The 57,671-nt window shown below is 65.6% G+C and carries 48 protein-coding genes, 1 tRNA gene and 3 pseudogenes (1 of these 52 running past the window's edge); 28 read left to right on the top strand and 24 right to left on the bottom strand.

The features are described 5' to 3' along the window. The 7 genes from A5625_RS11275 to A5625_RS11245 all read right to left on the bottom strand — a co-directional run. A protein-coding gene (locus tag A5625_RS11275) for an aldo/keto reductase (protein ID WP_066993039.1) crosses the window boundary here: on the bottom strand, positions 1 to 200 show its beginning. The gene continues 649 nt to the left of window position 1, outside the view; the window shows 200 of its 849 coding nt (coding positions 1–200); it begins with the start codon at positions 198 to 200; its stop codon lies beyond the left edge, outside the window. A gap of 81 nt (positions 201 to 281) precedes the next feature. Then, the gene (locus A5625_RS11270; protein WP_066993036.1) at positions 282 to 2,264 is read right to left on the bottom strand and encodes a VWA domain-containing protein; all 1,983 of its coding nucleotides are present in this window, start codon (positions 2,262 to 2,264) and stop codon (positions 282 to 284) included. Next, on the bottom strand, positions 2,257 to 3,642 hold the full coding sequence (locus tag A5625_RS11265; protein WP_066993033.1) for an ATP-binding protein: 1,386 nt from the start codon (positions 3,640 to 3,642) through the stop codon (positions 2,257 to 2,259). Before A5625_RS11265 ends, A5625_RS11270 begins: the two co-directional genes overlap by 8 nt. A gap of 108 nt (positions 3,643 to 3,750) precedes the next feature. Beyond that, a complete protein-coding gene (gene purH / locus A5625_RS11260) occupies positions 3,751 to 5,334 on the bottom strand; it encodes a bifunctional phosphoribosylaminoimidazolecarboxamide formyltransferase/IMP cyclohydrolase (RefSeq protein ID WP_066993030.1) in 1,584 nt (527 codons plus the stop codon). Then, entirely contained in the window at positions 5,331 to 5,978 is a 648-nt protein-coding gene (gene purN, locus A5625_RS11255) for a phosphoribosylglycinamide formyltransferase (protein WP_066993027.1), read from the bottom strand. Before purN ends, purH begins: the two co-directional genes overlap by 4 nt. A 134-nt stretch (positions 5,979 to 6,112) precedes the next feature. Continuing rightward, positions 6,113 to 7,513: a DUF6350 family protein gene (locus A5625_RS11250; protein WP_082984367.1), complete on the bottom strand. Its 1,401-nt coding sequence runs from the start codon at positions 7,511 to 7,513 to the stop codon at positions 6,113 to 6,115. A 47-nt stretch (positions 7,514 to 7,560) separates the two neighbouring features. Next, complete coding sequence (locus A5625_RS11245) at positions 7,561 to 8,469, bottom strand: DUF5336 domain-containing protein (protein ID WP_066993025.1); 909 nt, start codon at positions 8,467 to 8,469, stop codon at positions 7,561 to 7,563. A gap of 254 nt (positions 8,470 to 8,723) precedes the next feature. Here A5625_RS11245 and A5625_RS11240 point away from each other — a divergent pair, with 254 nt between their 5' ends. Then, on the top strand, positions 8,724 to 9,572 hold the full coding sequence (locus A5625_RS11240) for an LLM class F420-dependent oxidoreductase (protein WP_066993022.1): 849 nt from the start codon (positions 8,724 to 8,726) through the stop codon (positions 9,570 to 9,572). A gap of 3 nt (positions 9,573 to 9,575) precedes the next feature. Here A5625_RS11240 and A5625_RS11235 read toward each other — a convergent pair whose 3' ends face one another. From A5625_RS11235 to sucC, 3 genes are all read right to left on the bottom strand, one after another. After that, positions 9,576 to 11,102, bottom strand: a complete 1,527-nt coding sequence (locus A5625_RS11235; RefSeq protein WP_066993019.1) for an acetyl-CoA acetyltransferase — start codon at positions 11,100 to 11,102, stop codon at positions 9,576 to 9,578. An 86-nt stretch (positions 11,103 to 11,188) separates the two neighbouring features. Then, positions 11,189 to 12,091: a succinate--CoA ligase subunit alpha gene (sucD, locus tag A5625_RS11230; RefSeq protein ID WP_066993017.1), complete on the bottom strand. Its 903-nt coding sequence runs from the start codon at positions 12,089 to 12,091 to the stop codon at positions 11,189 to 11,191. A 17-nt stretch (positions 12,092 to 12,108) separates the two neighbouring features. Continuing rightward, positions 12,109 to 13,272: an ADP-forming succinate--CoA ligase subunit beta gene (sucC, locus tag A5625_RS11225; RefSeq protein WP_066993014.1), complete on the bottom strand. Its 1,164-nt coding sequence runs from the start codon at positions 13,270 to 13,272 to the stop codon at positions 12,109 to 12,111. Between the two features lie 323 nt (positions 13,273 to 13,595). Here sucC and A5625_RS11220 point away from each other — a divergent pair, with 323 nt between their 5' ends. Then, a complete protein-coding gene (locus A5625_RS11220) occupies positions 13,596 to 14,648 on the top strand; it encodes a M23 family metallopeptidase (protein ID WP_197516049.1) in 1,053 nt (350 codons plus the stop codon). A 1-nt stretch (position 14,649) separates the two neighbouring features. Further along, positions 14,650 to 15,243: a hypothetical protein gene (locus A5625_RS11215; RefSeq protein ID WP_066993011.1), complete on the top strand. Its 594-nt coding sequence runs from the start codon at positions 14,650 to 14,652 to the stop codon at positions 15,241 to 15,243. 78 nt (positions 15,244 to 15,321) lie between these two features. On the opposite strand, the gene pcrA is transcribed toward A5625_RS11215, so the two are convergent. Beyond that, complete coding sequence (gene pcrA / locus A5625_RS11210; protein WP_066993009.1) at positions 15,322 to 17,733, bottom strand: DNA helicase PcrA; 2,412 nt, start codon at positions 17,731 to 17,733, stop codon at positions 15,322 to 15,324. Between the two features lie 410 nt (positions 17,734 to 18,143). Here pcrA and A5625_RS11205 point away from each other — a divergent pair, with 410 nt between their 5' ends. Beyond that, positions 18,144 to 18,464, top strand: coding sequence for a chorismate mutase (locus A5625_RS11205; RefSeq protein WP_082984366.1), 321 nt, complete (start codon positions 18,144 to 18,146; stop codon positions 18,462 to 18,464). A 69-nt stretch (positions 18,465 to 18,533) separates the two neighbouring features. Beyond that, positions 18,534 to 20,198 (top strand): glucose-6-phosphate isomerase, encoded by a 1,665-nt coding sequence (gene pgi, locus A5625_RS11200; protein WP_066993005.1) that lies wholly within the window; start codon positions 18,534 to 18,536, stop codon positions 20,196 to 20,198. 3 nt (positions 20,199 to 20,201) lie between these two features. Here pgi and A5625_RS11195 read toward each other — a convergent pair whose 3' ends face one another. The 4 genes and pseudogenes from A5625_RS11195 to cobF form a co-directional block, all read right to left on the bottom strand. Then, positions 20,202 to 20,951, bottom strand: a complete 750-nt coding sequence (locus tag A5625_RS11195) for an SDR family oxidoreductase (protein ID WP_066993003.1) — start codon at positions 20,949 to 20,951, stop codon at positions 20,202 to 20,204. A 41-nt stretch (positions 20,952 to 20,992) separates the two neighbouring features. Further along, positions 20,993 to 21,493: a zinc finger domain-containing protein gene (locus tag A5625_RS30105; protein ID WP_369830002.1), complete on the bottom strand. Its 501-nt coding sequence runs from the start codon at positions 21,491 to 21,493 to the stop codon at positions 20,993 to 20,995. A 120-nt stretch (positions 21,494 to 21,613) separates the two neighbouring features. Further along, positions 21,614 to 21,856: pseudogene (locus tag A5625_RS30100) on the bottom strand (DNA-formamidopyrimidine glycosylase family protein); the annotation flags it as partial. A gap of 4 nt (positions 21,857 to 21,860) precedes the next feature. Beyond that, a complete protein-coding gene (cobF, locus tag A5625_RS11185; protein ID WP_066992978.1) occupies positions 21,861 to 22,607 on the bottom strand; it encodes a precorrin-6A synthase (deacetylating) in 747 nt (248 codons plus the stop codon). A 125-nt stretch (positions 22,608 to 22,732) separates the two neighbouring features. Here cobF and A5625_RS11180 point away from each other — a divergent pair, with 125 nt between their 5' ends. The 4 genes from A5625_RS11180 (at position 22,733) to A5625_RS11165 (ending at position 27,025) form a co-directional block, all read left to right on the top strand. Beyond that, positions 22,733 to 23,638 (top strand): diiron oxygenase, encoded by a 906-nt coding sequence (locus A5625_RS11180; RefSeq protein ID WP_066992976.1) that lies wholly within the window; start codon positions 22,733 to 22,735, stop codon positions 23,636 to 23,638. Next, the gene (locus A5625_RS11175; protein WP_066992970.1) at positions 23,635 to 24,873 is read left to right on the top strand and encodes a DUF4873 domain-containing protein; all 1,239 of its coding nucleotides are present in this window, start codon (positions 23,635 to 23,637) and stop codon (positions 24,871 to 24,873) included. Before A5625_RS11180 ends, A5625_RS11175 begins: the two co-directional genes overlap by 4 nt. Positions 24,874 to 25,257: 384 nt before the next feature. Then, positions 25,258 to 26,022, top strand: a complete 765-nt coding sequence (locus A5625_RS11170; RefSeq protein ID WP_066992968.1) for an STAS domain-containing protein — start codon at positions 25,258 to 25,260, stop codon at positions 26,020 to 26,022. A 136-nt stretch (positions 26,023 to 26,158) separates the two neighbouring features. Next, positions 26,159 to 27,025 carry an LLM class flavin-dependent oxidoreductase gene (locus A5625_RS11165; protein ID WP_066992965.1) on the top strand — a complete coding sequence of 289 codons (867 nt, stop codon included), beginning with the start codon at positions 26,159 to 26,161 and terminating at the stop codon, positions 27,023 to 27,025. Positions 27,026 to 27,370: 345 nt separating this feature from the next. On the opposite strand, the gene A5625_RS11160 is transcribed toward A5625_RS11165, so the two are convergent. Beyond that, the gene (locus tag A5625_RS11160) at positions 27,371 to 28,177 is read right to left on the bottom strand and encodes an enoyl-CoA hydratase/isomerase family protein (protein ID WP_066992963.1); all 807 of its coding nucleotides are present in this window, start codon (positions 28,175 to 28,177) and stop codon (positions 27,371 to 27,373) included. 74 nt (positions 28,178 to 28,251) lie between these two features. On the opposite strand from A5625_RS11160, the gene A5625_RS11155 reads away from it, so the two are divergent. Further along, positions 28,252 to 29,169, top strand: a complete 918-nt coding sequence (locus tag A5625_RS11155) for an SAM-dependent methyltransferase (protein WP_066992961.1) — start codon at positions 28,252 to 28,254, stop codon at positions 29,167 to 29,169. Between the two features lie 10 nt (positions 29,170 to 29,179). Here the strand turns inward: A5625_RS11155 and A5625_RS11150 are convergent, their stop codons facing one another. Both A5625_RS11150 and A5625_RS11145 read right to left on the bottom strand, forming a co-directional pair. Continuing rightward, positions 29,180 to 31,120, bottom strand: a complete 1,941-nt coding sequence (locus A5625_RS11150; RefSeq protein ID WP_066992957.1) for a fumarylacetoacetate hydrolase family protein — start codon at positions 31,118 to 31,120, stop codon at positions 29,180 to 29,182. Then, entirely contained in the window at positions 31,117 to 33,372 is a 2,256-nt protein-coding gene (locus tag A5625_RS11145) for an ATP-dependent DNA ligase (protein WP_066992953.1), read from the bottom strand. Before A5625_RS11145 ends, A5625_RS11150 begins: the two co-directional genes overlap by 4 nt. A gap of 128 nt (positions 33,373 to 33,500) precedes the next feature. Between A5625_RS11145 and A5625_RS11140 the strand changes: the two genes are divergently transcribed. The 5 genes from A5625_RS11140 (at position 33,501) to A5625_RS11120 (ending at position 39,242) form a co-directional block, all read left to right on the top strand. Then, a complete protein-coding gene (locus tag A5625_RS11140; protein ID WP_066992951.1) occupies positions 33,501 to 35,021 on the top strand; it encodes a mannitol dehydrogenase family protein in 1,521 nt (506 codons plus the stop codon). Then, the gene (locus tag A5625_RS11135) at positions 35,018 to 35,875 is read left to right on the top strand and encodes an HAD family phosphatase (protein ID WP_066992948.1); all 858 of its coding nucleotides are present in this window, start codon (positions 35,018 to 35,020) and stop codon (positions 35,873 to 35,875) included. The genes A5625_RS11140 and A5625_RS11135 overlap by 4 nt, the downstream gene beginning before the upstream one ends. A gap of 34 nt (positions 35,876 to 35,909) precedes the next feature. Next, complete coding sequence (locus A5625_RS11130; RefSeq protein WP_066992945.1) at positions 35,910 to 37,322, top strand: mannitol dehydrogenase family protein; 1,413 nt, start codon at positions 35,910 to 35,912, stop codon at positions 37,320 to 37,322. Further along, on the top strand, positions 37,319 to 38,227 hold the full coding sequence (locus tag A5625_RS11125) for a carbohydrate kinase (RefSeq protein ID WP_066992942.1): 909 nt from the start codon (positions 37,319 to 37,321) through the stop codon (positions 38,225 to 38,227). The genes A5625_RS11130 and A5625_RS11125 overlap by 4 nt, the downstream gene beginning before the upstream one ends. A 109-nt stretch (positions 38,228 to 38,336) precedes the next feature. Further along, positions 38,337 to 39,242, top strand: a complete 906-nt coding sequence (locus tag A5625_RS11120) for a Ku protein (RefSeq protein ID WP_066992940.1) — start codon at positions 38,337 to 38,339, stop codon at positions 39,240 to 39,242. Between the two features lie 4 nt (positions 39,243 to 39,246). Here the strand turns inward: A5625_RS11120 and pstA are convergent, their stop codons facing one another. The 4 genes and pseudogenes from pstA to A5625_RS11100 form a co-directional block, all read right to left on the bottom strand. After that, positions 39,247 to 40,149 (bottom strand): phosphate ABC transporter permease PstA, encoded by a 903-nt coding sequence (gene pstA / locus A5625_RS11115; protein WP_066992938.1) that lies wholly within the window; start codon positions 40,147 to 40,149, stop codon positions 39,247 to 39,249. A 22-nt stretch (positions 40,150 to 40,171) separates the two neighbouring features. Further along, positions 40,172 to 41,170 carry a phosphate ABC transporter permease subunit PstC gene (pstC, locus tag A5625_RS11110; RefSeq protein ID WP_066992935.1) on the bottom strand — a complete coding sequence of 333 codons (999 nt, stop codon included), beginning with the start codon at positions 41,168 to 41,170 and terminating at the stop codon, positions 40,172 to 40,174. Positions 41,171 to 41,176: 6 nt separating this feature from the next. Further along, complete coding sequence (pstS, locus tag A5625_RS11105; RefSeq protein WP_066992933.1) at positions 41,177 to 42,289, bottom strand: phosphate ABC transporter substrate-binding protein PstS; 1,113 nt, start codon at positions 42,287 to 42,289, stop codon at positions 41,177 to 41,179. A 264-nt stretch (positions 42,290 to 42,553) separates the two neighbouring features. Then, positions 42,554 to 42,712 (bottom strand): annotated as a pseudogene (locus A5625_RS11100) (phosphate ABC transporter substrate-binding protein PstS); the annotation flags it as partial. A gap of 283 nt (positions 42,713 to 42,995) precedes the next feature. Between A5625_RS11100 and A5625_RS11095 the strand changes: the two are divergent. The 9 genes from A5625_RS11095 (at position 42,996) to A5625_RS30745 (ending at position 51,288) form a co-directional block, all read left to right on the top strand. Continuing rightward, a complete protein-coding gene (locus tag A5625_RS11095; RefSeq protein ID WP_066992929.1) occupies positions 42,996 to 43,787 on the top strand; it encodes an SDR family oxidoreductase in 792 nt (263 codons plus the stop codon). 24 nt (positions 43,788 to 43,811) lie between these two features. After that, complete coding sequence (locus tag A5625_RS11090) at positions 43,812 to 44,888, top strand: diacylglycerol kinase (RefSeq protein WP_066992927.1); 1,077 nt, start codon at positions 43,812 to 43,814, stop codon at positions 44,886 to 44,888. Positions 44,889 to 44,970: 82 nt separating this feature from the next. Then, positions 44,971 to 46,212 carry an Nramp family divalent metal transporter gene (locus A5625_RS11085; RefSeq protein WP_197516050.1) on the top strand — a complete coding sequence of 414 codons (1,242 nt, stop codon included), beginning with the start codon at positions 44,971 to 44,973 and terminating at the stop codon, positions 46,210 to 46,212. After that, a complete protein-coding gene (locus tag A5625_RS11080) occupies positions 46,213 to 47,286 on the top strand; it encodes a poly-gamma-glutamate hydrolase family protein (protein WP_066992921.1) in 1,074 nt (357 codons plus the stop codon). It abuts the gene before it with no gap. 7 nt (positions 47,287 to 47,293) lie between these two features. Then, positions 47,294 to 48,118: an LLM class F420-dependent oxidoreductase gene (locus A5625_RS11075; protein WP_082984365.1), complete on the top strand. Its 825-nt coding sequence runs from the start codon at positions 47,294 to 47,296 to the stop codon at positions 48,116 to 48,118. 49 nt (positions 48,119 to 48,167) lie between these two features. Beyond that, positions 48,168 to 48,243, top strand: a tRNA-Arg gene (locus tag A5625_RS11070). Positions 48,244 to 49,308: 1,065 nt separating this feature from the next. Then, positions 49,309 to 49,809: a universal stress protein gene (locus A5625_RS11065; RefSeq protein ID WP_066992918.1), complete on the top strand. Its 501-nt coding sequence runs from the start codon at positions 49,309 to 49,311 to the stop codon at positions 49,807 to 49,809. Positions 49,810 to 50,626: 817 nt separating this feature from the next. Further along, the gene (locus tag A5625_RS11060) at positions 50,627 to 50,923 is read left to right on the top strand and encodes a hypothetical protein (protein WP_156748132.1); all 297 of its coding nucleotides are present in this window, start codon (positions 50,627 to 50,629) and stop codon (positions 50,921 to 50,923) included. Positions 50,924 to 51,072: 149 nt separating this feature from the next. After that, positions 51,073 to 51,288: a hypothetical protein gene (locus tag A5625_RS30745; RefSeq protein ID WP_082984364.1), complete on the top strand. Its 216-nt coding sequence runs from the start codon at positions 51,073 to 51,075 to the stop codon at positions 51,286 to 51,288. Positions 51,289 to 51,347: 59 nt separating this feature from the next. On the opposite strand, the gene A5625_RS11055 is transcribed toward A5625_RS30745, so the two are convergent. Together A5625_RS11055 and A5625_RS11050 are read right to left on the bottom strand one after the other, a co-directional pair. Continuing rightward, positions 51,348 to 51,734: a hypothetical protein gene (locus A5625_RS11055; protein ID WP_066992913.1), complete on the bottom strand. Its 387-nt coding sequence runs from the start codon at positions 51,732 to 51,734 to the stop codon at positions 51,348 to 51,350. A gap of 46 nt (positions 51,735 to 51,780) precedes the next feature. Next, positions 51,781 to 53,307, bottom strand: coding sequence for a DUF4185 domain-containing protein (locus tag A5625_RS11050; RefSeq protein WP_066992910.1), 1,527 nt, complete (start codon positions 53,305 to 53,307; stop codon positions 51,781 to 51,783). A 760-nt stretch (positions 53,308 to 54,067) separates the two neighbouring features. On the opposite strand from A5625_RS11050, the gene A5625_RS11045 reads away from it, so the two are divergent. The 4 genes and pseudogenes from A5625_RS11045 to A5625_RS11030 all read left to right on the top strand — a co-directional run. After that, complete coding sequence (locus A5625_RS11045) at positions 54,068 to 55,294, top strand: acetyl-CoA acetyltransferase (protein WP_066992907.1); 1,227 nt, start codon at positions 54,068 to 54,070, stop codon at positions 55,292 to 55,294. A gap of 2 nt (positions 55,295 to 55,296) precedes the next feature. After that, positions 55,297 to 56,811, top strand: a complete 1,515-nt coding sequence (locus A5625_RS11040) for a carotenoid oxygenase family protein (protein WP_066992904.1) — start codon at positions 55,297 to 55,299, stop codon at positions 56,809 to 56,811. Beyond that, entirely contained in the window at positions 56,811 to 57,290 is a 480-nt protein-coding gene (locus A5625_RS11035; protein WP_066992902.1) for a VOC family protein, read from the top strand. The genes A5625_RS11040 and A5625_RS11035 overlap by 1 nt, the downstream gene beginning before the upstream one ends. Before the next feature lie 34 nt (positions 57,291 to 57,324). Further along, positions 57,325 to 57,636 (top strand): annotated as a pseudogene (locus A5625_RS11030) (hypothetical protein); the annotation flags it as partial. Positions 57,637 to 57,671: the final 35 nt, after the last annotated feature.

Genomic DNA, 57,671 nt, shown 5'->3' with positions numbered 1-57,671 from the left:
TCGAGGCCCGCGTCCCGAATTCCTTGTGCGACTTCCTTTTCGTTGCCGTACATCTCGGCGGTGTCGATGTGGAGGTATCCGATGTCAAGCGCCGTCTTGACCGCCGCCGCGGTCTCGTCGGGCTTGATCTGGAACACCCCGAAACCCAGCTGCGGAATGCCGACACCGTCATTGAGTTCGATGGTTGGGACCTTGCTCATGCCTCTCCTCCTTCTTCGTCCCTGTACCCGGTTGGGAACAGACCTATCCCCTTGACATGACGTGAGATGCCGAGCCGAGGTTCACCGGCGGCGGCGCGACCGCAGATAGTCGCCGACCACGGCCGCTCCCAACCCGTCCAGGTCGGGCACCACGACCCGTCCCTCGACGCGCCGGGCGACCTGGTCGATGAACCGGGCCAGACCCGGGTCGCTGCCCAGCCGGAAGATGGTGATCTGGGCACCCAGGCGCGCCATCTCGTCGAAGCCGCGCACGGTGTGGGCGATGGTCCGCGGATGCGGTGGATAGTCGAAGAACACGGTGGTGCCGTCGCCGTCGAAGTCCTCCAGGTGCGCGGTCGGCTCACCATCGGTCACCACCAGCACGACGGGCTGCGCGTTGGGGTGCCGGCGCAGATGGCGACCGGCCAACGCCAGCGCGTGATGCAGGTTGGTGCCCTGTTCGTAAACGCCCTCCAGACCGGTCAGCTCGGCGGCGGTCACCGTCCGGGCATAACGTCCAAAAGCGATGATCTGCAAGGCATCCGAACGAAAACGCGTGCACACCAGGTGGTTGAGCGCCAGCGCTGTTTGCTTCATTGGCAGCCAGCGATTCTCCATCACCATGGAAAACGACGTATCGACCAGCAGGGCGACCGCGGCCTGGGTGCGGGTCTCGGTCTCGGAGACCTCGACGTCGTCGACGGTGATGTTCAGCCGCCCGTCCAGGCCGTCCAGGGTGGCCGTTCCCGCCTGCCGCAGAACGGCATTGGTCAACGTGCGGGAGATGTTCCACGGCTCGGTGTCACCGAATTGCCAGGGTCGAGTGGCGCCGGTGAGTTCGCCGGCCGCCCCTGCGCGACGGTGGTCGCGCTCACCGCGTCGACCCGAAAGTTGTTGCGCGACATCGCGTAATGCCGTCTCGCCGAGTCGGCGCATGGCCTTGGGCGACAGTCGCCACTGGCCGTCGGAGCCGCGGTCCAAGAAGCCCTGATTGACCAGCGCGCGCTCCAATTCGGCGAGCGTGCGGGCGTCGACGGCCGCCTCGTCGCCGAGTTGGCGCGCCAACGCGTCGAGGTCGACATCGTCCATGGTCGCACCCGGGTAGCTCTGCGAGAGTTGCTCGGCCAGCTGCTCCAGCTCGGCGATGTCGGACAGCGCCTGGGTGCCCTCACCCATGCCGAAGGGGTTGTCACCGGAGAACTGCTCGGACCCGCCCCAGTCCTCCCCCGGGCGAGCCGCCTGCAGGTGCGCATCGAGGCGGTTCAGCGCCTGCATCAGCGATGGCGAGCCGAAAGCCTGCTGCGCCAACGCATCCAGTTCTGCTCGTTGGTCGGCGCTCAGGCTGTTGCGGAAGCGCTGCGCGGCGGCGGCCCGCTTGGCCAGTGAGTCCAGCAACTCGTCGACGTTGCGCGGATTCTCCGGAAAGAACTCGCCGTGCTTATCCATGAATTCGTCGAAGTCTTGCTGGCTGTCCTCGCCGCGGGCGTGCTTGTCCAACAGGTCGTTGAGATCGTTGAGCATGTCGTTGACCCGCTGACGATCCTCGTCGGTGGCGCCCTCCAGCGCCTCCTTCATGCCCGCGAAGCGTTGGTCCAGCATCTCGCGGCCGAGCAGATCCTTGATCTGCTCGTACTTTTGGCGGGCCTCGCCGCTGCGCCAGTTATAGTCCGAGAGCTCCTGTACGGCCTTGGCCGGCGACGACGGCAGCGCGTCCAGCTGCAGTTCGCCGAACCGGGCGTCGTCGTCGAGCGCGCGGGCCAGTTCCTTGCGTTCGGCCAGTACGGCCTCATCCAGCAGTTTCTTGATCTCCTGCAGAGTTCCGTCTAAGTTGTTGCGCCGCAACAGGTCCCGTCGTCGCCGATTGGCCTCGGCGGCCAGCCGATCCGCACCGGGCATGTTCTTGGTGCCGCGGCGCAGCAGCTCGGACAACGCTCGGCGCGGTGACGTGCCGGCCATCACATCCTGGCCGATCTGTTCGAGCGCCTCGCGCAGATCCACCGGCGGGGCCAGCGGATCGGGCCCGCCGGTATACGCCGAGTAGCGCGAGGAATGGCCTTTAGCCATAGACGGTTTGACCCTCTCCGGACACCTTGTCGATGCGCTTGGCCAAGTACAGGGCCTCGAGCGCCAGTTCCAGCGCCGCGGCGCGTTCGCCTTCCGACTGCGCACCGACCCTGGCCGCGATCTTGTCCACCACCGGCAGGCTCGGGACCGCGGCCAAGACGTCCTTGGCCGAGATCCGCTCACCCGTCGTCACCGCCGAACCACCCTCGACCGCGCTGACCAGCGAACCGACGTCGATGCCACCCAGCACCCGGGACGCGGTGTCCGCGGTCGCCCGGCGCAGCAGGTGTTCGAGCACGGCCTGCTCGCGGCCTTCCTCTCCGGACTCGAATTCCAGCTTGCCGCGCAGCACGTCGATCACGGTGCCCAGGTCGACCACCCGGGCCACCGGGTCCGTCTCCCCCAGCACCGCACCCCGGTGCCGAGCGGCGGCGGCGACCGTCTCCGCGGCGGCGATGGCGAACCGCGCCGACACCCCGGAGCGTTGATCGACGGAGTTGGACTCCCGCAGACACCGGGCGAACCGGGCGATGATCTGCATGAGGTAATCGGGAACCTGGGCGGACAGGTGCGCCTCCTGCAGGATCACACCGACTTCCGCGTCGAGCTCCAGCGGGTAGTGGGTCCGGATCTCCGCCCCGAACCGGTCTTTGAGCGGAGTGATGATGCGGCCACGGTTGGTGTAGTCCTCGGGGTTGGCGCTGGCGACCACCAACACATCCAGCGGCAGCCGCAGCGTGTAGCCGCGGACCTGAATGTCGCGCTCCTCCATCACGTTGAGCATCGACACCTGGATGCGCTCGGCGAGGTCGGGCAGTTCGTTGACGGCGACGATGCCGCGGTGCGCACGCGGAATCAATCCGTAGGCAATGGTCTCCGGATCGCCAAGACTGCGGCCCTCGGCGACTTTGATCGGATCAATGTCGCCCACCAGGTCGGCAACGCTGGTGTCCGGAGTGGCGAGCTTTTCGGTGTAGCGCTCGCTGCGGTGCTTCCACTCGATCGGCAGGTCGTCGCCCAGGGTGGCGGCCTTACGGATCGACTCCGGGGTGATCGGCGAGAAGGGATGCTCACCCAGTTCGGCGCCGGCAATCACCGGTGTCCACTCGTCGAGCAATCCGGTCAGCGCGCGCAACAGCCGGGTTTTACCCTGGCCGCGCTCGCCGAGCAGAACAAAGTCGTGACCCGCGATCAACGCGCGCTCGAGCTGGGGCAAGACGGTGTCGTCGAATCCCAGAATGCCCGGCCAGATGTCGTCTCCCGCGGCCAATGCGGTCAGCAGATTTTCCCGGATTTCCTGCTTGACTCCACGTTCCCGGTGACCGGTGGCACGCAGTTCGCCGACAGTGCGGGGCAGGTTGGTCGATGACGTCACCACTCCACGCTACGACGAGCGGTCAACCGAGTCATGCCAAGGGCGTTCACTGCGCGCTTATTGACACCGGCGAGGCTGGTTACACCGCGACCAATGGGCGCCGGTGCGCAACTAGTGGGCGAAGTGACGCGCGCCGGTGAGGTACAGCGTGATGCCGGCGTTGGCGGCCGCCGCGGTCACCTCGTCGTCGCGCACCGACCCGCCGGGATGCACGATCGCTTTCACTCCGGCGCCGGTCAGCGTCTCGAGTCCGTCGGGGAACGGGAAGAACGCATCCGAGGCCGCCACCGCGCCCCGTACCCGGTCGCCGCCGCGTTCGACGGCCAGCCGCGCGGCGTCGACTCGATTCACCTGACCCATGCCGACACCGAGGGTCGCCCCGCCGCCGGCGATGACGATCGCGTTCGATTTGACGGCACGACATACGCGCCAGGCGAACACCAGATCGGCCAGCATCGCCGGATCGGCGGGTGAGCCGGTGGCCAGTGTCCAATTCACCGGATTGTCGCCGTGCGCATCAAGCTCGTCACGCTGCTGCACCAACAGTCCACCACTGATCGGCCGCAGTTCGGTCCCACCGCTCAGCGGCTCCGAACCCACCAGCACCCGGATGTTCTTCTTGCGGGTCAAGACGTCCAGGGCTGCAGGCTGGTAGGCGGGCGCGACGATGACCTCGGTGAAAATGGTGCTGACGAATTCGGCCATCTCCAGGCTGACTTCGGTGTTGGACGCGATGACGCCGCCGAAGGCACTCAGCGGATCACATTCGTGAGCCTTGCGATGTGCGTCCGCGACCGATGCCGACGAGATGGCGATCCCACATGGGTTGGCGTGCTTGATGATTGCCACGCAGGTTTCTTCGTGGTCGAAGGCGGCCCGCCAGGCCGCATCCGCATCGGTGAAGTTGTTGTAGGACATCTCTTTTCCGTGCAGCTGTTCGGCCTGCGCGAGTCCCGGCCACGCGCCGGGGTCGCTGTACAGTGCCGCCTGCTGGTGCGGATTCTCGCCGTAGCGCAGCATCGCCGAGCGGCGCCAGCTGCGGCCTAGCCACTTCGGGAAGGTGGTCGGCGGATGTTCGGGAGCCAGCGTCTCCTCCATCCAGCTGGCCACCGCGATGTCGTATTCAGCGGTGTGCTGAAACGCCAGCGAGGCCAGCTTTTTGCGCTCCGCGAGGGTAAAGCCGCCGTTGCGTACCGCGGCGAGCACTCCGTCGTAGCCCTGCGGGTCGGTGATCACCGCCACGCTGGGATGGTTTTTGGCGGCGGCCCGCACCATCGACGGGCCGCCGATGTCGATCTGTTCGACGCATTCATCGATGCTCGCGCCGGAGTCGACGGTCTCGGTGAAGGGGTACAGGTTGACGACGACGAGCTCGAACGCCGCGATTCCAAGTTCCTCGAGTGCCGCGGCGTGCTCGGATTTGCGAAGGTCGGCCAGTAGGCCCGCGTGCACGTGCGGGTGCAGTGTTTTGACTCGGCCGTCGAGTACTTCAGGAAAACCGGTCAGCTCCTCGACCCGGGTCACCGGAATGCCTTCTTCGGCAATGACCTTCGCGGTGGATCCGGTCGAGACGATCTCGACGCCCGCGGCCGCCAGCCCCTGGGCGAGGTCGACGAGCCCGGTCTTGTCGTACACGCTGATCAGGGCGCGGCGGATCGGCCGTTTGGCGTCTTCCCGCCAGTCGTCGGTGCTCATCGGTTGGTCGCCTTTCGTCCGATCGTCGCTTTTCTCCCGACCAGGGTCAGGCCGCCGGTTGCGATCGCGGCCACCACGTCCACCAGCAGCTTCCGTTCGGTGACTTTGATGCGTTCATGCAGAGTCTCTTCGGTATCGCCGTCGAGCACCGAAACGGATTCCTGCGCCAGGATTGGCCCGGTGTCCGTCCCGGCGTCCACCAGGTGCACCGTACAGCCGGTGACCTTCACACCGTAGGCCAACGCGTCGGCCACCCCGTGCGCGCCGGCAAACGCCGGCAGTAGCGCGGGATGGGTGTTGATGACGCGGCCGTAGAATCGCGAAAGAAACTGCGGCCCAAGGATTTTCATAAAACCTGCGGAGACCACCAGGTCGGGCGAGTGGGCGGCGGTGGCCTCGGTGATGGCGGCGTCCCAGGCGTCGCGGTCGCGGTGATCACCGAGCCGGACGGTAAAGGTGGGCACCGAGGCGGCCGCGGCGATCTCGGTTGCCGGGCAGTCGCGGTCGGCACCCACGGCCACCACCCGGGCCGGGTAGTCCCCGACGGCCGAAGTCATCAGTGAGTTCAGCAGCGATCCGGTGCCAGACGCCAGCACCACCACCCGTGCCGGTGCATTCGGGGGCACATGGAGCGGTTCGACCACATCGGCGAGCCTACTGGCGACGATGTGCGCCCGACGATCAGGCTGGCCGCAGACGAATTGCCCGCTTCTGAGCGACAATCAGCCGACGCCGCGCCGGTCGAACCACAGGTGTCGCTCAGAGGCGGGCAAACCGGCTAATCCTCGGGATCACGCTCGGTCGGCCTCTGCTCCGGTTCGGGCGCAGCCGCTTCGTCGGCGGGTGCTGCAACCTCGTCACCGACCAACGTGCCGTGATCCGCGGAGTCACCCGAAGCGTCGTCTGGTGCGCTGTCCCCGTCGAACAGTTCCTCCTCGAGCGGCTCGTCGGCCGGCAGCCGATCCTGCGCCTCGTCGAAACCGCCGCCGAAGTCCGCGGGTTCCGCGGCCGCTGCCGCGGGCGCCGGCTTGGACTTGGCCCGTCGGGGACGACGCCTGATCCCGCCGGTCATCACCACGGTGATCCCACCGACGACCGCAAACCAGAAAAACACCCCGACCAGCAGCGCGCCCTGATCCACCCCGACGTGGCCGAAGTTACCCAGCTGGCCGCTGCCGGCGTAGCCGACCAATGACATCACCAACGCCCCGACGACGGCGGCGACCAGCAGTTTGGCCATGGCCGCAGGCAACGGCAACGCACGGCGGGCGCATTGCTGGCCGACCGCCACACCGGACGACGCGCCGATGATGAGCAGCGCCACCCAGACCGGACCCAACGGCGGCCTGGGCACCGCGGCCAGCACCGGCAGGGCCGGGATATCACCACCGAACACGGTGAAAGAACTGAAGGTCGCGAATCCGATGTGAGCACTGGATCCGACGGCGATCGCCGCCGTGCCCACAATCACGTTGGGCGCGTACAGCATTGACAGCAGGGTGAGGCTGAACTCACCGAAGATCGAATCGGTGATGCCGTAGAGCTCCTGCATCGTCGACCAGTGCACCACCAGCGACCCGGCCGTCACCAGGCCGGACAGCCCGAGCAACGCCAACAGGCCGGCGCACGCGGCGCGCAGCGAATCGCCCAGCCACAACGGCAGTGACGACGCCTCCAGCGCGCGCGGCCCGACCCGGGACCACACCCCGATCCCGCCGCCGGCGGCGTGCACCACCAGCACACTCAAGAACGCGCGTAGCGCGCTGGGTGTTTGCAGCTCGGTGATGACCGACGACGCGTCGTGAATGACCGCCAGCGCGATCGCCGTCATCAGCAGCGGGCCACCCAGCGCCGAAGCGACAACCCAGCGGACGACGAGCCACGACGAGTAGGGCGTGGTGGCCCGCGCCGTGCTGCGCGCGGTGGCCCAAACCATCAGCAGGACCGGCAGCAGCGGCATCACGCCTAACTCGCGGCCACCGATCGAGACGGGTACCTGGTGCACGCCGAGCCACATGCTGGCGATGGCGCCCAGCGCGCCGGTCATGTCGCTGTTGGCGATCAACAACTGGATCAGGGTGATCGCGGCGATGATGACCAGTGCCACCACCGCCGGGGCGAACGCGACCCTGACGAGGTCACGCGCCTGGCGAGCGCCTGCTGCCCGGTTGTCCTCCACCCGTGTCACTCTGGGGCACGTCCCCGACTAGGCGAGACAGCGCACGATTAGCTGGGCGCTGGCCCAGACGGGGATGACCCGGACTGTTGCTCCTGGCCGAAGGACTGCTGACCGCCGCCCTGCTCGGAGTAGTTGGTTGTCTTCGACTCCGACCCGCCGGTGTTGGGCGGCGGGCTGAAGCTGGGGAAGCCGGTGGGCGGCGTGGACGGACCGTGCTGCTGCGCGGACTGCTGAGCACCCGACTGCGGCGCAGGCTGGGCGCCGAAACCGCCGGTCGGAACGCCGCTCTGGGTCGGTGCCGCGCCCGGCGAGTAGCCGGGGTACTGCAACCCGTATCCCTGAGGCGACTGGTGCTGGCCGTGCTGCTGCGCGCCCGGCTGCTGACCGTAGTAAGGCTGTTGACCGTATTGGCCGCCGTATTGCCCGTACTGGCCGTACTGCGCGTACGGGTCGTACTTGGGCCGCGGCGCCGGCGCCGTGATCACCCCGGAGTCCAGCAACACCGAGACGACTGCGGCGATTGCCTGGAGGACGACCGCGGCCACCAGCGGCCACATCGCCCAGCCGATCGCGAAGCCGGCGGGCAGGTTGATGGTCTCGGTGATGGCCAGCAACGCACCCAGAACAGCGATGACCGCGACGATTCCCGAGTAGTTCTTGGCCTTGGGCAACAGACTCAGCCCGGCCAGCAGCGCGGCCAGCAAGGCAACCACGACTGCAGTGCCCGCGTCGCCGGCGCGTCCGCCGATGCCCGGGCCGAGGTCGGCGCCGATGGTGAAGGTGGGGCCGAAGTTCAGCAGGTAGGCGGCCAGACCCAACACCACCACCGCGATGTTCAGGTAGAACGGCAGCTTGCTCGCCCCGTCGTCGTCTTTGGCGAAGGACGGTGTGGCGCCTGAATAGGTGCCGCTTGGCTGCGCCGGTGGATAGCCCGGGCTTCCGGGAGAGTACGTCATGGCTCCTCCTGTTGCTTCCAGTGCCTTGAACTGCTTAGCGGGCGCGATAGTTGCAGTGCAACGCTGTGCTTCCAGGCGCATCGCTGCGTTAGCGACGCGGTCGATCACCCACGCTAGCGCACGTGCGGCAAAGCGTGCCGCTGCCACTGGCTTCGGCTGCGGCGCCCACACCGACGGTGCGGCGAACCTTTCGCGAGACGGTCCGTGTCATGACAGCTTGCCCAGCAGAGGTAGAACACGTTCTAATTCTCTGCATGGATTACGGGCTTGTGCTTTTTACCAGCGACCGCGGCATCTCCCCGGCGAGGGCCGCGAAGCTTGCCGACGACCACGGCTTTCAGACGTTCTACGTGCCAGAACACACGCACATTCCGGTGAAGCGCGAGGCGGCTCACCCGACGACGGGGGACGAATCGCTGCCCGACGACCGCTACATGCGGACACTAGACCCGTGGGTAAGCCTGGGCGCGGCGTGCGCGGTCACCTCGCGGGTGCGGCTGTCCACCGCGGTGGCGCTGCCGGTCGAACACGACCCGATCACGTTGGCGAAAAGTATTGCCACGCTTGATCACCTGTCCGGCGGTCGGGTCAGCCTGGGCGTCGGATTCGGCTGGAACACCGACGAACTCGCCGATCATGGGGTGCCGCCGGGGCGCCGCCGCACCATGCTGCGCGAATACATCGAGGCGATGCGGGCACTGTGGACCGAAGAAGAAGCCGAGTACGACGGTGAATTCGTCAAGTTCGGTCCCAGCTGGGCCTGGCCCAAGCCGGTGCAGCCGCACATCCCGCTGCTGGTCGGTGCCGCCGGCACCGAGAAGAACTTCAAGTGGATCGCCCGCAGCGCCGACGGGTGGATCACCACTCCCCGCGACTTCAACATCGACGAGCCGGTGAAGCTCCTTCAGGACACCTGGGCCGCCGCCGACCGCGACGGCGCCCCCCAGATCGTGGCCCTGGACTTCAAGCCGGTGCCCGAGAAGCTCGCCAAATGGGCCGAGCTCGGGGTGACCGAGGTGCTGTTCGGTCTGCCCGACAAGTCCGAGGACGAGGTCGCCGCCTACGTCGAACGGCTGGCCGGCAAACTAGCGGCTCTCGTCTGACGCTCAGGCCGGCACGGCCCGGTTGTCCTTCTCCGTCGGCCGCACCACGATCGGCGCCCCGAGCGGCTCGCCGTCGCTGAGTAGACCGACAAGATCGGGGTCCTCGGCCAGGGCCAGGAAGCGGCTGCCGTCGTCATCGAGGCGCCCGATGATGATGCCGGTGTGCGCCGGCCAGTCGTAGCGCACGGTGTAGGTCTCGATGGTCGCCGATCCGTCGGCCTTGACGGTCACCGGCATCTTGGGACGGGCGGCGACCTCGGCGCGCAGTGCGGCGCTGTTGTCGGGCGTGAAGTTCACCGGCGTGGTTGAGTACACCCCGACGGAGTACTTGCTCATGATCCCGCCGTTGGCGGCGACCAGGCCGAATTGCCCTGGGCGGTCCCGCATTTCGCTGACCGTCTCGGCGATGCCGTGCAGTGAGTAGTTGTTGCCCGGTCCGCCGAAGTACGGCAGGCCGCCGGTGAGGGTCAGCCCACGCGGATCGTGGGCGGCCAGACCCATCCCGTCGCAGAAGTTGAACACCGGCACCGGGAAGCAGCTGTAGAGATCGAAGGTCGAGACGCCGTCGATGCCGACACCGGCTCCGGCGAGGGCTTCGCGGACCGCCAGCACCGACGCGGAGTTGTAGGTCAGGTCGAGGCGGTCCAGCAGCGGCTGGTCCACCATGTCGGCGTGACCGTGCAGGTACACCCAGCGCTCCTCGGGCACGCCGAGCCGGCGGGCGGCCGCCACCGACATCATCAGCGCGGCCGCGCCCTGGTTGACCTGGTCGCGGGCCACCAGCAGCCTCGGGTACGGATCGCAGATCATCCGGTTGGAGGCGGTCACGGTGATGAGCTCGTCGACGCTGCGTTCCACCGGGGAAGAGGCGAACGGGTTCTTCGCCGCCACTTTGGTGAACGGGGCGAACAGCTCGCCCATCTGGCGCCGGTAGTCGGCGACGCTCAAGCCCAGCCGCGCCCGGCGCGCGTTCTCCAGCAGCCCATACTGGGCCGGCGCGCCGATGAGGCCATGCGCGACGGTGTAGTCATCGAACAGACCGTCGTAGCCGAAGCCCCGGTCTTCGAGGGAACCCTCGACCGTGTCGGAATGATCCGGCTTATCCCGGTCGGCGAAATACCGGATGCTCGAGGTGTTCTCGGAGCCGAAAATCATCACGACCTCGGCCGCCCCCGAGGCGATGACGCCGGCGAATTCAGTGACCAGATGCTGGGGGCCCTGGCCGCCGATCGGCTCGAGAATCGCGCGGGCCGGTGTCGCGCCGATGCGCTTGGCCACCGACCGCGGGTAGTTGTTCGACTTGCCCATCGGCGCCGGAGTGCGCCCGGAGAGCTCGAACTGCCGGATCGCGGCGACGGTGTCGATGGCCGCTGCGACCGCGCTGACGTCGGCCCCGGAGTCATGCAGTGCGGCCTGCGCCGCTGCCGTCGCCAACTCCACCGACGACATCCCGCGATAGCCGGAGTCCTCGATGCGCTCGGTGAACTGCCCCACGCCGACGATGACAGGCGTGTGCGGGTCGAGATTCATAGACCCACTATCTACCGCAGCGCCGGACCCCGGCAAAATCCGGGGCCGGCTCGCTACGCCGCGCTCGCGATCGCCACAGGCGAGCGCTACAGGCTTTGCAGGATCTCGCGAGCCAGCGCGGCGGTCTCCGACGGGGTCTTGCCTACCTTGACCCCGGCCGCCTCCAAGGCCTCTTTCTTGGCGGCCGCGGTACCCGACGAGCCGGACACGATGGCGCCCGCATGGCCCATCGTCTTGCCTTCCGGCGCAGTGAATCCCGCGACGTAGCCGACGACCGGCTTGGACACGTTGGCCTTGATGTAGTCGGCCGCACGCTCCTCGGCGTCACCGCCGATCTCGCCGATCATCACGATGACTTTGGTGTCGGGGTCCTTCTCGAACGCTTCGATGGCGTCGATGTGGGTGGTGCCGATCACCGGGTCACCACCGATACCGATCGAGGTGGAGAAGCCGAAATCGCGCAGCTCGTACATCATCTGGTAGGTCAGAGTGCCCGACTTGGACACCAGCCCGACCGGCCCGGGGCCGCTGATGTTCGCCGGGGTGATGCCGGCCAGCGCCTCGCCCGGGGTGATGATGCCGGGACAGTTCGGCCCGATGATGCGCGTCTTCTGGCCCTTGTCGACGTTGTAGGCCCAGGCATATGCGCTGTCCTGCACCGGGATTCCCTCGGTGATGACCACCAGCAGCGGGATCTCGGCGTCGATGGCCTCGATGATCGCGTCCTTGGCGAATTTCGGCGGCACGAAGACGACCGACACGTTGGCCCCGGTCTCCTTCATCGCTTCCTCGACGCTGCCGAAGACGGGTAGTTCAACGTCCTTGCCGACCGGGTCCACGTGCGACACGGTGGTGCCCGCTTTGCGGGCGTTGACCCCGCCCACCACCTGGGTGCCGGCCTTGAGCATGAGCGCGGTGTGCTTGGTGCCCTCACCACCGGTGATGCCCTGGACGATTACTTTGGAATCCGCGTTAAGGAAAATAGACATCGGCCATTGGTCCTTTTCTACTTGTTCGCCAGCTCGGCGGCTTTGTCGGCACCGGCGTCCATGGTCTCTGCCTGGATGACCAGCGGGTGGTTGGCATCGGCGAGGATCTTGCGGCCTTCGTCGACGTTGTTGCCGTCCAGGCGGACCACGAGCGGCTTGTTGGCCTCGTCACCGAGCATGTTCAACGCGGTCACGATGCCGTTCGCGACGGCGTCGCACGAAGTGATGCCACCGAACACGTTGACGAACACGCTTTTGACCTGCTTGTCGTTCAGGATGACGTCCAGCCCGGCGGCCATCACCTCGGCCGAAGCGCCCCCACCGATGTCGAGGAAGTTGGCCGGCTTGACCCCACCGTGCTTCTCGCCGGCGTAGGCGACGACGTCGAGCGTCGACATCACCAGGCCCGCGCCGTTGCCGATGATGCCGACCGAGCCGTCCAGCTTGACGTAGTTCAGGTCGTGTTCCTTGGCCTTGAGCTCCAGCGGATCGGTGGCGTCGCGGTCCTCGAACTCGGCGTGGCCGGGCTGACGGAAGTCGGCGTTGGCGTCGAGAGTGACCTTGCCGTCCAGCGCCAGGATTTGGTCTTGCGGGTCGCGCACCAGCGGGTTGACCTCAACCAGGGTGGCGTCTTCGGCGACGAAGACCTCCCACAGCTTGTTGATCGTGACCGCGGCGGCGTCGAGCACCTCGGCGGGCAGGTGGCCCTGCTCGGCGATGGAACGAGCGGTCGCCAGGTCGACGCCCTTGACCGCGTCCACCGGGACCTTGGCCAGCCGTTCGGGCTTGGTGGCGGCGACCTCTTCGATCTCCATGCCGCCCTCGACCGAGCACATGGCCAGGTAAGTGCGGTTGGCCCGGTCGAGCAGGAAGGAGATGTAGTACTCCTCGGCGATATCGCTGGCCTCGGCGACCAGCAGCTTCTTCACGACGTGTCCCTTGATGTCGAGACCGAGGATGTTCTTGGCGTGTTCGTAGGCGTCGTCGGGCGTCGCCGCGTACTTGACGCCACCCGCCTTACCGCGTCCGCCGACCTTCACCTGCGCCTTGACCATCACTGGACGACCGATCTCGGTAGCGATCTCCCGAGCGCCTTCGGCGGTATCGGTCACGCGCCCCGGCGTAGTCGGTACCTTGTGCTTGGCGAACAACTCTTTTGCTTGATACTCGAAAAGGTCCATGGACTCTCTGTCTTCGCTCGACTCAACTATTAGGCCTCTTGGTGGGCGGTGCCGCATTCGGCAACTCGCACGGACGAACTTTATCGACCCCTCGAACAGCGTTGATCGCCGCGTCCGCCGATGTGGTACAGCTCACGAGCTAGGGGTTGACCGTCCGCGTGATACAAATCACAAATCGGCCCGGATCTTCCCACGCGGTTGCCAGCCGCGCGCGTTAGCGGATACCTTCCTAGGGTCCAGATAACGTTATGGTCACGATACGAGGACATTTCAGGTTGTCCCAGCACCGTTTTGCCCGGCCTTCTGCCGTAACTGAGGGCGTTGTGAGGGTTGGTCGCGCAGCAGGCGCCCGGTGGGCGGATGCACCGCATCGCACCGAGGTCACCGAAATCCTCCCGCTCGACGGCTTTGATTTCGACGACTTTGACTTCAGTGACGACGCCGGCGATCTCAGCGGCCTGGACTTCAGCAACGACTCGCCGTTCGACAACGCGACGCGAGTGTTGCTGGCACCCGAACTCGACGACCTGCACGAGACCGACGATCTGCGCCCGGTCTGGCTGGCCGCACCCGTCACCGAGGTATTGCCGCGAATTGTCGTCGAGCCGCGCACCGAGCGGCGTCTCGATCGTTCGCACGCCACCGACGTCGTCGGCGTCGCGCGCCGCGGCGGGCAGCACCGCAAGCAAGCCACCAGCGCCGCCCGTGGGCGGCTGCTGATCTCGGCGATGGCCGCCGGTGCCGCAGCCGCGGCGGCGCACTCCGCCACCGGCCACGCCGACACCCCCAAGACTGATGCGGTGTTGACCGCCAACGCATCCGCACTAACTGGCGGAGCGGGCAGCAATACCGTCCGCGGCGCCCAGGTGATCGCCGCGGAGCCGGCGGCCACCGCCGCGCTGCACAACCAGGAGCTGGCCAAGGGTGTCGCCTTCGCCAACGATCGCGCCCAGCGCGAGGCGCGGTTGTCGCAACCGCTCTTCGTCATGCCCACCAAGGGGATCTTCACCTCCAACTTCGGCTACCGCTGGGGCGTGCTGCACGCCGGTATCGACCTGGCCAACTCGATCGGGACACCGATCTACGCGGTGTCCGACGGCATCGTCATCGACTCCGGCCCGGCCAGCGGCTACGGGATGCTGGTCAAGCTCCGGCACGCCGACGGCACGGTCACGCTCTACGGACACATCAACACCACACTGGTCAGCGTCGGTGAGCGGGTGATGGCCGGCGACCAGATCGCCACCATGGGCAACCGGGGCAATTCCACCGGTCCGCACCTGCACTTCGAAGTACTGCAGGGCGGCACCGAGCGGATCGACCCGGTGCCGTGGCTCGCTAAGCGTGGTCTCAGCGTCGGCAACTACGCTGGCTGAGGTGACCGCGCCGAACGAAGAACCTTCCGGTCCGCATCCTTCCGAGCCCGCGGCCGAGCCCGCGCCAGAGCCCGAATCGCCCTCTGACACACGGACACGGATCATCCGGCGTGCGCCGACCGGACCGATTCCGACCACGCCGGACACTCCGACCACGCACTTCGCCTCGCAACCGCCGGCCTACCGGGCGGGTCGCACCGGTTATGCCGGAGTAGCGGCCCTTGAACCCAGCGACCGCACGGCCGTCGCCGCCTGCGCAGTCAGCATCGTCAGCGGCTGGGCGACCTCGGTGGTGGCCACCGACCTGATCGCCGGTTGGTGGCGATCGGACCGCCTGTTCTGCATCGCGGTCGCGTTTCTCGCTCTGGTGTTCGCGGGCACGACGGTGTCGGGCGTGATCCTGCTGCTGAAGCGCCGATCGATCAGCCGCTACCTGCTGATGGCCGGCGCGCTGGTCGCGATTCTCACCTATGTCGGCGTGTTCATCGCGGGTGCCCGGGTCGCCTGGGTTGTGCACCTGCTGCCGGTCTTGCCGATCGCCACGGTGGTGCTGGTGTTGCTGCCGCAAACCAAACGCTGGCTGGACGCCGCCTGACCCGCCGAACGTGCACTGACAGCGAAGATTTCCCTATTTTTTCGCGCTGAGTGCACGTTCGACTCGTCTAGTCGCCGGCTAAAGCTTGCTGATCGGGGCGTGGTTGTGCATCAGCTTCACCCGCCCCGAGCTGCCGAAGTCGATCAGCGACATCGCCGATTCGCCGACGCCGGACACTTCCTCGACCCGGCCCAGCCCGTACTTATCATGCGTCACCCGGTCACCGGGTTCGAGCACCAGTAGCGGTCGCTTGCTCATCGCCGAGCGGGTCGGGGCCGCACGTGGCGTGCCGAACCGGCCGGCGCCGCTGACCGGTGCGCTGAACGAGGGCGCCGGCGCGGTGCGCCGCCATTCGATGAGCTCTTGTGGAATCTCTTGCAGGAAGCGCGATTCCGGGTTGAGCATGGGTTGTCCCCAGGAGGACCGGACGATTGCCCTGCTCACGTAGAGCCGTTGGCGGGCCCGGGTGATCCCGACGTAGGCCAACCGCCGCTCCTCGGAGAGTTCGACCGGGTCGTCCAACGACCGCATGTGGGGGAACATTCCGTCCTCCCAGCCGGTCACGAACACCACCGGAAATTCGAGGCCCTTCGCGGTGTGCAACGTCATCAGGGTGACCATGCCAGCGCCGTCCTCGGGGATCTCGTCGCTGTCCGAGACCAGCGAGACCCGCTCCAAAAACTCTGCCAGCACACCCGTATCCGGCACGTCTTCGTCCTCGGGGGTTTGCAGGGACTCGTCCAGTGCGGCGGCGTTGGCCCGGTCGGTGCTGAATTCGTGTGCCACGCTGACGAGTTCGTTGAGGTTGTCCAACCGCGCCAGTTCTTGGGGGTCGGTGGAGGATTCCAGTTCCCTGCGGTAGCCGGTGCGTTCGAGCACCGACTCGACCAGATCGCCAAGATCGTCGTCCAAGCGGCCGCGCAACTCGTCCAGCAACTCGACGAAACCGGCGATCGCCTTCTCCGCGCGCGAATTCAGCATCGGCACTTTGCCTTCGGCCGCGGCAACCAGCGCGTCGGCGAAACTTGCGCCGGTGTTCTCCGCGTACACCGCCACGCAGGCCTCGGCACGATCGCCGATACCACGGCGCGGGGTGTTCAGTATGCGCCGCATGCTGACCGCATCCCCGGGGTTGTCCAACACCCGCAGATAGGCGACGATGTCGCGAATCTCCTTGCGCTCGTAAAAGCGCACTCCCCCAACGACTTTGTAGGGGATCCCGGCGCGGATGAACACCTCTTCGAAAGACCGCGACGAGTTGTTGGTGCGGTAGAAGACGGCGACGTCGTTGTAGGTGATCTCGCCCTTGTCGGCGAGCGCGTCGATCTCCTCGGCGACGAATCGGGCTTCGTCGTGCTCGTTGTCGGCGACGTAGCCCACGATCAGCTCGCCGGCACCTTCGGCGGTCCACAGTCGCTTGTCGCGGCGCCCGGAGTTGCGGGCGATCACCGAGTTGGCCGCGGACAGGATGTTCTGCGTCGAGCGGTAGTTCTGTTCCAGCAGAATGGTTGTCGCGTCCGGGTAGTCGCGTTCGAAATCCTCGATGTTGCGAATGGTGGCGCCGCGGAAGGCATAGATCGACTGGTCGGCGTCACCGACCACGCACAGCTCCGCGGGCGGCACCTCATCAGATACCTCGTCACCGCCGGGCTGATTCGGCGGTCCCAGCTTCGCCTCGCCTCCGCCGGCCCCCGGGCCAGCTCCGGCGAGCCTCGCTGAACCGCCGCGGCCGGCCAGTTCGCGTACCAACACGTACTGCGCGTGGTTGGTGTCCTGGTACTCGTCGACGAGGACGTGGCGGAACCGGCGCCGGTAGTGCTGGGCGATCTGCGGGAAGGCGCGCAGCACCGCGACGGTTTCCCCGATCAAATCGTCGAAGTCCAGCGCGTTGGCCGCCCGCAGCCGCCGCTGGTATTCGCCGTAGACGCTGGCCACCGTGCGGGACAACTCGTCGGAATCGTCGGTCAGGTTGTCCACCGCCTGGGCCGGGTCGATCAGCTCGTTCTTCAGGTTGGAGATGGCGTTGGCGAGCAGTCGCGGCGAGTAGCGCTTGATGTCGAGCCCCATGTCGCGCCCGATCATCTGCAGCAGACGCCGCGAGTCGTCGGCGTCGTAAATGGAGAAGTTGGAGTTGAGACCCTCGATCAGCGATGCCTGGTTGCGCAGGATGCGCACACAGGTCGAGTGGAAGGTGGACACCCACATGGCGCGGGCCCGGTTGCCTACCAACCTCACGACTCGTTCCCGCATCTCGGCGGCGGCCTTGTTGGTGAAGGTGATGGCCAGCACCTGGCCGACCCCGACCCCGCGTTCGGCGATCAAGTAGGCGATGCGGCGCGTCAGCACCGCGGTCTTCCCCGAACCGGCACCCGCGACGATCAGCAGCGGGGAGCCCTCATGCACCACCGCTTGGCGCTGTTGCGGATTGAGGCCGTCGAGCAGTTGATCTGCTTCGGAGGCCGGCTTGGCATCTGTTGCGTGCACACTCATGTCAGTCCAAACTTACCGCCGCCCACTGACGACTAGCGCCCTGGCATCAGATCAGGTTAGTGGCCCCAGCGCCCGGGGCGGCGGCACGTCGACCGCCGACAATTCGGCGTGTCGGATGCCACGTCGGCAACCGGATTCTGTTCGGTGGGGTACCTGCGCCAGAGTCCAAAACTGCAGCTTAAACATGTTTTTCCTGTGCGTTTACTGGTTTTGCTGGCGCATGTTGTTTTTAGTGGCACACTCGATTTGTGCTCAACGTGCAGTGTCGGCAGTGCCTCGCCACCCAGGACTGGCGTCGCCGATTTCGCTACGGGTACCCTTTCGTGGTGCCCGTGGTCTAACTGCTTCCGCAGAGCCCCGGGGTCCGCATTCAGCACTCGGGGATCGTCTTTTGTGAGGCCCGATACTGCATGAGACCAGACCCCCCACATCACGACGACGACGCGGAGTCCGCAGAGATGAACATCGAGACAGTCGAGACCCAAGAGGTCACCGACATAGACGACTTGCGCCACGAGATCGACCGGCTCGACGCCGAGATTCTCGCGGCGGTGAAGCGACGCACCGAGGTTTCTCAGGAGATCGGAAGGACCCGGATGGCATCCGGCGGGACCCGACTGGTGCACAGCCGTGAAATGAAGGTCATCGAGCGTTACAGCGAGCTGGGCCCCGACGGCAAGAACCTGGCGATCCTGCTGCTGCGGCTGGGCAGGGGCCGGCTCGGTCACTGAGTCACTGGTCGCGCACAGCGGACGCCGTTACGCCTGGCTCCGCCAGGTCGCAGCCCATAGGGTCGAAGCATGACCTCCGTGCACACCATCCCCGACATCACCGCCACTCCGGCGTGGGACGCCCTGCGCAGGCATCACGAGCAAATCGGCGACACCCATCTGCGCCAGTTCTTCGACGACGATCCCGATCGCGGCCGTGAGCTGACCGTGTCGGTCGGCGACCTCTACATCGATTACAGCAAGCACCGCATCACGCGAGAAACGCTGCGGCTCTTGGTCGATCTGGCGCGCACGGCCAACCTCGAAGAGCGCCGCGACCAGATGTTCGCCGGAGTACACATCAACACCTCGGAGGATCGCGCGGTGTTGCACACCGCTCTGCGACTGCCCCGGGACGCCGAACTGGTGGTCGACGGCCAGAACGTCGTCGAGGAAGTGCACTCGGTGCTCGACGCGATGGGCGACTTCACCGACCGGTTGCGCAGCGGTGAATGGACCGGAGCCACCGGACAACGGATCAGCACGGTGGTCAACATCGGCATCGGTGGTTCGGACCTGGGCCCGGTGATGGTCTACCAGGCGCTGCGCCACTATGCGGATGCGGGGATCTCGGCCCGCTTCGTCTCCAACGTCGACCCGGCCGATCTGATCGCCACCCTGGCTGACTTAGACCCGGCCACAACACTTTTCATCGTCGCGTCGAAGACATTCTCGACGCTGGAAACTCTGACCAACGCCACCGCCGCGCGCCGCTGGATTACCGACGCGCTGGGCGACGCCGCGGTGGCGCAGCACTTCTGCGCCGTCTCGACCAACAAACGCCTCGTCGACGACTTCGGCATCAACACCGACAACATGTTCGGATTCTGGGACTGGGTGGGAGGCCGTTACTCGGTGGACTCGGCGATCGGCCTTTCGGTGATGGCCGTCATCGGCCGGGAAGCCTTCGCGGACTTCCTGTCTGGATTCCACATCGTCGACCAGCATTTCAAGACCGCACCGCTGGAGTCCAATGCACCTGTCCTGCTTGGACTTATCGGCCTGTGGTACTCCAACTTCATGGGTGCGCAATCGCGCGCCGTACTGCCGTATGCCAACGACCTGGCCCGTTTCGCGGCCTATCTGCAACAGCTGACCATGGAATCCAACGGCAAGTCGACCCGAGCGGACGGCAGTGCGGTCACCACGGACACCGGCGAAATCTTTTGGGGCGAACCGGGAACCAACGGACAGCACGCCTTCTACCAGTTGCTGCATCAGGGAACCCGATTGGTGCCCGCCGACTTCATCGGATTCAGCCAACCCATCGACGACTTGCCGACCGCCGAAGGCAGCGGCAGCATGCACGACTTGTTGATGAGCAACTTCTTCGCCCAGACCCAGGTCCTGGCCTTCGGCAAGACCGCCGAAGAAATCGCCGCCGAGGGCACCCCAGCCGACATCGTGCCGCACAAGGTGATGCCCGGTAACCGGCCGTCGACTTCGATTCTGGCCAACCGGCTCACCCCGTCGGTCATGGGTCAGCTGATCGCGCTGTATGAACACCAAGTCTTCACCGAGGGCGTGATCTGGGGAATCGATTCGTTCGACCAATGGGGCGTGGAGCTGGGCAAAACTCAGGCCAAGGCATTGCTTCCGGTGATCACCGCGGACGGTTCGCCGGCGCCGCAGTCGGACAGCTCTACCGACGCCCTGGTGCGCCGCTACCGCGCCGAACGCGGACGCACCAGCTGAATCTCAGGCGAACATCTTGGTCAGCTGAGGCGGCAGTACCCGCATCAACTGCACCAGCGGCGCCCACGGCCACCACGGCACCGCGGCCCGGCCGGGCTCACGTTCCATGGCGGCGACGAGTGCATTGACGCCAGTTTCGTTGTCCACCATCAACATTGTGCTGTTGGACTTGGCCGTCATCTCCGACTCGATGTAGCCGGGCTCGAGGACCGAAACTTTGACGGGTCCCTTGGCGTATTCGGCGCGCAAAGATTCACCCAGTGAGCTCACCCCGGCCTTGCTTGCCGCATAGGCGGCCTTGACGCCGGGCACACCCTTGTTGCCGAGTACCGACGAAATCAGCACCAGGTGGCCCGAACCGTTGTTGTTGAACATCTCCAGCGCCGTCTCGATCTGCACCAGCGCTGCAACCAGGTTGGTCTCGATGGTGGCTTTGTTGGCCCACAGCTTGCCGGAGCCCAGCTTTGCGCCCTTGCCGATGCCGGCGTTGACGATGATGCGGTCGACGCCGCCGAGTTCGTCGCTCAGTTCGGCGAACACCTTCGGGACGGCCTCGTGGTCATTGACGTCCAGCGCGGCGACCGCGACCTTGATGCCCGGATACTTCCGCGACAGCTCGGCTTTCAGCTCATCGAGCCGGTCGGTGCGACGTGCGCACAGCGCAAGGTCGCGGCCCTTGGCGGCGAAGGCGCGCGCCATGCCGGCGCCCAGGCCGGAGCTGGCACCGGTGATGAGGATCTTCTGGCGAGTCATCGGGGCAGCATATCGACAGGTGTCAACTGCCGGTTGGGCGACTACTTCAGCAAACGCGACATCCGCCGGTCGGCCAGGATCTTGCCCCCGGTCTGACAGGTCGGGCAGTACTGAAAAGACTTGTCCGCGAACGAAACTTCTCGCACGGTGTCCCCGCACACCGGGCAGGGCAGCCCGGTGCGGGCGTGCACGCGCAATCCGGAGCGCTTCTCGCCTTTGAGCGTGGCCGCGCCCTGGCCGACGGATCGGCTCACCGCATCGGTGAGCACCGAGACCATGGCGTCGTGCAGGGTGGCGAGCTGCTGGTCGGACAGCTTGCCGGCGGTGGCGAACGGCGAAATTCGCGCGACGTGCAGGATCTCATCGCTGTAGGCGTTGCCGATGCCGGCGATCACCTTCTGGTCGGTGATGACGGTCTTGATCCGGCCGGTGTTGCCGGCCAACAGATTGGCCAGCCCGTCGACGTCCAGGTCCAGAGCGTCCGGGCCGAGGACGGCGATTCCCGGGACCTGCTGGGGGCTCTCGACGAGCCAAACCGCCAGCCGCTTCTGGGTTCCGGCCTCGGTGAGGTCGAAGCCGGGCGCCTCACCGGGGGTGCCCAGGTGCACCCGCAGCGCGATCGGGCCCTTGCCGGGCCGCAGCGGCGCCGCGGCCAGCTTGTCGGACCACCGCAGCCAGCCCGCACGCGACAGGTGAGCGATCAGGAACAGGTTGTCCGTCCGCAGCCCCAGGTACTTGCCCCACCGTTCGGCCCCGACAACCGTCTGGCCGTGCAGCGCGCTGATCGGTGGGTCGAAGGTTTTCAGCACGGACAGGGCGGCGATGTCGACCCGGCCGATCGTCAGATCGACGGCATGGCGCCGTAGATGGTCGACCAGCGCTTCGATCTCGGGTAGTTCGGGCACCGTTTCAGTGTGCCGGTCTGAGCAAATAAGTGTCCATGATCCAGCCGTGCCGGGCGCGGGCTTCGGCTCGCAGCGAAGCGATGCGGGGCGCGACCTCGCCCACCGTGCCGGCGATGAGCAGTTCGTCTTCGGTACCGAGGTAGGCGCCCCACCAGATTCGGGTGTCGGGCGGGCAGACCTGAAAAGAGCAGTCGGCGTCGAGCATCACCACGGCGGAACCCGAGGCCGGCCCGTGTGTGCGCAGTTGCCGCCCGGTGGTGATCAGGACGGGTTCGCCAACCTCGTTGAGCGGGATGCGGTGCCGGGCGGTCAGCGCCTGGACGGCGGTGATGCCCGGGATCACGTCGAAGGTGAAGTCGACCCGCGCGACGACGGCATCCAGGATGCGCAACGTGCTGTCGTACAGCGACGGATCGCCCCAGGCCAAGAACCCGCCGACGCCATCCGGACCCAGCTCGGCAGCGATGGCGTCGGCCCAGATCTGCGCGCGAGCGGCATGCCATTCGGCAACCGCGCCCCGGTAATCGGCATCATCGGCCCGCTTGGGGTCGGGCAGCTCGACGAAGCGGTAGCCCGGTTCGCGGATGAACCGGCCGCAGATCTCGCGTCGCAGCGCCACCAGGTCGCTCTTCTGCTCGCCCTTGTCCATCACGAAGAACACCTGTGTGTCGTTGAGCGCCTCGATCGCCTGCACGGTCAGATAGCCGGGGTCCCCGGCCCCGATGCCGATGACATGGATGTGCCGGCCCACTACGTCGCCTCCTGCCGCTCGTTGCCCGTCAGATTGCCGAACCGCAACCTTCAGCATCTAGCCGGGACCGTAAGTACCCAGTACCATGGGTACCGTCTGAAGCACCCAATGGAGGGACGCCAGCGATGACCACTCCGGTGAAGCCGGCAGGACCGAGTCGTGAAGATTTCTCCGACCGATTGCTGAAGGGCTCGGTCAAAAAGTCTTACGAGCCCGTCGTCGACATTGACTGGGACGCCCCGCTGGATCCGGACAAGTTCTATCTGCCGCCCCGATTGGTGTCGCTGTACGGCACGCCCATGTGGGACGAGATGAGCCGTGAACAACAGATCGAGTTGTCCCGCCAGGAACTGGTGAACACGCTGTCGGCCGGGATCTGGTTCGAGAACATGCTCAACCAATCGTTGCTGCGCACGATCCTGCACGAGGACCCGACCAGCAAGTCGACACATTACAAGCTGACCGAACTGGGCGACGAGACCCGCCACATGGTGATGTTCGGTAAGGCCATCGAACGCATTGGCGCCAAGCCGGTACGTCCGCGGCTATTCCACAGGATGATCATCAATTTCCTGCCTCTGGCTTTTCAGCGCGGCTCGATGCTCTGGGTGGCCGCCCTGATCGGTGAGGAGATCTTCGACTCGCTGCAGCGGCAAATGATGGATGACCCGGAATTGCAGCCAATCATCCAGCGGCTCATGCGGATTCACGTCACCGAAGAGGCGCGCCATATTCAGTTCGCCCGCGACGGCGCACGCAAGCGCGTCGTCGAGATGCCGCGGTTCAACCACTGGTTCATGGCCAACATCAACGGCCTGGGCGGATACTTTTTCAACTACCTGTTCAGCAATCCCGTCCCTTACGCTCGAGCGGGTCTCGACCCCAAGCGGGCCCGAAAGGTCGCGCGTACCAGTCCGCATCGCCGCGAGGTGCAGGTTGCCGGCTTCGCTCCACTGGCGACGTTTCTGACCGAAGTCGGCCTGATGGGCTCGATCGCGCGGCGTGGCTGGAAGCGCAGCAGGTTTCTGTGACGCAGCCGCGCGAAGACGCTGAGCACCGCTGCCACATTGCCGTCGTCGGTGCCGGCGCACGCCGCCAGAGTGCCCGAACCGCCTTGCTGGCAGCCGGTTTCAACGACCTGGTGATGCTGGACAGCGAGGTCCGGTGTGCACGCTTCGACGACGATTCCGACACCTGGCGGTTGACCATGGCGGGTGGCGAAGTCATCCGGGCCGACGTTGTCGTCGCCGCTTACCGTGGCGTCCCGCTGCCCTGGCTGCCCCGCATCGCCGGGCGCGACGAGTTCGGCGGAGCATCGTTTCATGCCGCGGCGTGGGACGCCGAATTCGATCCGTTCGGCAAGCACATCGCGGTGGTCGGAGCCGACGCGTCGGCCGGCCACCACCTCGGGCGGCTTGCCCGAACAGCGGCGTCGATCACGGTGTTCGCCCACCCGCCGCGCCGCTTCGTGACCGAGGTGCCGGCGTGGTCCACCCGCGCAAAACGTTGGCTGCGCCGCCACACCCGGCCTGCCGCACGGCCTTCGGTCGCGATCGCCGCGTCGGCAATCGAGGGGGTGACCGCATCTGGCGTGCGGACCGTCGACGGGGTCGACCACCGCATGGACGCGATCATCTACGGCACCGGCTTCTACATCCCCGCCGACGTCCCCGATGAGAAATTGGTCGGTGCGGCCGGGCTGCCCATTCGGCGGGCCTGGCACGACGGCATGGAGCCGTTCTGCGGCGTGGCGGTCCGCGGGTTCCCCAACTACTTTTTCGTCACCGGACCCGATCCGGACGCGCAGGCGCGCTACGTCGGCGAGTGCCTGAAACTCATGAGGCGCACCGCCAGTGGCCGCATCGAGGTGCGTGCCAGCAGCCAGCGGGTGTTCAACGAGCGTGCTCAATTGCGACCTGCCGAGCCGCCGCCGGTGGCTTCCGCCTTCGACCTCTCGGCCAGCACACCCGCCGGAGATGACACCTACGACGGATCGGCCACGCTGGAACTGGCCGGCACCCGCCATGAGGTCCGGGTGCGGCTGACCGGTCACTTGGACCCGATCGACGGGCACTACCACTGGCAGGGAACGATGTTCGGTCCGGCATCGGGACCGCTGTCCGACGACGTCCTCAAGCAAGCGCGGGCCGGCACCCTGACCGTCGGTGCGTGCAGCGCGCCGGCCCGCATCGTCGAACAAACACCGTGGGGGACGCACACGGTCGCCGGGGTGGGCGCTCCCCCCTACGCGCTGAGCAACGACTGAGCCGATCAGCGGGCTACCGCGCGGCGCCACGGCCGGCCCAATTTGCGCTGGTTAACGCACATTTTTTACGTACTAGAAAGTTTGGTCGCGCCCATGCCGTGGTAATCACGGTGAAAGCGCGCGCTGGGCACCCGGAGGACTCCACTAGTGCATTGCGGTGGTGCTGGTCGACGCCCGGCGGTGTGGGGAGGGACCGCATGATGCTTTTGTTGCGGGCTTGCGGCACGGATTCGCCGGGATCCCAATCGCAGCCTGCGGATTGCAGCTATTTTGGGCTGCCCGCTCTCCAAGTAGACTTTTGCCCCGAATGGCGGATACTCAAGCAATCGGTTCGGCAGGATGCGAGGAGCGGGAAATGGGACCGGACGCCAGGACCGAGCTGGGATGAGTCCGGTAGCTGAATCGGCCGGCCCGCTGGCCGTCGCGATGCGGACCGATGACTCGGTATCCGTTTTGACCGTCAACGGCGTACTTGATGACGCCAACTCGACCGCACTACGCGACCGCATTCTCAAGGCCGCGTTGGACGATGCCGCGGCGGTGATCGTCGACGTCTCCGGACTCAAGGTGCGGGCCGAATCGACATGGTCGACCTTCATGAGCGCGTACTGGCAGGTCGGTAGCGGGCCCCACATTCCGATCATCTTGGTTTGCACCGACCGAGCGGCCCGCGAAGCGATCGCCCGCAGTGGGGTCAGCCACTTCATGCCGGTGTACCCGAGCGAGAAAGCCGCACTGAAGGCACTCGGCGAGAACGGCCGTCGCGCGGTGCGGCGCGCCGATGTCCAGTTGCCCGCTGACCTGACCAGCCTGCGCGAGTCGCGGCGCCTGGTCCGCGAATGGCTCACCACATGGTCGCAGTCCAAGCTGATCCCGGTGGCCTTGGTGGTGGTCAACGTGTTCGTCGAGAACGTGCTGGAACACACCGCCAGCGTTCCGGTGGTGCGGATCGAGGCGCAAGGCAAGACGGCCGCCATCGCGGTGTCCGACGCGAGCAACTCACCCGCGGTGCGACTGCCGTCGCCGCCGAAGGGCATCGACGTGTCCGGACTGGCGATCGTCGACGCGTTGTCACGCGCCTGGGGCAGCACACCCACTTCGTTCGGGAAGACGGTGTGGGCGGTCATCGGTCCCGAGAACCAGCTGTAGTCCGAACCTGCTTCAGCCGGACGCCCGCACGCGGCGGTCGAGGAATCCGGCGAGCTGTCGCACCCGTCTGCCGGTTGTGCTGAAACTAGAACACGTTCTAATGTCGAGTGACGACTCCCCCAGGAAGGCAGATGACGTGCGGTTTACCTACGCAGAGGCAATGACCGACTTTAGGTATTACATCCCGCTGGCCAAGGCAGCCGAGGCGGCCGGTTATCACGCCATGACGATCGCCGACAGCATCGCCTATCCCTTCGAATCCGACTCGAAGTACCCGTACACCCCGGACGGCAACCGCGAGTTCCTGGACGGCAAGGAGTTTATCGAAACCTTCGTGCTGACATCGGCTTTGGGCGCGGTGACCTCGAAGTTGCGGTTCAACTTCTTCGTGCTCAAGCTGCCCATCCGGCCACCGGCGCTGGTGGCCAAGCAGATCGGGTCGCTGGCCGCGATGACCGACAACCGCGTGGGCTTGGGCGTCGGCACCAGCCCGTGGCCCGAGGACTACGAACTGTTGGGTGTCCCGTTCGCCCGGCGCGGCAAGCGGATCGACGAATGCATCGAAATCATCCAGGGCCTCACCACCGGTGACTATTTCGAATTCCACGGCGAGTTCTACGACATCCCCAAGACCAAGATGACGCCGGCTCCCACCAAGCCCGTGCCGATCCTGATCGGTGGGCACGCCGATGCGGCCCTGCGGCGCGCGGCGCGCCTGGACGGTTGGATGCATGGGGGCGGTGACCCCGAGGAACTCGACCACCTGCTGGCCAAGCTCAAGAAGTTCCGCGAAGAAGCCGGCAAGACCGGTCCGTTCGAGATCCACGTCATCTCCGCGGACGCCTACACCGCGGACGGCATCAAACGGCTCGAGGACAAAGGCGTCACCGACGTCATCGTCGGCTTCCGCATTCCCTACATCAAGGGCAAAGACACCGAGCCGCTGGACAACAAGATCCGCAATCTGGAGATGTTCGCCGAGAACGTGATCGCCAAGCTTTAGCGGCGGTCGCAAGCGCGGCGCAGCCGGGCGAAGCGGGCCGCCGCCATCAAGCTCGCGGCGGTCGCAAGCGCGGCGCAGCCGGGCGAAGCGGGCCGCCGCCATCAAGCTCGCGGCGGTCGCAAGCGCGGCGCAGCCGGGCGAAGCGGGCCGCCGCCATCAAGCTCGCGGCGGTCGCAAGCGCGGCGCAGCCGGGCGAAGCGGGCCGCCGCCATCAAGCTCGCGGCGGTCGCAAGCGCGGCGCAGCCGGGCGAAGCGGGCCGCCGCCATCAAGCTCGCGGCGGTCGCAAGCGCGGCGCAGCCGGGCGAAGCGGGCCGCCGCCATCAAGCTCGCGGCGGTCGCAAGCGTTACAGCACATCCCACTTCGGGGCGCGCTTCTCCCGGTGCGCCACGGCGGCCTCGACCGGATTATTGGTGAATCCGCTGAGAATCTGGGTGCGGTTCTCGATCTCGATGGCATGGCGCAGACTGGGCGCGTCCAGCGCGGCGTTGAGGCCAATCTTGGTCTGCCACACGCCGTAAGCGTTGTTCTCGGCGATCTCGCGAGCCTTGCGCAGTGCGGCGGGCATCAGGTCGTCCGGCGCAACGACCTCGTGCACCAGCTTGATGCGGTAGGCCTCGGCCGCGTCGATGATGCGACCGGTGAGCATCAGCTCGCGGGCCACCCCGGCGCCGACGATCTTCGGCAGCAGATAGCTGGTGCCCATGTCCATCGACGAAAAGCCGGCCTTGATGAACACCGAACCGAACCGCGCCTGCTCGGAGGCGATGCGGATGTCGCAGACCAACGAGAACGCCAAGCCACCCCCGACGGCCACACCATTGACCGCGCCGATCACCGGAATGTCCAACTCGTAAATCCGGGTATAGAGGTTGGCCAACCGCACCTGGGCGTCGTAGTTGACCTTGAACGCCGGGGTGGTCGGCCTGTTCTGAGTCCACGGCCGCCCGGTGCCGCTCAAATCGGCGCCCGCACAGAACCCGCGTCCGGCCCCGGTCAGGATCGCCACCCTGAACTCGCCCGCGTCCAGCACATCCAAGGCCTCGTCGACGCCGTCGATCAACGATCCATCGATGGCGTTGAGGCGCTCGGGCCGGTTCAGCGTGATGCAGGCGATGTTGTCGTCGAGAGGTTCCAATGTCACTGCAGGCATAGTGGAACCGTAAGCGACGTGGCTTATACCGATAACGCATACCGTGGTTTTGGCCACGCATCGAAGGAGAAGCCATGGCACGAACCGAAGGTGACAGCTGGGACCTGGCCAACAGCGTGGGCGCCACCGCCACCATGGTGGCCGCCGCCCGGGCGGCCGCCACCAAACGTCCGCAGCCGGTCATCATCGATGAATTCGCCGAGCCGCTGGTGCGTGCCGCCGGGCTCGACCTCTTCACCAAGTTGGCGACCGGCGAACTCGATGCTGATGTGATCGAAAAGGGCGTCGGGTTTTCCCGGTTTGTGGACACGTTCGCCGCGCGGGCCCGGTTTTTCGACGACTATTTCGCCGCGGCCGGCCAGGCGGGGCTGCGCCAGGTGGTGATCGTGGCATCGGGTCTGGATTCCCGGGCCTACCGGTTGCGCTGGCCTGCCGAGACGACGGTGTACGAGATTGACCAGCCGGAGGTGATCGCGTTCAAGACCGCGACACTGGCCGAGATAGGCGCGGCGCCGACCGCCGAACTCCGCACCGTCGGTATCGATTTGCGCGAGGATTGGCCGGCGGCGTTGCAAGAGGCGGGCTTTGACCCGGCCGAGCGGACGGCGTGGCTCGCCGAGGGAGTGCTGATCGGATTTCTTCCACCCGAGGCCGAAGTGCGGTTGCTGGACGCCATCATCCCGTTGTCCAGCGAGGGCAGCCGGTTCGCCGCCGATTATGGAGCCGTCGCCGGAACCTCCCCCGAGGCGCTCGAACAATCGCGGCGCATGGCCGAGGGTTGGCGGCGGCAGGGAGTCGACCTGGACATCACCGCGTTGACCTACCCCGGCGAGCACACCGACGTCGCCGCACACCTGCAAAGCAACGGGTGGGATACCACCAAATCGACGCTTGCCGAACTCTTTTCGGCTGCGGCCCTACCGGAATTAGGGGACGCTGAACACCAGGCCCCCGCCTCCACCATCGGCTTCGTCAGGGCGGTACGACTCTAGCCGCGGGCGGTCACGAGGACCGTTTGGCGAGCCATTCGGCTTGCATCACCAGCAGCGCCATCACCTCCAATTGCGGTGTCTGCGGGTCGAGTTCGCGATAGCGCTGATAGACGTTGACCACGGCGCGCTCGGCGTCCAGCCAGGTCGCGTACTCGCCGAGGTCGATGGTGTCGGCAGCCTCGGCCCACGACAACCCCTGGCGGTAGGCGGCCTCGGCCTGTTCGGCGATATGCACCAGATAGCCACGCACCGCGCGGATTCCGTCCGGATCGGTGACCGGCCCATGGCCAGGCACCACCGTCGGTGCGTCCAACGCGATCATGGTGTCGCAGGCCGCGATCCAGTTGGCGATCGGGCCGGCCCACACGATGGGCGTGCAGCCGATGAACAACAGATCGCCGCCGAACAGCACCCCCGCATCGGGCACATGCACCACCGAGTCGGCGGCGGTGTGTGCCGGACCAAGATTCAGCACGTCGATCCGCCGCCCACCCACCTCGACGGTCAGATCGCGCTCAAAGGTCTCATCGGCGTTGCGGAGCTTGATGTTGCTGAAATCGAAGTGCCCGAAGCGTTCTCGCGTGTACGGCGTGGCGACCGGCCCGAGATTGGCGGTTTGCGCCATGGCCAGCATTTCCGGTGCCATGCCGTGCTCGATCTCCTCGGCGGTGCCGTGCGCGGCGATGATGCGCACCGCGGCGTCGAGCAGTTGATTGCCGTGGGTGTGGTCCCCGTTGGAGTGGGTGATCACCGCGTCGGTGATCGGTGCTGACCCGGTGATAGGCCGCATCGCCGTGAGCATCTCACGGGTCAGCGCCAAGTCGAACAGGGTGTCCACCAGCAGGGAGGCACCCTCCCCGGCGATCAGCCCGGCGTTGCTCCAGCCGTAGCCCCCGTCCGGCAATGTCCATGCCCACACCCGGTCCGCGATTTGATGCAGTCCGCGGGTGTAGGGTACCCGGGCCGGCGCGCGGTTGACCCGTTGCGGCGCGGATGCGGCATCCGGGTTGGGCCGGGCGGCCAACGGCGCGGGCGCGCTGGTCGCGCGGACTGTTTGCCGGGTCTCCCCCAAGCCCTCGACCTGCAGCGTGACGACGTCTCCGTCGTGCAGCCAGCCCGGAAACGATTCCAGCGCTGCGGGATTGAGGTGCTCGACCAGTGTGCAGGTGGGTACCGTGCCGGAGCCGATCACGTCGCCGGGATTGAGCGTGACGCCACGCGAGGCATAGGAGATGACTTCGCCGAAGGTCCAGTCCATCTGGGCCGTCGACCCCGTACCGATGACGGTGTCGTTGACCAGGGCGGTGACTTGCAGATCCAGCTTGCCGTCACGGCGGTAGGCCTCGAGCTCGTCGGGGGTCACCAGGTAGGGACCCAGCGTGACCCCGCTGTCCTTGCCCTTGCCCTGCCCGATCCCCAGTTGGCTTTCCATCTGCTGCAGATCTCGGGCGGACCAGTCGTTGAAAATGGTGTAACCGATGATCGCCTGTTCGGCCTGCTCGACGGTGAGATCCTTCCCGCCGGTTCCGATCACCGCCGCGATCTCCAATTCGAAGTCCTGCCAAGCACTTCCGGGAGCCGTCGGGGCGTCGTCATAAGGACCTAAAACCGTTGCCGGGCAGGCGAAGTAAAACGCCGGGATGCGATACCAAGTGTCGGCGAGCTGCCGTCCGGCACCCAGCGCGGCTTGGCAGTTGCGCATGTGATCGAGGAAGCACAGCGAGTCTCGGATCGACGGCGGACGCGGAATAGGTGCCAGCAATCGCACTTGTGCGAGCGGCGTTGTCGCCGCCGGGGACCGCTGCGCCTCCTCTCCCGCCCGCCGCAAGCCCTCTGAGCCACGCGCGATCAGATCAAGCAGCGTCAGGCCCGGTGACATCGCATAGATGGTGTCGCCGCAGACAACTCCGACACGCTCGCCCTCATCGCCTTGATAGCTAACCCACTTCACTCGCGCACCACCTCACTTGCTTCCTTGTCGGGCCGCAGGCCCCGCCAACTCGATTGGCGCAACCGGTTATCCGGAGTCCACTCGCTGTAGCGCACCTCTCCGACCAGAACCGGCTCCACGTACGTCACGCCCCGGGCTTCACTTCTGGGCAGCGGGGGGTGGAACGGGGATTCGCCGGTGTGCAGCGGTGTCAGCGTCTTCTTCAAGTTGGCCAGGTCACGTTCGGTGAACCCGGTCCCGACCCGCCCCGCGAACTGTAGGCCGTCGGCGGTGGGGATGCCCATCAGCAGTGAGCCGATGCCGCTGGTGCGCCCGCCCTCACCGGCCTTCCAGCCACCGATGACAACCTCCTGGGTGTTCCAGTGCTTGTCCTTGATCCACGACGACGAACGCCGGCCGGGTTGATAGGTCGAGTCGCGCCGCTTGGCGATCACACCCTCCCAACCGCGCCTGCCGGACTCCTCCAGCGCTTGCTTGCCGTCGCCGGGCAGTAGATCGGGAACGATGAGATCGCCTCCGGCGCCGAGCATTTCCAGCACCCTTCGCCGGTCCCGGTAGCTGGCCCGCAACAGCGAGCGGCCATCGAGATACAGTACGTCGAACGCCCAGAATTCGACGCGCGAGCCTTTCCCGCGGTTCTGCATCTCGTGGAAGTTGGGAGCACCGGAAGAGTCCAAGACCACCGCCTCGCCATCAAGTATCACATGATGGTCAGCGAGATCTGCTGCCAGCGAACGTAATTCGGGATATTCCTGAGTGACCTCGCGACCGCGCCGCGACCGTATCCGCAGGGCACCGCGGTCGGCCTCGACCAGCAAGCGGTACCCGTCCCATTTGCCTTCGAAAGCCCATATGCCCGCCTTCAGCGCCGTCACCGAACCATGGGTGGCCAGCATGGGGGCGATGGTGTCGAACTCGAACACCTTTTGGTCCTTCATCCGGTGCGCCAGCCACTGGTCACCATTGGTCTGAATCAGCGCATAGCGTCCGGAAACCTTGTTGCCGTGCAGATTGACGATCACCTCGTCGTCCTGGAACTTCTCGGCGTCATAGGTTCCCGAGTCCCAGATGATCACCTTTCCGGCCCCGTACTCCCCTTTGGGGATGATGCCTTCGAACCCCCCGTATTCCAGCGGATGGTCCTCGGTATGCACCGCCAGGTGATTCACCGAGGTGGTTTCGGGCAGGTTCCTCGGCACCGCCCAGGACACCAATACGCCGTCTCGTTCCAGCCGGAAGTCATAGTGCAGCCGACGGGCGTGATGCTCTTGGATGACAAAGCTATTTCCTTGGCCCAGAGCAGGTTTCGCCGCCGGGACCGGCTCAGGTGTTTTCGATGCGTCACGCATGCTGCGGTATTTGGTCAGGCGATCCGGGACCGGCGCATCCTGGTCCAGCGCTGCCAGCAGGTCGCCGTCGCGGGCGACCCGCTCCAGCACTTCGTCGTAACGCAGGTGGCGCAGCGACGGGTCGTCCAGTTCCTCCCAGGTGCGTGGCGCCGCGACAGTGGGTTGTTCGCGCCCACGTAGCGAATACGGCGCGATGGTCGTTTTGGAGCCGTTGTTCTGGCTCCAGTCCAGAAAGATCTTTCCGGCCCGCAGGCTCTTGGTCATGGTCGACGTGACCAGCGTCGGCATCGTCTTTTCCAGCTGCTGCGCGACGCGTTTGGCCAATACGGTGGCGCCCCTACTGCTGACCGGCTCCTGAAGAGGCGTGTAGAGGTGCAGGCCTTTGCTGCCGCTGGTGAGCGGATAGGTGGTCAACCCGATTCCGGTGATCAGTTCGCGGACGGCGTGCGCCACCTCGGCCAACTGAGCCATCGTCACGCCTTCCCCGGGGTCGAGGTCGAACACCAGTCGGGTCGCCGGTCCGGGTTTGAGTTCTTCGGCCCGGCTGCGGGTCCACTCGGCGATGAACCGCCACTGCGGCACGTGGACCTCCAGCGCGGCCTGTTGGGCGATCCAGGCCAGACCGGTCGGGCTGTCGATGATCGGGTACGTCGTGGTTCCGGATCGGTGCGTCACACTGGCGCGCGGCAGCCAGTCCGGGGCCGAGGAAGCCAGCTGTTTCTCGAAGAAGGATTCCTGGTCGACGCCGTTGGGCCAGCGCTTGCGGGTCGCCGGCCGGCCGGCGATGTGCGGGATCATCACCTCGGCGATCCGCGTGTAGTAGTCGAAGATGTCGGCCTTGGTGGTGCCGGCGGCGGGGTACAGCACCTTCTCGGCGTTGGTCAGCTTCACCCGCGGCGCCATAGCAGCCAACTTACGCGGTTGAGCTGCGATAATCCGTTCCGACCTGGAATTATGTCGTCGACGTCAATTGTTGTGACATCGGCCACGAAGACGTTTAGGCCTCCGCCCCCCTCGGGCACCGGACACTGATGCGCAATGTAATCCCATGGCGTCCAAAAAGTGGCGTCCCCCTCAGTAACGCGACCCTACGACTGCATTCCCACCGAATCGATATTCCAACCTATGACCGGTCGGCCCTCGGCCGAGGCGTCGTCCACATCGGGGCGGGCAACTTTCACCGCGCACATCAAGCCGTCTACTTCGACGACCTCGCCCGCACGGGCATCTCGGGACATTGGGGCGTGACCAGCGTCAGTCTCCATTCTCCCGACGTCAAACATCTGCTATCGGCCCAAGACGGGCTGTACACCGTGGTACAGCGCGGCCACGACCGTCAGACCGCCCGCGTGGTCGGCTCGATCGGCTCCGTTCATTACGCGCCCAATGACGGCGCAGCTGTCCGTGCCGCGCTGGCAGATCCCCAAACCCGCATAGTCAGCCTGACCATCACCGACAACGGATACTTCCTGAACCCGGTCACTGACGAGTTCGACGCCGACCACCCCGACGTGCGAGCCGACCTGGTCGCTTCCGACGGCTACGCCACGGCGTGGGGATATCTGGCCGAGGCTCTCGACCGGCGTCGCCGCGCTGGCGTGGCGCCATTCACCGTGCTCTGCTGCGACAACGTTCCCGGCGACACCCAGCCGGCCCGAACCGCGCTGGTGTCGTTCGCCGCATTGAAGGACCCCGCGCTCGCCCGCTGGATCGACACGAATGTCGCATTCCCGTCGACCATGGTCGACCGCATCACCCCGCAAACCACGAAGTCGGAGCGCAAGTTCGTCGAGCAGACCTTCGGCGTCGCCGACAAGTGGCCGGTCGTGACCGAGCCGCATAGCCAATGGGTGATCGAGGATTCCTTCAGCAATGGGCGGCCGCCGCTCGACGAGGTGGGAGCCGAATTCGTTGCCGATGTCAGCGACCACAAGTTGATCAAGACCCGTCTGCTCAACGGAACCCATATCGCGCTCGCATGCTTGGCCATCCTGGCCGGCTACCAGCGCACCGACGAAGCGATGCGGGACCACATCATCTTCGACTACGTCGAGACGCTGCTTCGGGACGAAATTCAGCCGCTGCTGCCCGCAGTTCCCGGAATGAACACACCTGAGTACCGGGGCACCTTGCTCGATCGGCTCAGCAATCACCGAATGAGTGATCAGTTGTCGCGGCTGGCCCGGCGGGGAACCAGCAAGATCGCGACGTTTGTGCTGCCCTCGCTGCAGGAGGCGATCGAACAGGGCCGGCCGCACACGCTGCTGATGTTGGCGGTCGCCGGGTGGGCCCGCTACATGCGCGGCCACGACCTCAACGGACGACAGCTCCGCCTCGAAGACTCGCAGGCGATACCGGTGGCCAGGCTTGCCAACATGGCCGGCAGCAACCCGGATCCGCTGCTCAGTCATGAGATGTTCGCCGAGGTTCGCGCGGTTCCCGGTTTCGCGGAGCGGCTGCGCGGCATGATTGCCGATATCGACGAACGCGGTGTGGTGCCCACGCTGCACGACGCGATGCGCAATGACGAGCGGGAGTTGGTGGCACGATGACCGAGGCCTTGACCTTCGTCCGCGGATTCGACCCGGCGCCCATCACTACGCTGCTCTGCGACGCAGATGACAATCTGTTCGGGTCGGAGCGGCCGGCGTTCGACGCCTCGACCGAGGTGACGAATCGTTTCCTGGCCAGGTTCGGCGTGACCGCTCCGCTGAGTTCAGAGGAGTTGCGTAAGCGGGCCGTTGGGAAGAATTTCCGCAACACCGCTCTCGACCTGGCGGTGCAGTGCGAAGTGCCGATGGATAAGGCGCTGACTCAGGGCCGTCCCGCAGCGGTGATCGCCTCGGCCGGCGAGTTGGCCAGTGGCAACGCGTTGTCCGCGGATGAACTCGAGAAGTGGGTGCTTGACGAGCGCGAGCGAGTCACCGCTCATCTGGCTGTCACGCTGAAGCCCGATCCGCAGGTGCTGGAACCGTTGCGCGACCTCGCGTCGCGCTATGCGCTGGCCGCCGTGAGCTCGAGCGCCACCAGACGGCTGCGTGCCTGCTTTGCCGCCACCGGCCTCGACTCGCTCATATCGGAGGCCGCGACCTTCAGCGCGGAGGACTCTCTTCCGGTGCCGACAAGCAAACCCGACCCGGCGGTGTATCTGCATTCCGGTCAGGTATTGGGTGTGGCAGCGGAACAAGGGCTGGCCATCGAAGACTCCGTGGCCGGTGTGCGTTCGGCGGTCGCGGCCGGCTATGCCACGGTCGGCAACCTGATGTTCGTACTGCCTGACGAACGGGAGTGCCGCCGTGCAGAATTGATTGACGCCGGTGCGGTCGCAATCACTGATTCATGGCGGGCTCTCGCTGATGTTCTGTTGTTATCGGCCATGCCGACCGGAGGTTCCCGAGCCCGGTAACGATCCGGGCCGTCGCTCGGGGAGGAGTTGGCCAATGGTGGCTGGCGACATCAATTTGAACAATGCAGCGCTGAGCAGCCTGCCGATTGAAGCACCCACCTATGACCGCAGCAGCGTGACCGTCGGCATCGCGCATATCGGCGCCGGCCACTTTCACCGCGCGCATCAGGCCATGTACATCGACCGGCTGCTGCAAGCCGGTCTGGCCCGCGACTGGGGCATCTGCGGAATCGGCGTGATGCCGGCCGACTGGACGATGCGCGATGTCCTGACCGATCAGGACGGGCTCTACACGCTGATTCTGGAGAAACCGGACGGCAGCCGCGACGCCCACGTCATTGGCTCGATCATCGACTACCGTTACGCGCCCGACGATCCGGAGGCAGCGTTGCAAGTGCTGGTCGCGCCGTCCACCAGGATCATTTCGCTGACCATCACCGAGGGTGGTTATCGCGACCCGGACGGGCCCGCGTTCGCGTTGATCGTCGAGGCATTGGACCGGCGCCGCCGTCGCGGGATCGCCGCGCCGACCATCGTGTCGTGCGACAACATCGAGAACAACGGTGAGATCGCGCGGCGGGCCGTGCTAGCGAATGCCGAGAGCCGAGACGCCGATCTCGCCGAGTGGGTGGGCGAGCACGTCGAGTTCCCGAATTCGATGGTCGACCGGATCACCCCGGCGACGACCGTGCAGATGGCCCAAGAAGTGCAGCGCGACTTCGGGATCAACGACCGATGGCCGGTGGTGGCCGAGCCGTTTGCGGCCTGGGTGCTCGAAGACAGGTTCGCCGACGGCAGACCTCCGCTGGAGCGGGCGGGCGTGCTGCTGGTCGACGACGTCGCCCCGTATGAGCTGATGAAGTTGCGGCTGCTCAACGCGGGGCATCAGTGTCTGGCCTACTTCGCTCACCTGTGCGGATTCGAGTTCGTTCACCAGGCGGCGAGTGATCCCCTGTTCGCCGAATTCTTGCTTGCCTATTTCGAATCCGAGGCCATCCCGACCCTGCCACCGGTGCCCGGCATCGACCTGCACGAGTTCAGCCGAACGCTGATCGAGAGGTTCGCCAATCCGGGTGTGCGCGACACCGTCGCCCGGTTGTGCGCCTTCAGTTCGGATCGCATTCCCAAGTGGCTTATTCCGGTGATTTGCGACAACCTGGCCGGCGACGGGTCCGTCCGGCTTGCGGCGGCGGTGGTGGCGAGCTGGGCCCGCTACGCCGAGGGCACCGACGAATGGGGGCGGCCGTACGAGGTGATTGATCAGCTCGCGGACTCGCTCATCCCGATCGCCCGGTCGCAGTACGAGAATCCCACCGCCTTCATCGAGATCGCGGCGCTGTTCGGGGATTTGGCGCATCAGCCACGTTTCGTCCAGGCATACAGCTGGACGCTGGATTCGTTGCACGCCAACGGAGCTCGGGCGACACTGGAGGCTTTGGTGAGATGACCCGCGGGTTGGTGATCGGCGAGTCGCTGATCGATATCGTCGGCAGCGACGAGCACGTCGGCGGCAGTCCGCTCAACGTCGCCGTCGGACTCGGCCGGCTGGGCCGCGAGATCGACTTTTTGACCTCGATCGCCGACGATTCGTATGGCCGGCGCATCGTCGACTACGTCGAAGCCGCAGGAGTGCAACTCGTTTCGGAAAGCCGGGCCGCGGAACGCACCGCGACGGCGCGGACCACCATCGCCCCGGACGGATCGGCCAACTATGTATTTGATCTGGACTGGCGCCTCTCCGGAACGCCACCGGTCGCCCCGCCGCTCTTCGTACATACCGGATCGATTGCCGCCGTACAGGATCCGGGCTGCCTAGCCGTCGCGGCGTTGATCGATACCTATCGCGTCTCGGCTACCGTCACGTTCGACCCCAACGTGCGGCCGTCGCTGATCGCGGATCGGGAATCGGCCGTCGCCCGCATCGAGCATCTCGTCGAACGCAGTGACATCGTGAAAGTCAGTGAGGAAGACCTGCGCTGGATCGACCCCGCTCACCCGCCCGAGCAGATCGCGCAAACATGGCTGCGGTTGGGTCCCGCCATCGTGGCGGTGACGATGGCAGACCGGGGCGCGGTGGCTTTCTGCGCGGCAGGGGTTGCCCGGGTGCCGACCCGCGTGGTGCGCGTCGTCGACACCGTCGGCGCCGGTGACTCTTTCATGGCCGGTCTGCTCGACGCGCTATGGGGATCGGAATTGTTGGGCGGCGACCGGCGCACCGAGTTGCGTGCGATCGATATAAAGGCCCTGACCGCGGCGCTGGACGCGGCGAGTCTATCCGCGGCGCTGACCGTCGCCCGCGCGGGGGCCGACCTACCGGATCGGGCTGCGTTGGAAGCGGCTTCGCGTCGTTAGGCGCGAGGCAACCGGTCCGGCGGCGCTCCTGGGGCGCAGAACCGGACACTTGCAGGTCGTAGCCCCGTCGTGCTGTTTTGCCACCGACCCTGCGGGCATACTGACTTACATGCGCTCCATCTGGAAGGGTTCCATCGCGTTCGGGCTGGTGAACGTGCCGGTCAAGGTGTACAGCGCCACCCAAGACCACGACATCAAGTTGCACCAGGTGCACGCCAAGGACAACGGCCGCATCCGGTATCAACGCGTGTGCGAGGTGGACGGCGAAGTCGTCGAATACCGTGACATCGCCCGGGCCTACGAATCCGATGACGGCCAGATGGTCATCATCACCGACGACGACATCGCCACCCTGCCCGAAGAACGCAGCCGCGAAATCGAAGTGCTGGAGTTCGTGCCGGCAAGCGAGGTGGACCCGATGCTGTTCGACCGCAGTTACTTCCTGGAACCGGACTCCAAGTCATCGAAATCCTATGTGCTGCTTGCCAAGACGCTCGCCGAGTCGGACCGGATGGCGATCGTTCATTTCACGCTGCGCAATAAGACGCGGCTGGCGGCGTTGCGCGTCAAGGACTTCGGCAAGCGCGACGTGATGGTGGTGCACACCTTGTTGTGGCCCGACGAGATCCGCGACCCCGATTTCCCGATCCTGGACAAGAAGGTCGAGATCAAGCCGGCCGAACTCAAGATGGCCGGTCAAGTGGTGGAGTCGATGGCCGAGGACTTCAACCCCGACCGTTACCACGACACCTACCAGGAACAGCTGCAGGAGCTGGTCGACGCGAAACTCGAAGGCGGAGAAGCGTTTACCACCGAGGAGCAGCCCAAGGAGCTGGACGAGACCGAAGACGTCTCCGATCTGCTCGCCAAGCTGGAGGCCAGCGTGAAGGCGCGCTCCGGTAACGAAAAGGCACCCGCGAAGAAGGCCGCGGCCAAGAAGGCCCCCGCGAAGAAGGCAGCCGCCAAGAAGGCGCCGGCCAGGAAGTCGGCCTCGAAAGCGTCGTCGAAGTCCTGACCGGTCAGCGCTTGCGGGTTGCCAGGAAACGGATCAGCGCGGCGATGATGTTGATGACGGCGACCATGATGATCAGGGTCAATGCCGCACCCCAGATCCGCAGGAAACCGGCATGTTCGGGGTTGGTCAGCTCGGTGTAGATCAGCAGCGGCAGTGACGCCATGTTGCCGTGGAAGATGTCGACGTTGATCGATCGGCTGTAACCGACCAGCACCAGCACCGGCGCGGTTTCGCCGATCACTCGCGCGACGGACAGCAAGATGCCGGACACGATGCCGGGCGTCGCGATCGGGAAGACGATCCGCACGATCGTCTTCCATTTGGACACGCCCAGGGCGTAGCTGGCCTCGCGCAGGTCGTCGGGCACCAGCCTGAGCATCTCCTCGCTGGAGCGCACCACCACCGGCAACATCAGCAGGACCAGGGCAAGCGACACCGCGAACGAACTCTGCTGGAAGCCCAGGGTGGCGATCCAGAGGCTGAAGATGAACAAGGCCGCCACGATCGAGGGCACTCCGGCGAGTACGTCGACCATGAAGGTCGTCAACCGCACCAGGCGGCCGGATCCGTATTCGACGAGAAAGACTGCGGTCATCAAACCCAGCGGCACGGCCAAGGCGGCGGCCACCCCGGCCTGCACCAGGGTGCCGTACAGCGCGTGGTAGATGCCGCCGGAGAACTGTTCGGGCAGCACGCCGTGCAGCGAGTGGGTCCACCATTCCGAACGTGTGACGGCGTACCAGCCGCGCTGGCCCACGATGGCCAGCACCCAGATCAGCGGCACCAGCGCGATGCAGAACGAGCCGAGGAAGAAGATGGTCGCGGCGTTGTTGGTGATCCGGCGACGGAAACTCAGCGGCCGAAACACCTCGACCTTCACCGGCCGGTCAAGCGCTTCGACGGTCATGAGCGCCGCCCCTCATCGCGGGTCATCCGTTGACCTTGCCGCCGGCGACCGCACGGGCGAGCGCGTTGACGACGAACGTCAGCACGAACAGTGCAAACCCCGCCGAAATGTATGCCCCGGTGGGCAGCGGCGCGCTGAACTCCGCGGCCGCCGAGGCGATCTTCGAGGCGAACGTGTAACCGCCGTCGAACAGCGACCAGTTACCCGGGCGGGCGGCCGAACGCAGGATGATCAGCACCGCCACGGTCTCCCCAAGCGCACGTCCGAGCCCCAGCATCGAGGCCGCGATCACACCGCTGCGCCCGAACGGCAGCACGGTCATCCGCACCACTTCCCACTTGGTGGCGCCCAGCGCCTGGGCCGCCTCCATTTGGATGTGTGGCGTCTGCCGGAAGACTTCGCGCGAGACGGAGGTGATGATCGGCAGGATCATCACCGAGAGCACGACGCCGGCGGTGAAGATGGTGCCGCCGCCGGCCAACGAAACGTTGCCCTGTTTGAACAGGAACAACCAGCCCAAGTGGCGGTTGAGCAACGCCGCCACCGGCTCGATCTGGGGCGCGAGCACGAAGATCCCCCACAACCCGAAGATGATCGACGGCACCGCGGCCAGCAGGTCCACCACCGCGCCGAATGGGCGTGCCAGCCGCTTGGGCGCGTACTGGGTGAGAAACACGGCGATACCGACCGCGACCGGCACGGCCAGCACCAGCGCGCTGAGCGAACTGAGCACCGTGACCATGAGCAGGTCGCGGATGCCGAACGCGAGCTTGGCCGGATCGGTGGTGCTGAACACGGCGCTGGTGAAGAAGTTCGCGTGGTTGGCGCGCAACGACGGGACGGCATGCAGCAACAGGAACACGGCGATCATCAGGATCGCCCCCACGATCGTCAAACCGGCGGCAGTGGCCACCGATTTGAACAGTCGATCACCCCGCCGCCGCACGCGTGCACTGAGCGCTGTTAGTGCCGGCGTTTCCGCGGTCGACGGGCTGATTGCTGTTCCTCGTGTCACGACCATCTCAGGTTATGTGATGGCGTTGATCGAGGAAGCCAGTCTCGCCTTGAACGCGTCAGGGATCGGGATGTAGCCGTTGTCGGCGAGGCCGTTCTGTCCGGCGCCAATGGTGCTTTGCAGGAATGCCTTTACCGCCGTCCCGACCTGGGTGTCGGGGTACTTCGAGCAGACGATCTCGTAGGTCGCCAGCACGATCGGATACGAACCGGCCTGGGTCGGCTTGTAGAACGAGAGAGTGTCAAGCACCAGGTCGTTACCCTGGCCGGAAATTTTCGCGCCAGCAATCGTCTTGCCCACGGAATCGGCGCTCACCGACACCGCATCCGGGCCGGCCGAGGTGACGACCTTGGCCACGTTCAGTTTCTGCGCTTGGGCAAACGACCATTCGTTGTAGGTGATCGATCCTTCGGTGGACTTGATCGCCGCTGAGGTGCCGTCGTTGCCCTTTGCTCCCTCGCCGACACCACCCTTGAATGTCTTTCCGGCGCCCTTGCCCCATGCACCGTCAGATGCGGCATCGAGGTATTTCTGGAAGTTGTCCGTGGTGCCGGATTGGTCGTTGCGGAATACGACGTGAATGGGCTCGGCGGGCAAGGTCACGCCGGGATTGAGCGCCTGGATCGCGGGGTCATTCCACGTCGTGATCGCGCCGTTGAAGATTTTGGCGGCCGTGGGGCCATCCAGGCTCAGTGAATTGAGGCCGGTGACGTTATAGGTAATGGCGATCGGGCCGAAAACCACCGGCAGGTTCAATGCCGGCGAACCGCAACGTTGTTGCGCGGCGGTGTATTCGTTCGGCGCCAGCGGCGAATCCGAGCCACCGAAATCGGTTTGTTTGCCATTGAATTCACTGATGCCCGCGCCCGAACCGTTGGCGGTGTAGTTCAGCGTCTGGCCGTGGCAGGCGTGCTCGAACGCGTTGACGAAGCGGGTCATCGCGTTGGCCTGAGCTGTCGAACCGCTGGCCTTGAGGGCTTTGGCCCCGCCGCAGCTCACCTTGTCTGACGAGGAGCCGTTGGTCGTGTTCGCGCCTGTTGCGTTGTTGTCGCTGCCGCACCCCGACAATGTCAGCGTGGCGGCGCTCAGGACACTCAGCACGGCGCCAAATCGATTGAGTTTCAATTCGCTTCCTTACCGGTAGGGATGAAACAGGATCGCCGCCGGTCAGTAGCGCTGCGCTCCGACCAGCCCGTCTCGCAGCCCCGAAGCTAACAGTAACAAGGTTAACGTTGAGCAAATTGTTCGACGACCGCCGCTGAACGCGGTGGCACCCCCCGGCGACGTCGGCGGGAGCGGCATTTCATTCGCCTCGACAGCGTGCGGCAGCAAAGAAGGTCGCTGGGGCTGCACCGCCCACTCGGGCGCACCGCGCACCCGGTCCTCCCATCACGAGACGGCGTCGATGGCGTCCGCCAATCGGGACTTGAAGGACCGCGGAACCCGGATATAGCCATTGCCCGCCAAGCCGTTCTGTCCGGCGCCAATGGTGCTTTGCAGGAATGCCTTTACCGCCGCGCCGATCTGCGGGTCGGGATACTTCGAGCAGGCACCAAATTGGTTGCGGCTCAAGTTAGTTCCTCACGGTGAAGATAAAACATTACCGCCACCGTTGAGCTAACAGCAGCAAGGTTAACGGCGGGCGAATGGTCTGGCAGCGCACGCGAGAGCCGGGTGCACGGTGACGGACGCATGCGGGCCTCGGCATGGCAATCGGCAGGCTGGGTCACCATGCTGGTATGCAAAAGTAGAACCTGTTCCAGAAATGCCCGATCCGAGACGACGCGGCTTGCTACCGTGTCGGCTGACACCGAAACGAAGAGAGGCCGCCATGATCCTTGACAGGTTCCGTCTCGATGACAAAGTCGCCGTCATCACCGGTGCAGGCCGCGGCCTCGGGGCAGCCATTGCGCTGGCCTTCGCCGAGGCGGGTGCGGATGTCCTCATCGCCTCGCGCACGGAGTCTCAACTAGAAGCCGTCGCTGAACAGGTCCGCGCCGTCGGGCGCAAGGCCCATGTGGTGGCCGCCGACCTGGCGCACCCCGAGTCCACTGCGGAGCTGGCCGGGCAGGCCGTCGACGCCTTCGGGAAACTAGACATCGTCGTGAACAACGTCGGCGGCACGATGCCCAACACGCTGCTGACCACCTCGACGAAAGACCTCAAAGACGCCTTCACGTTCAACGTCGGCACCGCCCACGCGCTGACGCTGGCGGCGGTGCCGTTGATGCTGAAGCACTCCGAGGGCGGCAGCATCATCAACATCACCTCGACCATGGGCCGGTTGGCCGGGCGTGGTTTCGCGGCCTACGGCACCGCCAAGGCCGCGCTGTCGCACTACACCCGGCTGACCGCACTGGACCTGTGCCCGCGCATCCGTGTCAACGCCATCGCGCCGGGATCGATCCTGACCTCCGCGCTGGATGTGGTCGCCTCCAACGACGAGTTGCGTGCGCCGATGGAGAAGGCAACCCCGATGCGCCGCCTCGGCGATCCGGTCGATATTGCCGCTGCCGCAGTCTATTTGGCTTCCCCCGCCGGCAGCTTCCTGACCGGTAAGACACTCGAGGTCGACGGCGGCCTCACCTTCCCCAATCTCGACATCCCCGTCCCGGATCTGTGACCCCCGACCGCTGAGGAGCACGTCATGCCCATCCCCGTCGTCCAACTGGGCACCGGCAACGTCGGTATCCACGCGCTGCGGGCGCTCATCGCCAATCCGGAGTTCGAACTGACCGGCGTCTGGGTGTCGTCGGACGCCAAGGCCGGCAAAGACGCCGCAGATCTTGCCGGACTTACCGAGCCGACGGGCGTAGTCGCCAGCACCGATCTGGATGCCGTGCTCGCCACCGGGCCGCAGTGCGCGGTGTACAACGCACTGGCCGACAACCGATTGCCCGAGGCACTCGAGGACTACCGGCGCGTCCTGGCGGCGGGGATCAACATCGTCGGCAGTGGCCCGGTCTTCTTGCAGTATCCGTGGCAGGTGATCCCTGAAGAACTCATCAAGCCGCTGGAAGACGCAGCGCGCGAAGGCAATTCAAGCCTCTACGTCAACGGCATCGATCCCGGCTTCGCCAATGATCTGCTGCCGCTGGCCCTTGCCGGTACCTGCCAGAGCATCCAGCAGATCCGGTGCATGGAGATCGTCGACTACGCCACATATGACAGCGCCGCGGTGATGTTCGACGTCATGGGATTCGGCAAGCCGCTCGACGACATCCCCATGCTGCTGCAGCCCGGTGTGCTCAGCCTGGCGTGGGGTTCGGTGATCCGGCAGATGGCGGCGGGCCTGGGCATTTCGCTGGACGAGGTCACCCAAAACCACGTCCGGATACCGGCCCCCGAGGACTTCGACATCGCCTCGGGTCATATCGCCAAGGGCACCGCCGCGGCGCTGCGGTTCGAAGTGTCGGGCATGGTCAACGGCGCTCCCGTCGTCGTCCTCGAACACGTGACCCGGCTGCGCGAGGACCTGTGCCCCGAATGGCCGCAGCCCGCCCAGGAGGGCGGCTCCTACCGCATCGAGATCACCGGCGAACCGTCCTACGCCATGGACATCTGTCTGAGCAGCCGCAACGGCGATCACAACCACGCCGGCCTGGTGGCCACCGCGATGCGCGTCGTCAACGCGATCCCCGCGGTGGTGGCCGCGCCCGCGGGCATCGTGACGACGCTGGACCTGCCGCTGGTCACCGGCAAGGGGCTCTACCTTCCGCAGTGAGCCTCGACGCCGGAAACGCCGCAGCCGGTGCAGGGGACGCCGCAATGTTCGATTAACCTCACTTTATTATTCGGTGAAGTGAATCGAGGTCGGCACGTTGGACCAGCGCACCCAGGGCTCACTCAAGGCCAACTGGTACTTGCTCGGGCCCGCGTTCGTCGCCGCGATCGCCTACGTCGACCCGGGAAACGTTGCGGCCAACGTCAGCGCCGGCTCGCAGTACGGCTATCTGCTGTTGTGGGTCATCGTGGCGGCCAACGTTCTGGCCGGGCTGGTGCAGTACCTGTCCGCCAAGCTGGGGCTGGTCACCGGACGCTCCCTGCCCGCGATGATCGGCAAGCGGATGGGCCGTCCGGCCAGGTTGGTCTACTGGGCGCAGGCCGAACTCGTCGCCATCGCAACCGATGCGGCCGAAGTCGTCGGCGGGGCCATCGCCTTGCACATTCTGTTCAATCTGCCGCTGCTGGTCGGCGGGCTGATCACCGGCCTGGTGGCCCTGCTGCTGCTCGGGATCCAGGACCGCCGGGGACAAATCATCTTCGAGCGGGTGATCACCGGCTTGCTGCTGGTGATCGCGATCGGGTTTGCCGCGAGTTTCTTCGTCAAGACGGCACCTCCGGAGGAGATGCTGGGCGGGTTGCTGCCCCGGTTCCACGGCACCGAAAGCGTGCTGCTGGCCGCCGCCATCCTGGGCGCCACCGTGATGCCGCACGCGGTGTACATGCATTCGGGCCTGGTGCTGGACCGGCACGGGCACCCCGACGAGGGATCACATCGGCGCCTGCTGCTGCGCGTCACCCGCTGGGACGTCGTGCTGGCGATGACGGTGGCCGGCACGGTGAACGCCGTGATGTTGGTGATCGCCGCGGTCAACCTGCAGCACCGCGACGTCAGCGCCTCGATCGAGGGCGCCTACTCCGCGATCCACAACACGCTGGGCGCGACCATCGCGGTGTTGTTCGCCATCGGGTTGCTCGCGTCGGGTCTGGCGTCGTCGTCGGTGGGCGCCTACGCCGGCGCCATGATCATGCAGGGATTGCTGCACCGGTCGATTCCGATGGTGCTCCGGCGGGTGATCACCCTGGTGCCCGCGCTGGTGATCCTGGCGGTGGGCTTCGACCCCACCCGCGCACTGGTGTTGTCGCAGGTGGTGTTGTCGTTCGGAATACCTTTTGCCGTGCTGCCTTTGATCAAGCTGACCAGCGATCGCGGGCTGATGGGTGGCGACGCCAATCACCGCATCACCACGATGCTTGGCTGGGCCGTCGGCGTATTGATTAGTCTGCTTAACGTGGTGCTCATCTGGCTGACGGTGACCGGCTGAATGCCGGCCCGCCGGCACCTTTACTTCGCATACGGGTCGAACCTATGCGTCAGACAGATGGCGCAGCGCTGTCCCGATGCCGCCCATCCGCGGCCTGCGGTGCTGACCGATCACGACTGGCTGATCAACCAGCGCGGCGTGGCCACCGTCGAACCGCTCGCCGGCAATCGGGTTTACGGGGTGGTGTGGCAGATCTCCGACGGTGATCTGGCGACGCTGGACAGCGCCGAGGGCGTGCCGGTGCGCTACCGGCGCGACGAGATGACCGTGCACACCGACGACGGGCCGTCCCCGGCGTGGGTGTACATCGATCACCGGGTGACGCCGGGCCCACCGCGCCCGGGCTACCTGCCCAAGATCATCGATGGCGCCACCGAGCACGGGTTGCCGCAACGCTGGGTCGACTTCTTGCGCCGCTGGGATCCCGCCGGCTGGCCTCGCCCGAAATCGTCGGCGGCCGGGGCTGGGCCACAGTCACTTTCGGCATTGCTGAACGAGCCCGGGGTGATCGAAAGTAGTCAGTTGCGTTCGCGTTTCGGCTTTATCGCGATCCATGGCGGCGGCCTGGAAGAGATGACCGACGTGATCGCCGAACGCGCCGCCGAGGCCGCCGGGGCGTCGGTGTACGTGGTACGTCACCCTGACCGTTACCCGCATCATCTGCCGTCGGCCTTGTTCGACCCGGCCGAGTCGACCCGACTCGCCGAGTTCCTGGACCACGTCGACGTGGCGGTGTCGCTGCACGGGTACGGCCGCGACGGGCGCAGCACCCAACTGCTGGCTGGTGGGCGCAACCGGGAGCTGGCCGCACATCTGACCCGGCACATCCGGCTGACCGGCTACCAGGTGATCACCGACCTCGACGACATCCCGGCGGAATTGCGCGGTCTGCACCCACGCAACCCGGTGAACCGGGTGCGCAACGGCGGAGCCCAGCTGGAGCTCTCGGCGCGGGTCCGCGGCATCAGCCCGCGCAGCCCGCTGCCGGGCGATGACGGTTTGTCGTCGGTTACCAGCGCCCTGGTCCAGGGGTTGGCCGAGGCCGCCCGTCGCTGGTCAATGTCGGATCGTTGAACGGAGAGTGTTGGTGGCCAAGGATTTTCGCTTCGGAATGAGTATGCGGTTCTTCAAGACCCGCGAGGCCCTGCTGGACAAGGCCAAGCGCGCTGAAGACGCCGGTTTCGACATCCTCTGCGTGCCAGACCATTTGGGCGCCGCGGCACCCTTCCCGACACTGACCGCGGTCGCGATGGCCACCACCACGCTGCGGCTGAGCATGTATGTGCTCAACTCCGCGTTCTACAAGCCCGCGCTGCTCAGCCGGGACATGCAAGCACTGAATGTGCTCAGCGACGGCCGCCTCGAGATCGGGCTCGGCACCGGTTACGTCCGGGATGAGTTCGAAGCCGCGGAGATTCCGTATCCCAGCGCCGGTGCCCGGGTCGACTACCTCGAGCACATGACGAAGTACCTGAAGGAACACCATCCGTCGACGCCCCTGATTATCGCCGGCAACGGCGACCGGGTGCTGACCATCGCGGCACGCAACGCCGACATCATCGGGCTGACCGGCTCCAAGGTGCGCGACGTCGAAGACCCGTTCGCCGAACGCGTGGACTTCGTCCGCAAGGCGGCGGGAGACCGGTTCGACACACTCGAGCTGAACCTGGCCATCACGGCGATGCCGCGGGTCGGCGAGACCGAGCCCGACCTCAAGCTGACCCGCGCTTACGCGCCGGACCTGTCCGACGAAGAGATCTTGTCCCAGCCCTCGGTACTCAGCGGTTCGCCCCGCGATATCGCCGACACGCTGCTCGCATACCGGGAGAAGTACGACGTGTCGTCCTTCACCGTGCAGGACAACAACATCGACAACTTCTCGAAGGTGATCGCCGAACTGCGCTGACCGCCGCGGCGATTTACCGGCGGCCGTGCCGGTAAGCTCACGCCCGTCCGCCCCCGTAGCTCAGGGGATAGAGCACGGCTCTCCTAAAGCCGGTGTCGCAGGTTCGAATCCTGCCGGGGGCACCACCTGACCAGGGTGAATGTAAAGCCGTGCAATATTCGTGCAATATCGGCCCAGATTCCCAGAACACCGGCTCAGCGCGAAAAGCTGGACCGTGACGAAGAGGAATCACCTGAGAGTCCTCAGTGTAACGTCAACGCCGTACAAGCCGACTTAAGCTTCATGACGACCAGGAGGCTTGTTCGGCTCATTGTTTTGAGCTTTTCCTTTGCGTTCGTCGTCACCGCCGCAGCTGGGCCGATCGTGGCCGCCGTAGGATGTGCCGGCGTGCTGATTTGCGCGCTGACGGTGGCACGCCAAGACACGGCTCGGCCCGCCGAGGCAGCAGAAGCCGAGGGAGTCGCGGCGACGCCAGTAGCCGAGGCGGCGGCAGAAGCAGTAATTGCAGAAGCCGAGGCAGTGATAGCAGGGGCCCGAGTACGCCTATTTGGAGAAGGGGCGATTGCTGCGGACCCCCGGCGGGATGAGGGGCCTGGTCACTAGGCAGGCGCTAACACGGCCACGCGTGGCCCACCTGTCCGTGAATGGGGCTCGCCGCGCACGCCCGTCTCTGGTATCTCCAGAATTCGCGCAATTTGTCGATACAAGCCTTGTGGGCAGCGGGATCGGTGACGCTGACACAGCGATCGTCGGCGTGTGCTTGTGCTGATGGAATGCAGAGGGGTGCCAGCGCTATGGCTACTGCCGCCGATGCGCGCAGTATTGGCCTCTTCATCAGTTCTTCCTTCTTGACCGCTCCAACGGACATCGCTGATTCTGCTGCGGACCACCGACTCTAGGTAACGGCCGAAGCCCATAATCGAACCCATGTTCGATTATGGGTTCGGATGATTGCGCCACCGCGCACCGCCTCGACCGGGAAGTGTGCGTGGACGCTGCGCGAATCTTTCCCTCGAAAGCAAAGGCAAGGACGAACTGCCCATGTGGGTCAAATCGTTTGGGCTGCACCTCGAGCCAACAATGATGGCGCGGCAGATCCCATGGATTCGGTTGCGTTTACATCTAGAGGTGTAAAGGGCGCACCGTGGCGGGCACCCTCGCTCTGGGGTGCACAGCAAAGGTGGAGCGAAATGAGCGCCTATCAGACCGTGGTGGTCGGCACTGATGGTTCGGACACGTCGTTTTGTGCGGTGGACCACGCCGCCGCGTTCGCCGCAGAAAATAATGCCAAGTTGATAATCGCAATGGCGCACTTGTCTTATCTGGAAAAGGGAGACAAGGGAGGCTGGGGGCGACCAGCCCGGCCGGATCGTGTACTTGATGGCCGCGCCGAGGTCGCCCTCGGGAACGAGGGGGACTACAAGGTGCACGGGATGGCCGCCATCTATGCGATCCTGCGGGAGGCCCGCGAGCGGGCCAGGGCGGCTGGAGCGAAGGAGATTGAGGCGCGACCCATTAGGGGTGATCCGGTACATGCGCTGTTCCATCTCGCCAAGGACGTCAAGGCCGATCTGTTGGTGGTTGGCAACGTGGGACTAAACACACGCAGCGACAAGTGGCTTGGCTCAGTGCCCGGAAATGTCTTGCGCAGGGCGAAGACCGACGTGCTGCTCGTCCATACCACCGACTGAGGCATCGTTGAGAATCGTTTGAAGCCAGCCAGTACGCACATGAGCACTTACGCCGGGAGGTTGTGGACGGCTTCGTACGTTTGGAGTCTCGGGCCACCCCGGAGGGCGAGGGGCGGCCCGATCAGAGATCAGGGGCGGGAGAAGAAGTGGTTCCCAGGACAAAGCCATCTGCCCACCGCCTATCCCCGACTATGACCGAGAACCAGTGGCAATCGAAGAATGTCAGCAAAACGGATAAGCGTCGAATCCCGTTGACTCGTAGGGCAAGACCCTATGTTGCAGCAACCATCGCGACGATGGTCTGCTAAAGCTGGTGTCGCAGGTTCGAATCCTAGGCGGCCGCGGTCGCGTCGCCCTGCTCAACTTCCCTGCAGGCCACGAGCGGTGCTGCTGTGATCCGGTTGAATTGGCAGTCATGGCAGAACACCACGTCAATCCCGGGAAACTGCCGGAGAACAGCATTTGCTGTGCTCACCAGTCGTTGGCAGTGACCGCATTTCAGATACGCGGCAGACGGTTCGTTGATACGGGCTGCGATAAGGGCGGAGGGGTCGACCATGGGACCATCGTTCACGGCGCCTCTTGTCATCTGCTGAGAGGCGAGCTAGCAATCTCCCAAGAATCAGTTAGGAATTTGCTGAGTGCACCATCCCGGACGCCAGTGGTTGGCAAACCAGAATCGCGCACGGGAGTAACGGCATAGACCGCTGGTGAGCTGGGTCACCTCGTCCCCCGATCGGGCAGTCTTTCGACCGTTCAGGTGTTGCAAAAGGCAGTCGCTGAAACCAGCAGTGACCTTCTCCGTAGCGAGGCTGACATGCGGCAGATCATCACCAGCGAACGTTTGGGTGCCCGTTACCCGATTGCTGAGTCACTGTGGGTCATCGCGGGCTTTATTGTGTTGCTCGCCTTGGGAGACATCGTGATTGTGTTGGCCCTGGCGCTCGCCGCGGTGGCCACGACGGCCGCCTGGTGGATCCGTCGCAACGCCGGGCGTCGCCCCCCGCACAGCGGAGACCTGGCCCTGGCCTCCGTATTTCACCTGCCGACCAGCCACCGTGAGCCGAAAACGACGTCGGCGCGCGGGCCGTGGCCTCGCAACAGCGCCGCTTAGTGGACCTGTCGGCCTTCGGCAGTCGTGCGGATGAAAGCGATTCAGTAGCACGAAAAACGCAAATGAGGACTAGCATTTGCGTCGTGCATGTGAGGAACGAAACGTAGCGACCGTCGCTTCGTTGGGGCATAAGAACTGCCGAGCCTGCGATGCGGAAGCTAGTCGCGACACTGATGGCCGTTGGTGCCTTGGTACTCAGCGGGCCTGTTGCTCGCGCCGAGAATCAGCCGGCACCGCCTCCTCCCACCCCTTCGTTCTACGCCCCGAAGTGCTTGAGCTTCGATCCGAATCCGCCTGCACATTGGAACTACCTACCGTGTGGATGGACGACAGACGGCAAGCGGTGGATTCCGCCGCGGCCGTAGCAGATACCCCTTGATACAGATCGACTACGACGGCGTCGCGAAACTCCGTCAACCACTGACTAACTGGCTTTGAGGTGTCCACCTCCCCGGCAGCTGACGCCGCAGACGCCCGCATCCCCCCGGGCGTCTGCGAGCGAAAGCGCCTGGTCAATCGGAACACCACTGCAATCCAGGCCGTTGACCACTAGGCCGAGGCTGATCGCACCATCGGCGCGGGTGCTTTCGATGCACACCTCGATGTCTCGCAGCCCTGGTCTACCCACGGTCCAGAAATCCGGCCGGTGGCCGTCGAACACCGTGTGGCCATCCACGCCGTCGACACCCTCCCCTCGGGACAGTTCACCCGCCGACGATGCCGGCACATCGTCGGGTAACGCCGCGGCCGCGAGTGGAGTGAGTGGGTCGGCGAGGCCGCAACAATTGTCGTGATACTTCAAGGCGATCATGCTCGCCCTCCTCCCACTCGGCCATCGTTGTTCAATGGCAACGGCTTTACGGCAGCACGGTGTGCATCAGCATCACGTCGTATGCCGACCACAACGACAGGTTGAAGTACAGGTCTCGTCCGGACGACCAGGGATGGATCATTGGCGCGTAGATGCCGCCGGGCATTTGGAAGGCCGACACCAGCGGCTGCTCGGGACTCCATGGCCCTTGCGGCGTCGGTGCGGTCCGTGCCACGACGTCGTTGCTGCCGCCGTTGGTGTAGAGCACCAGGTACTGCTTGAGATAAGTGTTGTACTGGGCCGACATTTCGCCGACCGGCCCCGGGAAGATCGGCGTGGCCGCGCCCGGATTGTTGGCGACCCAGTGACCGCCGTTGTCGCCGTTCCAGTACTGGTACTTGGTCAGGTCGGGCAATTGATTCGGCGGGACGCGGCAGAGAAACGCCGCGCCGCCACGCCCCGACGGGGTGCCGAACTGATAGAGGTAACCGTCGTTGCCCTTCAGGAACGCACCCATCTGGAAATTCTCATTGCCCGGCGTAAACCCAGCTCCCGGAATGGCATCCGGCGAGGCCGTGCGAATGGTGGTCGGGAAGATTCCCCAGTTCTGGCCGTTGTCGTTAGACCTGGCGATCGCCGAGTAGTTGGTCGACCATTCACCGTCACGCCCCCACTGCCGGATGGACATGTAGCTCATGTACTGGGTGCGGCCCATCGACATCGCCGCCGTCGGAATGATGCCCGTCTCATGCGCCGCCTTATGAATGGTGTTGACGACCTGTTTGGAAAGTCCGGGCGCCCACACCGGTGAGCCGGAATACCTGTCGTTCGGCACACCGTCGGCGATGTGGATTCCCTTGGACAGGTCGTGATCGTTGCTGCGGAACAGGGTGTTGTACCGCCACTGCTGGCCGTGGACCTTGCAGTAGCCGAAGGTGTCACCAAAGGCCATCAGCACCTGTCGGTTGGCGGGATCGCCGTTGTCCCAGGCGATCCCGAGGTCGGTGCCGGAGATGCTGAAACGTTGCAGCGTCTTGTTGGGGCCGTTCGGTCCGGTGACCCAGTCGACCAGCGACGTCGGAGCCCCCGCGATCGAAGGAGGCGGCGGGCCAGGTTCGGGTTGTGGTTGCGGCATCGGGGCAGCGTTCGGGCGCAGCTGGTTGGCATTGGGCGGCAGCGCGGGCACGCCAGGCGCGGGTGGATTAGGCCCGGGCGGCAGTACCTCGGCTTGCGGGTACATCGGTGCGGAGGGGTCGGGTCCCTCGGCTCGCGGGTGCACCGGTGCTGAGTACTGCCGGCCCGGCGCGGCCGGCTTGAGCAACGACGAGATCAGCGGACCCAGCCGCGGCAGCGGCGCCTGGTCATTCGTGTGCGTGGGTCTGCGTCCCACTGGCGGCTGGACGACCGGCTGGGGTGCGGGCATGGCCGGCGGCGCGGCGGGAGGTTCGACGTTGGCCTCGGGCGCGCCGCACGGTGTGGCGTTTGCGCTTGGCGCAGGCCCGACCACGAGGACGAATCCGATAGCGGCCGCTGACGCCATCGTGAGCGACACACTTCGCAGAAACGCCGACATGTAACACCTTTCGGGGGTAGGACACCGCGTTGACGTCCTTCAGCTGGCCCATGTGACGATAGTGATTTGCGGGGCACATGTGACCAGTGATGAGCTGATAGGTATCCATCCGTGACCGTGTCGCAACGCAGCGACCCCGCCCCCGAACACTCCATTCGGGCGATTAGCTAACCGCACGTATCGGCAGATGAAAAGGTTTAACGACTTTGCCGTCACACCTGCCAATCGGGCTAGATGACCACTGACGCAATGTCACGATGAAGCACAGACCCGCCCCATCCAGACACCAGCGCCCCCTGCTAAAGGGGGCGGCTTGTTGTGACGCGGCGGCACCTCCGCAGGGCGATTCGTAGCACCGGCGAAGCGACGGCGAGGCACCGGCGTCGCCACTTTGCTGGGCGGGCGACTCACATTGGTACGAGCGCACCACCTTGACGCAGCTCAGCCTGGGCGTAGAGGGATCCCGTCGGAACTTTGTTGCACACGCGCAGAACGAGAATCGTCATTAACCCCGACTCGGTGCCCGAGTCGTGTCAGACTCAACGAGATTGGGTCAGCATGTTTGTCGACCGTCATCGGTGGCAATGATCCAACAGAGGCGAGTGCGTTGGCCGGCCTTCGCAACCGCCTAGGTCCCGTCGGTTCAGCCCGAGAGCCGACGGGGCCGCCCTTTTTCTCGGGCGTTTGCGGGAACCCGACCGGGCCGGCCGGCACGCCACCGGGCCTCAACAACGCCGATATGCGAGAGTACCGTCGGCGTATGGCTGGGTCGACCGGTGTGTGGATTCTGGGCGGTTACCAAAGCGATTTCGCTCGCAACCTCACCAAGGAAGGCCGCGACTTCACCGGGCTGACGGCCGAGGTTGTCGACGCCACGCTGACCGCGGCCAAGCTCGATGCCGCCGACATTGAAGTGGTGCACGTCGGCAACGCGTTCGGCGAGATGTTCGCCCGACAGGGCCACCTCGGGGCGATGCCGGCCACGGTGTGCGACGGACTGTGGGACACCCCCGCCTCGCGCCACGAGGCGGCGTGTGCCTCTGGCAGCGTGGCGGTGTTGGCGGCGATGGCCGATCTGCGATCGGGTGCTTACGACACCGCATTGGTGGTCGGGATCGAACTGGAGAAGACCGTTCCCGGTGACACCGCCGCGCAACATCTGGGCGCCGCGGCGTGGACCGGTCACGAGGGGGCGAACGCTCGTTACCTGTGGCCGTCCATGTTCGCCGAAGTGGCCGACGAATACGACCGGCGGTACGGCCTGGACGACGCACACCTGCGGACCATCGCGCAACTCAACTTCGCCAACGCGCGGCGCAACCCCAACGCCCAGACTCGTGAGTGGACCATCCCCCACCCGATCACCGACGACGATGCCACCAACCCGATCACCGAAGGCCGGCTGCGGCGATTCGACTGCAGCCAAATGACCGACGGCGGCGTGGGATTGGTTTTCGTCAACGACGCCTATCTGCGCGATCATCCCGATGCTCACCCAATAGGCCGGATCGACGGCTGGGGACATCGCACCGTCGGGCTGGGCCTGCGGCAGAAACTGGACCGCGCAGATGGCGAGCCATACGTTCTCCCCCATGTGCGGGCCGCGGTACTGGACGCGCTGCGTCGCGCACAGCGCTACCTTGAGGATGTCGACGGGTTCGAAGTGCACGACTGCTTCACCCCCAGCGAATACCTGGCCATCGACCACATCGGGCTGACCGGTCCAGGCGAATCGTGGAAGGCCATCGAAAACGGCGAGATCGAGATCGGCGGGCGGCTGCCGATCAACCCGAGCGGCGGACTGATCGGCGGCGGACACCCGGTCGGTGCCTCTGGAGTCCGGATGCTGCTCGACGCGGCCAAACAGGTCAGCGACGCCGCCGGCGAGTACCAGGTCGACGGCGCGCACACCTTCGGTACCCTGAACTTCGGCGGAAGTACCGCCACCACAGTCAGTTTCGTCGTCAGCGGCACTGAAGGCAGGTGATCATGGACGTTGAGATCGTCGGCAAGTTCCTGTCCACCCTGCCCGAAGACGACGACCACCCGTACCGCAGCGGACCGTGGCGGCCCCAGACCACCGAGTGGGACGGCGACGACCTCACCGCTGTCGAGGGCGAAATCCCACGCGACCTGGACGGCGTCTACCTGCGCAACACTGAGAACCCACTACACCCGGCGTTGAAGACCTATCACCCGTTCGACGGCGACGGCATGGTGCACGTGGTCGGGTTTCGCGACGGAAAAGCCTTCTACCGCAACCGATTCATCCGCACCGACGGTTTCCTGGCCGAGAACGAGGCGGGTGGACCGCTGTGGCCGGGTCTGGCGGAGCCGGTGCAACTGTCCCGTCGCGAGCAGGGATGGGGCGCGCGAACCCGGATGAAGGACGCGTCGAGCACCGACGTCATCGTCCACCGCGGTATCGCGCTGACCAGTTTCTACCAGTGCGGTGACCTGTACCGAATCGACCCGTACTCGGCCGATACCCTCGGCAAGGAGTCGTGGAACGGCGGCTTTCCGATCGATTGGGGTGTATCCGCACATCCCAAGGTAGACAACAAAACCGGTGAACTGTTGTTCTTCAACTACAGCAAGCAAGACCCCTACATGCACTACGGCGTGGTCGACGAGCACAATGAACTGGCGCACTATGTCGACATCCCGCTACCGGGGCCGCGTCTTCCGCACGACATGGCGTTCACCGAAAACTACGCCATTCTCAACGATTTCCCGCTGTTCTGGGATCCGCAACTGCTCGAGCACGAGGTGCACCTACCGCGCTTCTACCCCGACCTTCCGTCGCGTTTCGCGGTGATCCCGCGCCGCGGCGGCACCGAGGAGATTCGCTGGTTCGAGGCTGACCCCACGTTCGTGCTGCACTTCACCAACGCCTACGAGGATGGCGACGAGATCGTGCTCGACGGCTTTTTCGAAGGCGATCCGTCTCCGCTCGACACCGGTGGAAGCAAGTGGGACAAGCTGTTTCGATTCCTGGCCCTGGATCGCCTGCAGGCCCGGCTGCATCGGTGGCGCTTCAACCTGGTCACCGGCGCGGTGAAAGAGGAGCAGCTCTCGCAGTCCATCACCGAGTTCGGCACCATCAACCCCGACTACGCCGCCAGAGATTACCGCTACACCTATGCCGCCACCGGCAAGCCCGGCTGGTTCTTGTTCGACGGCCTGGTCAAACACGATCTGCGCACCGGAAGCGAGGAGGGGTTCTCGTTCGGGCGGGGAGTCTACGGCAGTGAGACCGCAATGGCGCCGCGGGTGGGCGCCAACGGTGAAGACGACGGCTACCTCGTCACCCTCACCACCGACATGAACACCGACGCCTCCTATTGCCTGGTGTTCGATGCCGCCCGGGTCGGCGACGGCCCGGTGTGCAAACTTCAATTGCCGGAGCGGATTTCCAGCGGCACTCACTCGACCTGGGCACCCGGTGCGCAACTGCGGCGCTGGGCTACCGCCGACTCCGCCGCGGGCGCGATCGGACTGTGATGAGTACCGACAACCACCACGCCACGCACTGGCCGCTGCGACTGGCGCCGATCGGTGCCATCCGCTTCGCACGCCGCTCCTCGCACTTCGCGAAGACGGTGGGCTTCTACCGCGACCTGGTAGGGCTGCCGCTCTACGAAACGTTCGCGGACAGCTACGGGAGCAACGGCGCCATCTTCGGGCTGCCCAGCTGGAACCTGACCTTGGAAATCGTGGAGGCCGTCGAGCCGGTCGCGGTGGACGGCCAGGAACAGCTGTGTCTGTACTTCCCCGACCATCCGGCGCAACAAGCCGCTCTCGCCCGCCTGCACGACGCTGGCGTCGAACCCGTCGAACAGCACCCCTACTGGGCAGCCAACGGTGCGGTCACCTTCCGCGACCCGGACGGGCGCGAAATCGTCTTCGCGCCCTTCATATTCGGCGTCAACGAGCCGCACAGCAGCGGCGTCTCGGGGAAGCACGAGTTCCCGTCGGCCTGACGGTTCAGCGGCCGGACCGGCCGGATGCCAATGCGGCGATCACGGCAATTTGGAACTGCCCCGGGGGTTCGGCGCGGGTCAGCTCATCGTGCTGTTGGCCTCCACGCTGTTGGTGGTCGGCGCGATGATGGGCCGCGGTCTGTCGGTGAAGCTTGCTTCTGTTGGCGCACTGTTGATTTCATCGCTGATCGTGGCGCTGACGGTGTGGTACTACAAGCTCAACGTCAGCCCGCCGGTGTCGGCCGAATACGGCCTGTACGTCGGGGCGGGCGCCGCGGTCGGTGCGGTGGCGTGCTCAATGGTGGCCGTGATCGCCGCATTGGCATCCGGCCGGTCCGGCCGCTGAACCGTCAGGCCGACGGGAACTCGTGCTTCCCCGAG

Origin of the sequence: Mycobacterium sp. 1465703.0 (assembly GCF_001672975.1) — a bacterium.
Lineage (GTDB): Bacteria > Actinomycetota > Actinomycetes > Mycobacteriales > Mycobacteriaceae > Mycobacterium.
The sequence above is the reverse complement of the archived record's forward strand: the minus strand, read 5'-3'. Positions and strand labels throughout refer to the sequence as shown.

Bases quoted from the DNA above. Each gene is read 5' to 3' on its own strand.
- A5625_RS11135 (WP_066992948.1), top strand. From the start codon at position 35,018: ATGACCGAGGCCTTGACCTTCGTCCGCGGATTCGACCCGGCGCCCATC.
- A5625_RS11055 (WP_066992913.1), bottom strand. From the start codon at position 51,734: ATGATCGCCTTGAAGTATCACGACAATTGTTGCGGCCTCGCCGACCCA.
- A5625_RS11050 (WP_066992910.1), bottom strand. From the start codon at position 53,307: ATGTCGGCGTTTCTGCGAAGTGTGTCGCTCACGATGGCGTCAGCGGCC.
- pgi (WP_066993005.1), top strand. From the start codon at position 18,534: ATGACCTCCGTGCACACCATCCCCGACATCACCGCCACTCCGGCGTGG.
- pstA (WP_066992938.1), bottom strand. From the start codon at position 40,149: ATGACCGTCGAAGCGCTTGACCGGCCGGTGAAGGTCGAGGTGTTTCGG.
- A5625_RS11160 (WP_066992963.1), bottom strand. From the start codon at position 28,177: ATGCCTGCAGTGACATTGGAACCTCTCGACGACAACATCGCCTGCATC.
- A5625_RS11145 (WP_066992953.1), bottom strand. From the start codon at position 33,372: ATGGCGCCGCGGGTGAAGCTGACCAACGCCGAGAAGGTGCTGTACCCC.
- A5625_RS11270 (WP_066993036.1), bottom strand. From the start codon at position 2,264: ATGGCTAAAGGCCATTCCTCGCGCTACTCGGCGTATACCGGCGGGCCC.
- A5625_RS11125 (WP_066992942.1), top strand. From the start codon at position 37,319: ATGACCCGCGGGTTGGTGATCGGCGAGTCGCTGATCGATATCGTCGGC.
- sucC (WP_066993014.1), bottom strand. From the start codon at position 13,272: ATGGACCTTTTCGAGTATCAAGCAAAAGAGTTGTTCGCCAAGCACAAG.
- A5625_RS11205 (WP_082984366.1), top strand. From the start codon at position 18,144: ATGAGACCAGACCCCCCACATCACGACGACGACGCGGAGTCCGCAGAG.
- A5625_RS11090 (WP_066992927.1), top strand. From the start codon at position 43,812: ATGCCCATCCCCGTCGTCCAACTGGGCACCGGCAACGTCGGTATCCAC.
- A5625_RS11065 (WP_066992918.1), top strand. From the start codon at position 49,309: ATGAGCGCCTATCAGACCGTGGTGGTCGGCACTGATGGTTCGGACACG.
- A5625_RS11060 (WP_156748132.1), top strand. From the start codon at position 50,627: ATGCGGCAGATCATCACCAGCGAACGTTTGGGTGCCCGTTACCCGATT.
- A5625_RS11080 (WP_066992921.1), top strand. From the start codon at position 46,213: ATGCCGGCCCGCCGGCACCTTTACTTCGCATACGGGTCGAACCTATGC.
- pstC (WP_066992935.1), bottom strand. From the start codon at position 41,170: ATGGTCGTGACACGAGGAACAGCAATCAGCCCGTCGACCGCGGAAACG.
- A5625_RS11170 (WP_066992968.1), top strand. From the start codon at position 25,258: ATGAGTCCGGTAGCTGAATCGGCCGGCCCGCTGGCCGTCGCGATGCGG.
- A5625_RS11180 (WP_066992976.1), top strand. From the start codon at position 22,733: ATGACCACTCCGGTGAAGCCGGCAGGACCGAGTCGTGAAGATTTCTCC.
- A5625_RS11120 (WP_066992940.1), top strand. From the start codon at position 38,337: ATGCGCTCCATCTGGAAGGGTTCCATCGCGTTCGGGCTGGTGAACGTG.
- purH (WP_066993030.1), bottom strand. From the start codon at position 5,334: ATGAGCACCGACGACTGGCGGGAAGACGCCAAACGGCCGATCCGCCGC.
- A5625_RS11195 (WP_066993003.1), bottom strand. From the start codon at position 20,951: ATGACTCGCCAGAAGATCCTCATCACCGGTGCCAGCTCCGGCCTGGGC.
- A5625_RS11130 (WP_066992945.1), top strand. From the start codon at position 35,910: ATGGTGGCTGGCGACATCAATTTGAACAATGCAGCGCTGAGCAGCCTG.
- A5625_RS11035 (WP_066992902.1), top strand. From the start codon at position 56,811: ATGAGTACCGACAACCACCACGCCACGCACTGGCCGCTGCGACTGGCG.
- A5625_RS11040 (WP_066992904.1), top strand. From the start codon at position 55,297: ATGGACGTTGAGATCGTCGGCAAGTTCCTGTCCACCCTGCCCGAAGAC.
- A5625_RS11155 (WP_066992961.1), top strand. From the start codon at position 28,252: ATGGCACGAACCGAAGGTGACAGCTGGGACCTGGCCAACAGCGTGGGC.
- A5625_RS11245 (WP_066993025.1), bottom strand. From the start codon at position 8,469: ATGACGTACTCTCCCGGAAGCCCGGGCTATCCACCGGCGCAGCCAAGC.
- A5625_RS11240 (WP_066993022.1), top strand. From the start codon at position 8,724: ATGGATTACGGGCTTGTGCTTTTTACCAGCGACCGCGGCATCTCCCCG.
- A5625_RS11235 (WP_066993019.1), bottom strand. From the start codon at position 11,102: ATGAATCTCGACCCGCACACGCCTGTCATCGTCGGCGTGGGGCAGTTC.
- A5625_RS30745 (WP_082984364.1), top strand. From the start codon at position 51,073: ATGCGGAAGCTAGTCGCGACACTGATGGCCGTTGGTGCCTTGGTACTC.
- A5625_RS11045 (WP_066992907.1), top strand. From the start codon at position 54,068: ATGGCTGGGTCGACCGGTGTGTGGATTCTGGGCGGTTACCAAAGCGAT.
- pcrA (WP_066993009.1), bottom strand. From the start codon at position 17,733: ATGAGTGTGCACGCAACAGATGCCAAGCCGGCCTCCGAAGCAGATCAA.
- A5625_RS11140 (WP_066992951.1), top strand. From the start codon at position 33,501: ATGCGCAATGTAATCCCATGGCGTCCAAAAAGTGGCGTCCCCCTCAGT.
- sucD (WP_066993017.1), bottom strand. From the start codon at position 12,091: ATGTCTATTTTCCTTAACGCGGATTCCAAAGTAATCGTCCAGGGCATC.
- A5625_RS11095 (WP_066992929.1), top strand. From the start codon at position 42,996: ATGATCCTTGACAGGTTCCGTCTCGATGACAAAGTCGCCGTCATCACC.